General features: G+C 60.3%; 59 protein-coding genes (2 of these 59 cut by a window edge). 26 read left to right on the top strand and 33 right to left on the bottom strand.

Annotated features, from left to right (window positions below):
* Positions 1-1,366, bottom strand: the 5' portion of a protein-coding gene (gene putP, locus H7A77_RS01455) for a sodium/proline symporter PutP (protein WP_033643494.1). The gene continues 119 nt to the left of window position 1, outside the view; the window shows 1,366 of its 1,485 coding nt (coding positions 1-1,366); the start codon lies at positions 1,364-1,366; its stop codon lies off the left edge, out of view.
* Positions 1,367-1,937: 571 nt separating this feature from the next.
* On the opposite strand from putP, the gene putA reads away from it, so the two are divergent.
* The gene (putA, locus tag H7A77_RS01460; protein WP_046896608.1) at positions 1,938-5,909 is read left to right on the top strand and encodes a trifunctional transcriptional regulator/proline dehydrogenase/L-glutamate gamma-semialdehyde dehydrogenase; all 3,972 of its coding nucleotides are present in this window, start codon (positions 1,938-1,940) and stop codon (positions 5,907-5,909) included.
* Positions 5,910-6,221: 312 nt separating this feature from the next.
* On the opposite strand, the gene tcyN is transcribed toward putA, so the two are convergent.
* From tcyN to H7A77_RS01495, 7 genes are all read right to left on the bottom strand, one after another.
* Positions 6,222-6,974 (bottom strand): L-cystine ABC transporter ATP-binding protein TcyN, encoded by a 753-nt coding sequence (gene tcyN / locus H7A77_RS01465; protein WP_033643496.1) that lies wholly within the window; start codon positions 6,972-6,974, stop codon positions 6,222-6,224.
* 3 nt (positions 6,975-6,977) lie between these two features.
* Positions 6,978-7,640 (bottom strand): cystine ABC transporter permease, encoded by a 663-nt coding sequence (gene tcyL / locus H7A77_RS01470; protein WP_033643498.1) that lies wholly within the window; start codon positions 7,638-7,640, stop codon positions 6,978-6,980.
* Complete coding sequence (tcyJ, locus tag H7A77_RS01475) at positions 7,640-8,440, bottom strand: cystine ABC transporter substrate-binding protein (RefSeq protein WP_033650878.1); 801 nt, start codon at positions 8,438-8,440, stop codon at positions 7,640-7,642. Before tcyJ ends, tcyL begins: the two co-directional genes overlap by 1 nt.
* A gap of 115 nt (positions 8,441-8,555) precedes the next feature.
* Positions 8,556-9,548 (bottom strand): D-cysteine desulfhydrase, encoded by a 993-nt coding sequence (locus H7A77_RS01480; protein ID WP_004934750.1) that lies wholly within the window; start codon positions 9,546-9,548, stop codon positions 8,556-8,558.
* A 124-nt stretch (positions 9,549-9,672) separates the two neighbouring features.
* A complete protein-coding gene (gene fliZ / locus H7A77_RS01485; protein ID WP_033643501.1) occupies positions 9,673-10,182 on the bottom strand; it encodes a flagella biosynthesis regulatory protein FliZ in 510 nt (169 codons plus the stop codon).
* A 56-nt stretch (positions 10,183-10,238) separates the two neighbouring features.
* Positions 10,239-10,961 carry an RNA polymerase sigma factor FliA gene (locus H7A77_RS01490; protein ID WP_004934752.1) on the bottom strand — a complete coding sequence of 241 codons (723 nt, stop codon included), beginning with the start codon at positions 10,959-10,961 and terminating at the stop codon, positions 10,239-10,241.
* 182 nt (positions 10,962-11,143) lie between these two features.
* Complete coding sequence (locus tag H7A77_RS01495; protein ID WP_147880014.1) at positions 11,144-12,196, bottom strand: flagellin; 1,053 nt, start codon at positions 12,194-12,196, stop codon at positions 11,144-11,146.
* A 281-nt stretch (positions 12,197-12,477) separates the two neighbouring features.
* Between H7A77_RS01495 and fliD the strand changes: the two genes are divergently transcribed.
* The 5 genes from fliD to H7A77_RS01520 all read left to right on the top strand — a co-directional run bounded on the left by fliD (position 12,478) and on the right by H7A77_RS01520 (position 17,829).
* Positions 12,478-13,878, top strand: a complete 1,401-nt coding sequence (gene fliD, locus H7A77_RS01500) for a flagellar filament capping protein FliD (RefSeq protein WP_182073734.1) — start codon at positions 12,478-12,480, stop codon at positions 13,876-13,878.
* A 26-nt stretch (positions 13,879-13,904) separates the two neighbouring features.
* Positions 13,905-14,315, top strand: coding sequence for a flagellar export chaperone FliS (gene fliS / locus H7A77_RS01505; protein WP_004934758.1), 411 nt, complete (start codon positions 13,905-13,907; stop codon positions 14,313-14,315).
* Positions 14,315-14,683 (top strand): flagella biosynthesis regulatory protein FliT, encoded by a 369-nt coding sequence (gene fliT, locus H7A77_RS01510; RefSeq protein ID WP_033643504.1) that lies wholly within the window; start codon positions 14,315-14,317, stop codon positions 14,681-14,683. The genes fliS and fliT overlap by 1 nt, the downstream gene beginning before the upstream one ends.
* Positions 14,684-14,991: 308 nt before the next feature.
* Positions 14,992-15,822: a helix-turn-helix transcriptional regulator gene (locus H7A77_RS01515; protein ID WP_182073735.1), complete on the top strand. Its 831-nt coding sequence runs from the start codon at positions 14,992-14,994 to the stop codon at positions 15,820-15,822.
* A 717-nt stretch (positions 15,823-16,539) separates the two neighbouring features.
* Positions 16,540-17,829: a hypothetical protein gene (locus tag H7A77_RS01520; protein ID WP_042784808.1), complete on the top strand. Its 1,290-nt coding sequence runs from the start codon at positions 16,540-16,542 to the stop codon at positions 17,827-17,829.
* A gap of 45 nt (positions 17,830-17,874) precedes the next feature.
* Here the strand turns inward: H7A77_RS01520 and H7A77_RS01525 are convergent, their stop codons facing one another.
* Positions 17,875-18,792: a LysR family transcriptional regulator gene (locus tag H7A77_RS01525; protein WP_147880013.1), complete on the bottom strand. Its 918-nt coding sequence runs from the start codon at positions 18,790-18,792 to the stop codon at positions 17,875-17,877.
* 129 nt (positions 18,793-18,921) lie between these two features.
* Between H7A77_RS01525 and H7A77_RS01530 the strand changes: the two genes are divergently transcribed.
* Entirely contained in the window at positions 18,922-19,521 is a 600-nt protein-coding gene (locus H7A77_RS01530; RefSeq protein ID WP_033650872.1) for an FMN-dependent NADH-azoreductase, read from the top strand.
* 174 nt (positions 19,522-19,695) lie between these two features.
* On the opposite strand, the gene H7A77_RS01535 is transcribed toward H7A77_RS01530, so the two are convergent.
* Positions 19,696-19,890, bottom strand: a complete 195-nt coding sequence (locus tag H7A77_RS01535; RefSeq protein WP_033650871.1) for a hypothetical protein — start codon at positions 19,888-19,890, stop codon at positions 19,696-19,698.
* 79 nt (positions 19,891-19,969) lie between these two features.
* Positions 19,970-20,284 (bottom strand): flagellar hook-basal body complex protein FliE, encoded by a 315-nt coding sequence (fliE, locus tag H7A77_RS01540; RefSeq protein WP_182073736.1) that lies wholly within the window; start codon positions 20,282-20,284, stop codon positions 19,970-19,972.
* Between the two features lie 315 nt (positions 20,285-20,599).
* Here fliE and fliF point away from each other — a divergent pair, with 315 nt between their 5' ends.
* The 14 genes from fliF to sra all read left to right on the top strand — a co-directional run bounded on the left by fliF (position 20,600) and on the right by sra (position 31,831).
* Entirely contained in the window at positions 20,600-22,294 is a 1,695-nt protein-coding gene (fliF, locus tag H7A77_RS01545; protein WP_033650870.1) for a flagellar basal-body MS-ring/collar protein FliF, read from the top strand.
* Positions 22,291-23,283, top strand: a complete 993-nt coding sequence (fliG, locus tag H7A77_RS01550; protein ID WP_004934775.1) for a flagellar motor switch protein FliG — start codon at positions 22,291-22,293, stop codon at positions 23,281-23,283. Before fliF ends, fliG begins: the two co-directional genes overlap by 4 nt.
* Positions 23,276-23,980, top strand: a complete 705-nt coding sequence (gene fliH, locus H7A77_RS01555) for a flagellar assembly protein FliH (RefSeq protein WP_033643511.1) — start codon at positions 23,276-23,278, stop codon at positions 23,978-23,980. Before fliG ends, fliH begins: the two co-directional genes overlap by 8 nt.
* Positions 23,980-25,341, top strand: a complete 1,362-nt coding sequence (gene fliI / locus H7A77_RS01560; RefSeq protein ID WP_182073737.1) for a flagellar protein export ATPase FliI — start codon at positions 23,980-23,982, stop codon at positions 25,339-25,341. The genes fliH and fliI overlap by 1 nt, the downstream gene beginning before the upstream one ends.
* A 20-nt stretch (positions 25,342-25,361) precedes the next feature.
* Positions 25,362-25,808, top strand: coding sequence for a flagellar export protein FliJ (gene fliJ / locus H7A77_RS01565; protein ID WP_182073738.1), 447 nt, complete (start codon positions 25,362-25,364; stop codon positions 25,806-25,808).
* Positions 25,805-27,034 (top strand): flagellar hook-length control protein FliK, encoded by a 1,230-nt coding sequence (locus tag H7A77_RS01570; protein WP_182073739.1) that lies wholly within the window; start codon positions 25,805-25,807, stop codon positions 27,032-27,034. Before fliJ ends, H7A77_RS01570 begins: the two co-directional genes overlap by 4 nt.
* Before the next feature lie 165 nt (positions 27,035-27,199).
* A complete protein-coding gene (fliL, locus tag H7A77_RS01575) occupies positions 27,200-27,685 on the top strand; it encodes a flagellar basal body-associated protein FliL (RefSeq protein ID WP_033643515.1) in 486 nt (161 codons plus the stop codon).
* 5 nt (positions 27,686-27,690) lie between these two features.
* Positions 27,691-28,695 (top strand): flagellar motor switch protein FliM, encoded by a 1,005-nt coding sequence (fliM, locus tag H7A77_RS01580; protein ID WP_004934798.1) that lies wholly within the window; start codon positions 27,691-27,693, stop codon positions 28,693-28,695.
* Entirely contained in the window at positions 28,688-29,104 is a 417-nt protein-coding gene (gene fliN / locus H7A77_RS01585; RefSeq protein WP_004934799.1) for a flagellar motor switch protein FliN, read from the top strand. The genes fliM and fliN overlap by 8 nt, the downstream gene beginning before the upstream one ends.
* Complete coding sequence (gene fliO / locus H7A77_RS01590; protein ID WP_182073740.1) at positions 29,104-29,508, top strand: flagellar biosynthetic protein FliO; 405 nt, start codon at positions 29,104-29,106, stop codon at positions 29,506-29,508. The genes fliN and fliO overlap by 1 nt, the downstream gene beginning before the upstream one ends.
* Positions 29,505-30,266, top strand: coding sequence for a flagellar type III secretion system pore protein FliP (gene fliP, locus H7A77_RS01595; protein ID WP_033632755.1), 762 nt, complete (start codon positions 29,505-29,507; stop codon positions 30,264-30,266). The genes fliO and fliP overlap by 4 nt, the downstream gene beginning before the upstream one ends.
* A gap of 21 nt (positions 30,267-30,287) precedes the next feature.
* Positions 30,288-30,557, top strand: a complete 270-nt coding sequence (gene fliQ / locus H7A77_RS01600) for a flagellar biosynthesis protein FliQ (RefSeq protein ID WP_004934803.1) — start codon at positions 30,288-30,290, stop codon at positions 30,555-30,557.
* A 2-nt stretch (positions 30,558-30,559) separates the two neighbouring features.
* Positions 30,560-31,342 carry a flagellar biosynthetic protein FliR gene (gene fliR, locus H7A77_RS01605; RefSeq protein ID WP_182073741.1) on the top strand — a complete coding sequence of 261 codons (783 nt, stop codon included), beginning with the start codon at positions 30,560-30,562 and terminating at the stop codon, positions 31,340-31,342.
* Positions 31,343-31,696: 354 nt separating this feature from the next.
* On the top strand, positions 31,697-31,831 hold the full coding sequence (gene sra / locus H7A77_RS01610) for a stationary-phase-induced ribosome-associated protein (protein WP_004934807.1): 135 nt from the start codon (positions 31,697-31,699) through the stop codon (positions 31,829-31,831).
* 272 nt (positions 31,832-32,103) lie between these two features.
* On the opposite strand, the gene flgL is transcribed toward sra, so the two are convergent.
* The 11 genes from flgL to flgB all read right to left on the bottom strand — a co-directional run bounded on the left by flgL (position 32,104) and on the right by flgB (position 42,179).
* Entirely contained in the window at positions 32,104-33,063 is a 960-nt protein-coding gene (gene flgL, locus H7A77_RS01615) for a flagellar hook-associated protein FlgL (RefSeq protein WP_033643518.1), read from the bottom strand.
* Positions 33,064-33,122: 59 nt separating this feature from the next.
* On the bottom strand, positions 33,123-34,772 hold the full coding sequence (flgK, locus tag H7A77_RS01620; protein WP_033643519.1) for a flagellar hook-associated protein FlgK: 1,650 nt from the start codon (positions 34,770-34,772) through the stop codon (positions 33,123-33,125).
* A 206-nt stretch (positions 34,773-34,978) separates the two neighbouring features.
* Positions 34,979-35,923 (bottom strand): flagellar assembly peptidoglycan hydrolase FlgJ, encoded by a 945-nt coding sequence (gene flgJ / locus H7A77_RS01625; RefSeq protein ID WP_033643520.1) that lies wholly within the window; start codon positions 35,921-35,923, stop codon positions 34,979-34,981.
* Complete coding sequence (locus H7A77_RS01630) at positions 35,923-37,023, bottom strand: flagellar basal body P-ring protein FlgI (RefSeq protein ID WP_004934816.1); 1,101 nt, start codon at positions 37,021-37,023, stop codon at positions 35,923-35,925. Before H7A77_RS01630 ends, flgJ begins: the two co-directional genes overlap by 1 nt.
* A 10-nt stretch (positions 37,024-37,033) precedes the next feature.
* A complete protein-coding gene (flgH, locus tag H7A77_RS01635) occupies positions 37,034-37,735 on the bottom strand; it encodes a flagellar basal body L-ring protein FlgH (protein ID WP_004934817.1) in 702 nt (233 codons plus the stop codon).
* A gap of 83 nt (positions 37,736-37,818) precedes the next feature.
* Positions 37,819-38,601: a flagellar basal-body rod protein FlgG gene (gene flgG, locus H7A77_RS01640; RefSeq protein ID WP_004934819.1), complete on the bottom strand. Its 783-nt coding sequence runs from the start codon at positions 38,599-38,601 to the stop codon at positions 37,819-37,821.
* Between the two features lie 18 nt (positions 38,602-38,619).
* Positions 38,620-39,375 (bottom strand): flagellar basal body rod protein FlgF, encoded by a 756-nt coding sequence (locus H7A77_RS01645; RefSeq protein ID WP_033643521.1) that lies wholly within the window; start codon positions 39,373-39,375, stop codon positions 38,620-38,622.
* A gap of 12 nt (positions 39,376-39,387) precedes the next feature.
* A complete protein-coding gene (gene flgE / locus H7A77_RS01650; RefSeq protein ID WP_094142807.1) occupies positions 39,388-40,611 on the bottom strand; it encodes a flagellar hook protein FlgE in 1,224 nt (407 codons plus the stop codon).
* Positions 40,612-40,665: 54 nt separating this feature from the next.
* Positions 40,666-41,343: a flagellar hook assembly protein FlgD gene (gene flgD, locus H7A77_RS01655; protein ID WP_046896594.1), complete on the bottom strand. Its 678-nt coding sequence runs from the start codon at positions 41,341-41,343 to the stop codon at positions 40,666-40,668.
* 12 nt (positions 41,344-41,355) lie between these two features.
* Positions 41,356-41,760 (bottom strand): flagellar basal body rod protein FlgC, encoded by a 405-nt coding sequence (gene flgC, locus H7A77_RS01660; protein WP_004934826.1) that lies wholly within the window; start codon positions 41,758-41,760, stop codon positions 41,356-41,358.
* Positions 41,761-41,765: 5 nt separating this feature from the next.
* Positions 41,766-42,179, bottom strand: a complete 414-nt coding sequence (gene flgB, locus H7A77_RS01665) for a flagellar basal body rod protein FlgB (protein WP_033643526.1) — start codon at positions 42,177-42,179, stop codon at positions 41,766-41,768.
* A 160-nt stretch (positions 42,180-42,339) separates the two neighbouring features.
* Here flgB and flgA point away from each other — a divergent pair, with 160 nt between their 5' ends.
* The 5 genes from flgA (at position 42,340) to H7A77_RS01690 (ending at position 44,805) form a co-directional block, all read left to right on the top strand.
* A complete protein-coding gene (gene flgA / locus H7A77_RS01670) occupies positions 42,340-42,990 on the top strand; it encodes a flagellar basal body P-ring formation chaperone FlgA (RefSeq protein ID WP_182073742.1) in 651 nt (216 codons plus the stop codon).
* A 129-nt stretch (positions 42,991-43,119) separates the two neighbouring features.
* Positions 43,120-43,431 carry a flagellar biosynthesis anti-sigma factor FlgM gene (gene flgM / locus H7A77_RS01675; RefSeq protein WP_004934832.1) on the top strand — a complete coding sequence of 104 codons (312 nt, stop codon included), beginning with the start codon at positions 43,120-43,122 and terminating at the stop codon, positions 43,429-43,431.
* A gap of 40 nt (positions 43,432-43,471) precedes the next feature.
* Complete coding sequence (locus H7A77_RS01680) at positions 43,472-43,906, top strand: flagella synthesis protein FlgN (RefSeq protein ID WP_033650863.1); 435 nt, start codon at positions 43,472-43,474, stop codon at positions 43,904-43,906.
* Between the two features lie 187 nt (positions 43,907-44,093).
* Positions 44,094-44,510 carry a type II toxin-antitoxin system RelE/ParE family toxin gene (locus tag H7A77_RS01685; RefSeq protein ID WP_089191936.1) on the top strand — a complete coding sequence of 139 codons (417 nt, stop codon included), beginning with the start codon at positions 44,094-44,096 and terminating at the stop codon, positions 44,508-44,510.
* Complete coding sequence (locus tag H7A77_RS01690) at positions 44,503-44,805, top strand: DNA-binding transcriptional regulator (RefSeq protein ID WP_015378258.1); 303 nt, start codon at positions 44,503-44,505, stop codon at positions 44,803-44,805. The genes H7A77_RS01685 and H7A77_RS01690 overlap by 8 nt, the downstream gene beginning before the upstream one ends.
* 2 nt (positions 44,806-44,807) lie before the next feature.
* Here the strand turns inward: H7A77_RS01690 and H7A77_RS01695 are convergent, their stop codons facing one another.
* The 11 genes from H7A77_RS01695 to cheA form a co-directional block, all read right to left on the bottom strand.
* Positions 44,808-45,212 carry a flagellar protein FlhE gene (locus tag H7A77_RS01695; protein WP_033643530.1) on the bottom strand — a complete coding sequence of 135 codons (405 nt, stop codon included), beginning with the start codon at positions 45,210-45,212 and terminating at the stop codon, positions 44,808-44,810.
* On the bottom strand, positions 45,212-47,290 hold the full coding sequence (flhA, locus tag H7A77_RS01700) for a flagellar biosynthesis protein FlhA (protein WP_033643531.1): 2,079 nt from the start codon (positions 47,288-47,290) through the stop codon (positions 45,212-45,214). The genes H7A77_RS01695 and flhA overlap by 1 nt, the downstream gene beginning before the upstream one ends.
* Positions 47,283-48,434, bottom strand: coding sequence for a flagellar biosynthesis protein FlhB (flhB, locus tag H7A77_RS01705; protein ID WP_033640021.1), 1,152 nt, complete (start codon positions 48,432-48,434; stop codon positions 47,283-47,285). The genes flhA and flhB overlap by 8 nt, the downstream gene beginning before the upstream one ends.
* Before the next feature lie 165 nt (positions 48,435-48,599).
* Positions 48,600-49,244: a protein phosphatase CheZ gene (cheZ, locus tag H7A77_RS01710; RefSeq protein WP_004934858.1), complete on the bottom strand. Its 645-nt coding sequence runs from the start codon at positions 49,242-49,244 to the stop codon at positions 48,600-48,602.
* 10 nt (positions 49,245-49,254) lie between these two features.
* The gene (cheY, locus tag H7A77_RS01715) at positions 49,255-49,644 is read right to left on the bottom strand and encodes a chemotaxis response regulator CheY (protein WP_004934862.1); all 390 of its coding nucleotides are present in this window, start codon (positions 49,642-49,644) and stop codon (positions 49,255-49,257) included.
* Between the two features lie 102 nt (positions 49,645-49,746).
* Positions 49,747-50,796: a chemotaxis response regulator protein-glutamate methylesterase gene (locus H7A77_RS01720; protein ID WP_033643532.1), complete on the bottom strand. Its 1,050-nt coding sequence runs from the start codon at positions 50,794-50,796 to the stop codon at positions 49,747-49,749.
* Positions 50,796-51,668: a protein-glutamate O-methyltransferase CheR gene (gene cheR / locus H7A77_RS01725; protein ID WP_025159837.1), complete on the bottom strand. Its 873-nt coding sequence runs from the start codon at positions 51,666-51,668 to the stop codon at positions 50,796-50,798. Before cheR ends, H7A77_RS01720 begins: the two co-directional genes overlap by 1 nt.
* A 37-nt stretch (positions 51,669-51,705) precedes the next feature.
* The gene (locus tag H7A77_RS01730) at positions 51,706-53,322 is read right to left on the bottom strand and encodes a methyl-accepting chemotaxis protein (RefSeq protein ID WP_182073743.1); all 1,617 of its coding nucleotides are present in this window, start codon (positions 53,320-53,322) and stop codon (positions 51,706-51,708) included.
* A 75-nt stretch (positions 53,323-53,397) separates the two neighbouring features.
* Positions 53,398-55,068 carry a methyl-accepting chemotaxis protein gene (gene tsr / locus H7A77_RS01735; RefSeq protein ID WP_033643534.1) on the bottom strand — a complete coding sequence of 557 codons (1,671 nt, stop codon included), beginning with the start codon at positions 55,066-55,068 and terminating at the stop codon, positions 53,398-53,400.
* Positions 55,069-55,263: 195 nt separating this feature from the next.
* Entirely contained in the window at positions 55,264-55,764 is a 501-nt protein-coding gene (gene cheW, locus H7A77_RS01740) for a chemotaxis protein CheW (RefSeq protein ID WP_025303271.1), read from the bottom strand.
* A 32-nt stretch (positions 55,765-55,796) separates the two neighbouring features.
* Positions 55,797-56,529: the final stretch of a chemotaxis protein CheA gene (gene cheA / locus H7A77_RS01745; protein ID WP_147838070.1), read on the bottom strand. It continues 1,289 nt past the right edge of the window; 733 of the gene's 2,022 nt are visible here — the last part of the coding sequence; the start codon falls outside the window, past its right edge — the gene reads right to left on this strand; its stop codon occupies positions 55,797-55,799.

The following is a 56,529-nucleotide window of genomic DNA, read 5'->3' on the forward strand; positions in this document are numbered from 1 at the left end:
TGATTTCGTACAGGCCCAGCCATTCGTACTGTTTCCAGACGATCACCGTCACCGCGCCGACCAACATGCCGGCCAGCGCGCCGTTGCGGGTCATGCGCGACCACATCACCGAGATCAGCACTACCGGGCCGAAGGCGGCGCCGAAACCGGCCCAGGCGTAGCTCACCAGGCCCAGCACGCGGTTCTCCGGGTTGGCCGCCAGCGCGATGGCGACCAACGCCACCACCAGCACCATGACGCGGCCGACCCACACCAGTTCACGCTGGCTGGCGCCTTTGCGCAGGAACGCTTTGTACAGGTCTTCGGTGATTGCGCTGGAACAGACCAGCAGCTGGCAGCTCAGGGTACTCATAACCGCCGCCAAAATCGCCGACAGCAGCACGCCCGCCACCCATGGGTTGAACAGCAGCATCGCCAGTTCGATGAACACGCGCTCGCCGTTTTGCGATACGTTGCCGGCCTGATCCGGGTTGTTGGCAAAGTAAGCGATGCCGAAGAAACCGACGGCGATGGTGCCGGCCAGGCACAGGATCATCCAGGTCATGCTGATGCGGCGCGCGCTGCGGATGGTGCGGTGAGAATCCGCCGCCATGAAACGCGCCAGGATGTGCGGCTGGCCGAAGTAGCCCAGGCCCCAACCCAGCAGTGACAGGATGGCGACGAAGTTCAGCCCCTTCAGCATGTCGAGGTTGGCCGGGTTCTGCGCCTGGATCACCAGCATCGAGGTATCGATGCCGCCGACGGCGAAGATCACGATCACCGGGGTCAGGATCAGCGCGAAAATCATCAGGCTGGCCTGCACGGTGTCGGTCCAGCTCACCGCCAGGAAACCGCCGATGAAGGTATACAGGATGGTCGCCGCGGCGCCGGCCCACAGGGCGGTTTCGTAGCTCATGCCGAAGGTACTTTCGAACAGACGCGCGCCGGCCACGATGCCGGAGGCGCAGTAAATGGTGAAGAACACCAGGATGACGATGGCCGAGATCACCCGCAGCAGCTTGCTGTTGTCTTCAAAACGGCTGGTGAAATAATCCGGCAACGTCAGGGCATTGTTGTTGGCTTCGGTATGCACGCGCAGCCTTCCTGCCACCAGCTTCCAGTTCAGGTAAGCGCCGATGGTCAGGCCGATGGCGATCCAGCTTTCGGAGATGCCGGAGAGGAAGATGGCGCCCGGCAGGCCCATCAGCAGCCAGCCGCTCATGTCGGAAGCGCCGGCGGACAGCGCGGTCACCACGCTGCCCAGACTGCGGCCGCCGAGAATATAGTCATCAAAGTTATTGGTTGCCCGGTAGGCAAGCAGGCCGATCAGCACCATCCCGAAAATGTATACCAGGAAGGTCACCAGCATAGGTGTGCTCATTGTCATTTAATTCTCCACTTTCATTATTATTCGCGTTTCGCTCCGGCCAAGCCGGCGCCGGTAAACCCACGCGCAATGCATTTCACTGGCCGCCGCGCCGGAACGTGGCGCAGCCTGCGAGCAAGTGCAGGTAAAATAGTTTCTGCCCGTAATTGTTGACCGTCGGTTATCCTAGATGAGCCTTTCATCAACCAACAAGATATTTAACAACAAAGTTACACAAAGTTTACCCTGCGTCACATTTACCGGGCTCAAAGGTTGCACTCACGACAAGCAAAATGAGTTGCACCCTGCTATTACCCTTATATACCGCAAGGTAAAGCGCCTGCGGCATCATTAACCCCGCCGCGTTCGCTCAATAACGCAACATTCGTGCCAACTGCCCGTGTTAAAAAATCGATGAAACTCACACTTCGCTCATCCGCCTGATTTAACAAGGTTGCACAAAGTTGCAACATGCAGGATATTGTCTGCATTCTTGACACCACACATCTCACGAACCTATCCCAACAGGCTTTCCGGCCTGCTGTTTGTCTAGCCTGATGGGATAGGTTCTAAACACAGGAGTTGGACAGGCATGGGCACTACCACAATGGGCGTGAAACTCGATGAGGCAACACGCGACCGGATCAAGAGCGCCGCGCAGCGCATCGATCGCACGCCGCACTGGCTCATCAAGCAGGCCATCTTTAATTACCTCGAGCGTCTCGAGAGCGGTACCGATATTCCTGAAATTCCAGCGCTGGCCGCAGCGGGCCAGCCTGAAGCGGACGACATTATGCCGCAAGCGCAGGAAGAGTCACACCAGCCATTCCTCGATTTCGCCGAACAAATTCTGCCGCAGTCGGTGACCCGCGCCGCCATCACCGCCGCGTATCGCCGCCCGGAGACCGAAGCGGTGCCGATGTTGCTCGAACAGGCGCGATTACCCGCCGATCTTGCACAGGCCACTCATAAAATGGCCTACGGCATCGCCGAGAAGTTGCGTAACCAAAAAAGTGCAAACGGCCGCGCCGGCATGGTGCAAGGCCTGCTGCAAGAGTTCTCCCTCTCCTCGCAGGAAGGCGTGGCGCTGATGTGCCTGGCGGAAGCGCTGCTGCGCATTCCGGACAAACCGACCCGCGATGCCCTGATCCGCGACAAGATCAGCAACGGCAACTGGCACTCGCACCTGGGGCGCAGCCCGTCGCTGTTCGTCAACGCCGCCACCTGGGGCCTGCTGTTCACCGGCAAGCTGGTGTCGACCCATAACGAAGCCAATCTGTCCCGCTCGCTGAACCGCATTATCAGCAAGAGCGGCGAGCCGCTGATCCGCAAAGGCGTGGATATGGCGATGCGCCTGATGGGCGAACAGTTCGTGACCGGCGAAACCATCGCCGAAGCGCTGGCCAACGCGCGCAAGCTGGAAGAAAAAGGCTTCCGCTACTCCTACGACATGCTGGGGGAAGCCGCCCTGACCGAAGCCGACGCCCAGGCCTACCTGGTTTCCTATCAGCAGGCTATCCACGCCATCGGCAAAGCCTCCAACGGCCGCGGCATCTATGAAGGCCCCGGCATCTCCATCAAGCTGTCCGCCCTGCACCCGCGCTACAGCCGCGCGCAGTACGAACGCGTGATGGAAGAGCTTTACCCGCGCCTGCTGTCGCTGACCCTGCAGGCACGCCAGTACGATATCGGCATCAATATCGACGCCGAAGAGGCCGACCGTCTGGAGATCTCGCTCGATCTGCTCGAGAAGCTGTGCTTCGAACCGCAGTTGGCCGGCTGGAACGGCATCGGCTTCGTGATTCAGGCCTACCAGAAACGCTGTCCGTTCGCCATCGACGCTGTGATCGACATGGCGCAACGCAGCCGCCGTCGCCTGATGATCCGTCTGGTGAAAGGCGCCTACTGGGACAGCGAAATCAAACGCGCCCAGATGGACGGCCTGGAAGGCTACCCGGTTTACACCCGCAAGGTGTACACCGACGTTTCCTATCTGGCCTGCGCCCGCAAGCTGCTGTCGGTGCCGAACCTGATCTATCCGCAGTTCGCGACCCACAACGCCCATACGCTGAGCGCCATTTATCACCTGGCCGGCAACAACTACTACCCTGGCCAGTATGAATTCCAGTGCCTGCACGGCATGGGTGAACCGCTGTACGAACAGGTGGTGGGCAAAGTGGCCGACGGCAAACTGAACCGCCCTTGCCGCATCTACGCGCCGGTCGGCACCCATGAAACGCTGCTGGCTTACCTGGTGCGCCGCCTGTTGGAAAACGGCGCCAATACCTCGTTCGTCAACCGCATCGCCGACGCCACCCTGCCACTCGACGAGCTGGTGGCCGATCCGGTCAGCGCCGTGGAAGCGCTGGCGGCCAGCGAAGGTCAAATTGGCCTGCCGCATCCGCGCATCCCGCTGCCGCGCGAGCTGTACGGCGAGAAGCGCACCAACTCCAGCGGTCTGGATCTGTCCAACGAACAGCGTCTGGCTTCGCTGTCCAGCGCCCTGCTCACCAGCGCCAGCCATCCATGGCGCGCGGAACCGATCATCGACGCCGAGTTGGATCAGGGCGTCGAACAGCCGGTGATTAACCCGGCCGAGCCGGGCGATGTGGTCGGCTACGTGCGTGAAGCCACCGAAGGCGAAGTCAGCCGCGCGCTCGACGCCGCCGCGGCCGCCGGCCCAATCTGGTTCGCGACACCGCCGACGGAGCGCGCCGCGATCCTCGAACGCGCCGCCGAGCTGATGGAAAGCCAGCTGCAAAGCCTGCTGGGCATTCTGGTGCGCGAAGCGGGTAAAACCTTCAACAACGCCATCGCCGAAGTGCGTGAAGCGGTCGATTTCCTGCACTACTACGCCGGCCAGGTACGCGACGATTTCGCCAACGACAGCCACCGCCCGCTGGGCCCGGTGGTCTGCATCAGCCCGTGGAACTTCCCGCTGGCGATCTTCACCGGCCAAATCGCCGCCGCGCTGGCGGCGGGCAACAGCGTGCTGGCCAAACCGGCCGAGCAAACGCCGCTGGTGGCCGCGCAGGCGGTGCGTATCCTGCTGGAAGCCGGCATTCCGCAAGGCGTGCTGCAGCTGCTGCCGGGCCAGGGTGAAACCGTCGGCTCAACGCTGGTTAACGACGCCCGCGTCCGCGGCGTGATGTTTACCGGCTCCACCGACGTCGCCGGCATTCTGCAGCGCAGCATCGCCGGCCGTCTGGATCCACAAGGCCGTCCGACGCCGCTGATCGCCGAAACCGGCGGCCTGAACGCCATGATCGTCGACTCCTCCGCCCTGACCGAACAGGTGGTGACCGATGTGGTGGCTTCCGCCTTCGACAGCGCCGGGCAGCGTTGCTCCGCGCTGCGTATCCTGTGCATTCAGGAAGACGTGGCCGAGCACACGCTGCAAATGCTGCGCGGCGCGATGGCCGAATGCCGCATGGGCAACCCGGAACGCCTGTCCACCGACGTGGGCCCGGTGATCGACGCCGAAGCCAAAACCGGCATCGAACGCCACATCCAGGCGATGCGCGCCAAAGGCCGCAAGGTATACCAGGCCGCCAAAGGCAGCGCGCAGGATGAGAAAGAGTGGGCGCGCGGCACCTTCATCAAGCCGACGCTGATCGAGCTCGACAGCTTCGACGAGCTGCAGAAAGAGATCTTCGGCCCGGTGCTGCACGTGGTGCGCTTCCAGCGCAACAATCTGGACGCGCTGGTCGATCAGATCAACGCCGCCGGTTATGGCCTGACGCTGGGCATTCACACCCGTATCGATGAAACCATCGCCCGGGTGACCGAACGCGCCAAGGTCGGCAACCTGTACGTCAACCGCAACATGGTCGGCGCAGTGGTCGGCGTGCAGCCGTTCGGCGGCGAAGGCCTGTCGGGCACCGGCCCGAAAGCCGGCGGCCCGCTGTACCTGTACCGTCTGCTGGCCAACCGTCCGGACGACGCGCTGCAACGTACGCTGCACCGCCAGGACGAAGAGCGCCCGATGGAAGCCACCGCGCGGCCACAGCTGCTGGGCGCGCTGCAATCGCTGGAGAAGTGGGCGGTCACCAGCCAACAAGGCGAACTGGCGGCATTGGCGCAACGTTATGCGGAACTGGGCCAAGGCGGCACCGTACGTCCGCTGCCGGGCCCGACCGGCGAGCGCAACACCTATGCCCTGCTGCCGCGTGAACGCGTGCTGTGCCTGGCGGATAACGAAACCGACGCGCTGATCCAGCTGGCCGCCGTGCTGGCGGTTGGCAGCTGCGCGCTGTGGCCGGAAGCGGAACTGCAACGCAATCTGTTCCGCCGCTTGCCGAACGATGTGCAGGCGCGCATCGCCTTCAGCAAAGACTGGCAGCAGGACAAGGTTGAGTTCGACGCCGCCATCTACCACGGCGATGCCGACCAGCTGCGCACCCTGTGCGAGCAGATCGCCCAGCGCGGCGGCGCCATCGTCTCGGTGCAGGGCTTCGCCCACGGTGAAACCAACATCCTGTTGGAACGCCTGCTGATCGAACGTTCCCTGAGCGTCAACACCGCCGCCGCCGGCGGTAACGCCAGCCTGATGACCATCGGTTAACGCATCCTCAAGGCTGCACGCGTTGCAGCCTGATGGGCTTACCGCTAGGCAAACCCTGCACTCGTGCAGGGTTTTTTATTGTCCGCAGGCCGATCGGCCGTTAGCGTCTTGTTATCCTTACAGGGTGGGGCGTCGCTCATGGACGATGGATTACTCTGCTTGAAAGCCGCGTCAGAGCGCTACGAAACGCATTGGCTTTCGGGTTCGGTAATATCCGGGATACAGCAGCCGCAGCGGATTTCTCGCCGCCGCCGCGCGAAACGAATGGTTGAAAGCGGAGTGAATGCGGTCGGGGGAAACGCCCCCGCCGCCTTATTGATTCCGGAACTTGTCGAGGAATTGCTGGGTGCGCTGATGCTGCGGATTGGCGAACAGCGCTTTGGCCGGGCCCTGTTCGACGATGCGGCCGTGATCCATAAAGATAACCCGATCGGCCACGTCGCGAGCGAAGCTCATCTCATGGGTGACGATCACCATGGTGCGTTTCTCTTCCGCCAGTGAGCGCATGGTATTGAGCACTTCCCCCACCAGCTCGGGATCGAGCGCCGACGTCGGCTCGTCGAACAAAATCACCTCCGGCTGCATCGCCAGCGCGCGCGCGATAGCCACCCGCTGCTGCTGCCCGCCGGACAGCCGACGCGGATAAGCCGCCTCTTTGCCGCTCAGGCCCACTTTGGCCAGCAACGCGCGAGCACGCTGTTCGGCGCTGGCTTTCGCCTCGCCTTTAACGATAACCGGCCCTTCAATGATGTTTTCCAGCACCGAACGGTGCGGAAACAGGTTGAAGTTCTGGAACACGAAGCCGACCTGCTGGCGCAGCGCGCGCACCTGATTTTTCTGTTTGCTCAGCGGCTTGCTGCCGTCGATCCGGATATCGCCGACGCGGATGGTGCCGGAATCCGGCTCCTCCAGCAGGTTGATGCAGCGCAACAAGGTGGTTTTCCCGGAACCGCTCGGCCCGATGATCGCCACCACTTCGCCGGCGTCCACCGCCAGATCGATCCCATGCAGCACCGTCTGACCTTTGAACTGCTTGGTCAATTGCTTAACTTCAATGGCACTCATGCGCTACTCCTGATCCTGGCGATTAACGTGGGCTTCCAGACGGTTTTGCAGTGCGGAAAGCAGGGTCGCCATCACCCAGTAAATCAGCGATGCCGCCAGGTACATGGTGAACACTTCCAGCGTGCGCGAGGTGATCAGCTGCGCCTGGCGGAACAGTTCCGGCACCTGAATGGTGGCGGCCAGCGAAGTGTCTTTCACCAGGCCGATAAAACTGTTGCCCAGCGGCGGCAAGGCGGTGCGCGCCGCCTGCGGCAAGATCACCCGGCGCAGGGTTTGCCAACGGGTCATGCCGATGCTGGCGGCGGCTTCCCACTGCCCTTTATCGATCGACGAAATCGCCGCGCGCAGCGTTTCTGAGGTGTAAGCGGCGGTATTGAGCGACAGGCCAATCAGCGCCGCCGGGAAGGGATCGAATTCAACGCCGAACTGCGGCAGACCGTAATAGATCATAAACAGCTGGGCGATCAGCGGCGTGCCGCGGAACAGCGATACGTAAATGCGCGACAGCCACGACAGCGGCCAAAGCGGCGAAAGGCGCATCAGCGCCAGCAGAAAACCAAGCAACAGACCGAACGCCATACCGCCCAGGCTAAGCTGCAGCGTCAGTATTGCGCCCTTCAATAAAAATGGCGCTGAATCCAGCGCCAGTTGAATACTTTCGTGCATTATTTAGTTACGTCCGCGCCAAACCATTTTTCGGAGATCTTCGCCAGCGTGCCGTCTTTTTGCATCTCGGCGATCGCCTGGTCAATCGCGGCCAGCAGCTCTGGGTTATTCTTGCGCAGCGCCACGCCGGACTCCTGGCGGGAGAATGCCGGGCCGGCCACCGCCAGCGTATCGCCGGTTTTCTTCACCAGATCCAGCGCCGCCAGACGGTCCACCAGAATGGCGTTGATACGGCCGACGCGCAGATCCTGATACTTGGTCGGATCATCGTCGTAAGTGCGCACGTCTACACCTTGCACGTTCGCACGCAGCCATTGCTCATAGTTGGTGCCCAGGCCAACGCCGACCTTCTTGCCCTTCAGGTCTTCCGGCTTGGTGATCGTGCCTTCGTTGCCCTTTTTCACCAGCGCCTGAATGCCGGAAACGGTGTATGGGGTGGAGAAGTCATATTTCTTCTTGCGCTCATCGGAGATTGTCACCTGGTTGATCACCACGTCGATGCGTTTTGACTCCAGCGACGCCAGCATGCCGTCCCACTTGGTCGGGTTCAGCTTGGCTTTCACGCCCAGATGTTGCGCCAGCGCGTTGGCAAAATCCACTTCGAAACCGGTCAATTTGCCGTCTTCACCCTGGAAGCTGAACGGCGGATAGGTGCCTTCCAGCCCAACGATCAGCGTGCCGCGCTGTTTCACCTGCTGCAGCAGGTTATCGGCGGCGTAGGTTTGCGTCGTCACACCGGCGGCCAACGCAATACCCACCACGCCCAACAACCATTGACGACGAACTTTCGCAAACATCATAAACACCCCTGTGTGTTATTTATCTTTTTTGATATCAGCACTTTAACAGTGCGACCGCCCGCATAAAGGAATATAACTTTATAAATATAGTTCAAAATGGAATAAAAAGCGGCATTTACACCTGCGGATGGTAGGCGAACAGCGCCGGCGCACCGCCGGTGTGAACGAACAGGATGGGCCCTTCGTCGCGGAAACGCCGCTGGGCGATGCCGTCGATCAAACCGGCCATCGCTTTGCCGGTATACACCGGATCCAGCAATACCCCCTCTTGCTGCGCCAGCAGCTGCACCGCCGCCATACCTTCTTCATTCGGCATGCCGTACTGCGGCGCGAAGTAATCGTCCCACAGCGCGATCGGCGCCAGTTCGTCGATATTCAGCGAACAGGCCAGGGCTTTCTGGATTTGTTCCACCTTCGGCAACTGATCGATCACGGTGCGCGAGACCGTCACGCCGATCAACTCGGTTTCGGGCAGCAGCTGTTGCAGCCCCACCGCCAGCCCGGCGTGGGTGCCTGCGCTGCCGGACGCCACCACCACCGAACTGAACGCCACGTTGCTGCGTTGGCTCTGTTCGGCGATTTCCAATGCGCACTGCACGTATCCCAGCGCGCCCAGCGCATTGGAGCCGCCCACCGGCACCACGTAAGGCCGGAAGCCCTGCGCCTCGAGGCGCGTCGCCAGCTCCGCCAGCTGCTGCTGCGGATCGTGCAGCGCTTCGCACATCACCACTTCGGCGTTGAACAAGCCGAGCAACAGGCGGTTGCCGTTGGTCAGGTAGTTTTCCGCGCGGGTATCGATAGGGTTTTCCAGCAGCGCGACACAGTGCAGGCCCAGTTTCGCCGCCACCGCCGCCGTCTGGCGCACGTGATTGGATTGAATGGCGCCGGCGGTAACCAGCGTATCGGCGCCTTGCCTCAGCGCATCGGCAGCCAGAAACTCAAGCTTTCTCAGCTTGTTGCCGCCCATGGCCATAGGGGTGACATCGTCACGTTTAAGGTAGATTTCACGGCCGAGATAATCGGAGAGACGGGACAGTTTTTCCAGCGGCGTGGCGACGCCAACCAGATCCAGACGCGGAAATTGCGCCAGTTGTTGTTGCAGGTTCACTACTTCCCCCCAGGGAATCGAGTATCAACATCTGATAACCGATAGATTTAGCAGATGTGAACTGAATAATCATCCTTTATCACGGGGGGATCCGCAGACCCCGGCCCAGCGGCCGGGGAAAATCTCAGTAGCTGCGCTGCCAGGCGAGATACTGATCGTATTTGCGCAGCGCAATGCGGTAGTTGTTGTGCGCTGCGGTAGGCAGATCGTCGATAATGCGCTGATGGCTGGCGCAGTTGGCGAACTTGTCCGCCGGGTAATTACGCGCCACCAGCATTTCGTCCAGCCGGCGCAGCCGCACCACGTACTCGCGAATGGTGCTGTGGCTCATCTCGGTCTGTTCGAACAGATACTGCTTGAACGCCATGATGTCGAAATAGCTCGGGTGGCTGTTGCAGGAAATCTCGCTGCAAAAGCGGCACAGTGCGGTCAGCTCATGCTGCACGTTTTGCCAGACCGCATCGTCGATCGGCTGATCCATGCGCGCGATGGCTTCTTTATTGATTATCTTGCCGCGAAACACCAGCGCCATGCGGTCCAACAATTTACCGCACTGGGAGCAATGGGTCTGGCTGTGCTTGTAATCTTTCAGGTAACGGCTAAGCGGCCGTTTCTTCAACAGTATTCCTGGCATAAGGGGCAGTCCGATTGTCGCATGAGTCATCGAGTTGAGGGGGCGGCAGCCCGCCGTCAGGTATCGTTCGCCAGCCGCGCACGCAGCCGTTTGATCGCCTGACTGTGCAGTTGACTGACGCGGGATTCCCCGACGTCCAGCACGGCGCCGATCTCTTTGAGATTCAACTCTTCCTGGTAATACAGCGTCAGCACCATTTTTTCGCGCTCCGGCAACGCCTCGATGGCGTCGATCACTCGCTGGCGCAGGCTGCCTTCCAACAGGTGATGCAGCGGGTTGGCCTCTTCATGCCCTTCCAGCATCGGTTCCGCGTTTTCGCCATGCTCCTCGCGCCATTCGTCGTAAGAGAAAAGCTGGCTGTTATTGGTGTCCAACAGAATTTGACGGTACTCATCCAGCGAGATATTCAGCGTCTGCGCCACTTCCGTCTCGCTCGCCGGCCGGCCATAACGCTGTTCCAGTTGCCGCATCACCTGCGCGACCTCGCGCGCGTGGCGCCGCACGCTGCGCGGCACCCAGTCGCGGCTGCGCAGCTCGTCGAGCATCGCGCCGCGAATGCGCTGCACCGCATAGGTGGTAAAGGCGGTTCCCTGTAGGGCGTCATAACGCTCAACGGCGTTCAATAACCCGATTCCCCCGGCCTGCAGCAAGTCGTCAAGCTCCACGCTGGCGGGCAACCTGACCTGCAGGCGCAGCGCCTCGTGGCGCACTAACGGGACGTAGCGCAGCCAGAGAGAATTTTTGTCCATCACGCCTTCGGCGGTATACAGATCGCTCACTATGTCTTAAACCTGCGGATAAGAGAGTCAGCGCTATTATGCGTAGGGGGCGAAATGCCAATCGGCTGAACAGTCGCACAAAACGGGCTTTATTTGCGCCATGTAATAACCGCGCGGTGCGCGAGCATAAAAAAACCCCGCCGAAGCGGGGTTTCTTTGCGACAGTTAATCGGGAGAGACGATTAACGCAGCAGGGACAGAACGTTCTGAGTAGACTGGTTAGCCTGTGCCAGAACAGAGGTGCCAGCCTGTTGCAGGATGTTGGCACGGCTCATGTTGGACACTTCAGTCGCGTAGTCAGCATCCTGAATACGGGACTGAGAAGCGGACAGGTTGTTCACGGTGCTGTTCAGGTTGTTGATAACAGAATCGAAACGGTTCTGTACCGCACCCAGAGAAGAACGCAGGCCGTCAACCTGTGCCAGCGCTTTGTCCAGGGTATCCAGTGGGTTTTTGATGGTAACATCGGCGCCTGCAGTTACTTTGCCGTCATCAGCAATAGTAGCGGCTTTGTAAGTTTTGGTGCCGTCAGCAGCGGTAGTCTGCACATAGTTAACTGCGTTGCCGTCTTTGTCTTTACCAGAAACCAGCGCTTCGCCTTTGGTTGCATCCAAGCCAGATGCTGCTGCGTTATAAGCCACATCTTTAGTAGCGCCCTTCACCATAGTGCCGTCGGTAACAGCAGCACCCACTGAAGGACCTTTGTCAGTCACGTTGAAAGTGTCCAGACCCAGTTGCTTGGAGTCGATTTTTTTCAGGTCGATATCGATGGTTTCGCCGTCGTTAGCACCAACCTGGATAGTCAGTTTCTGATCGCTGCTCAGCACTTTCACGCCGTTGAAATCAGTCTGCTCGGAGATACGGTTGATTTCAGACAGACGCTGAGTGATTTCGTCCTGGATGGATTTCAGGTCGCTGGTGGAGTTAGAACCGTTCTGCGCCTGTACGGTCAGACGACGGATGTTCTGCAGGTTGTCGTTAACTTCGTTCAGTGCGCCTTCAGTGGTCTGCGCCAGAGAGATACCGTCGTTGGCGTTACGGGAAGCCTGAGTCAGGCCTTTGATGTTCGCGGTGAAACGGTTGGAGATAGCCTGACCCGCAGCATCGTCTTTCGCGCTGTTGATACGCAGACCGGAAGACAGACGCTCAATCGCAGTGCCCAGAGAAGACTGAGATTTGTTCAGGTTGTTCTGCGCCATCAGAGACAGGCTGTTAGTGTTGATTACTTGTGCCATTGTTTGCTTTCCTTACGAGTCAGTTGCGTTCTTCGCAACACAGTTAAAAGGTTCGGGCTTGTTTGCCCACGGCGTCAACCACCGTCCCCTCAGGTATCGGCCCTCCCCTAACAACCTTTAGAATTTTTTTAATTTTTTTTGCGTCCGCCGCAATGGCGGAAATAACGCGGTTTTTCCCTCTTCTATTGCGCCATCGGTTTTTTGTTTTTTTCGGTAAACTTTTTCATCACTGGGCCGATAACGCGTAAAGCGAATAAAGTCATAATCAAGGAGAATTACCCATGGCAACGATCAGTTCATTAGGTCTCGGCTCAGGACTCGACCTCAATGGCCTGCTGGACAAGCTGACCAAAGCGGAACAACAGCGCCTGACCCCTTACACCACCAAACAATCCAGCTATAAAGCCCAGTTGACCGGTTACGGCACGCTGAAGGGCGCGTTGGAAAAATTCGACAACCTCAGCAAAGAGATGGCGAAAGAGGACTTCTTCAAGGCCACCACCGCCACCGAACACGACGCCTTCAAGATCACCACCAACGCCAAGGCGGTGCCGGGCAACTATGTGGTGGAAGTGAAGAACCTGGCGCAGGCGCAAACCCTGACCACTCAGGCGAAAGTCAGCGACCAGGGCGCCAAGTTAGGCACCGAAGGTGCCACCGACCGTTCCCTGACCATCACCGCCGGCAACCCGCCGAAAGAAACCAAAATCCCGCTGAGCGACGATCAAACCTCGCTGGTTGAGATGCGCGACGCCATCAACGGCGCCAAGGCCGGCGTCACCGCCAGCATCATGCGCGTCGGCGACAACGACTACCAGCTGGCGATCAGCTCTTCCACCACCGGCGAAAACAACAAGATCTCCCTCCAGGTCGACAATGACGACAAACTGGGCGATATCCTGAACTACAACGCCACCCGCGGCACCACCACCGCCATGAAGCAGACGGTCGCGCCGCAGGACGCGGAGCTGATGGTGAACGGCACGGCCATCAAACGCAGCACCAACTCGATCAGCGATGCCCTGCAGGGCGTCACCATCGATCTGAAAACCAAAACCAAAACCGATGAACCGCAACACCTGGTGATCAGCACCAACACCGCCGGCACCACCGACAAGATCAAAGAGTGGGTCGACAGCTATAACTCGCTGCTGGACACCTTCAACTCGCTGTCCAAGTTCACCCCGGTGAAAACCGGCGAAGCGCCAAACCCAACCAACGGCCCGCTGCTGGGCGACAATACCCTGCGCGGCATTCAGTCGTCGATCAAAAGCGCGCTGAGCGCCGCCCAGGACAACCCGGAGTTGAAAGGCCTGGGCAACCTCGGCATTTCCACCAACACCAAAACCGGCAAGCTGGAAATCGACAGCGCCAAGCTGAAGAAAGCGATGGATGAAAAGCCGGATCAGGTCAGCAACTTCTTCGTCGGTAACGGCAAAGACACCGGCATGGCCACCGAGATCCACAACGAGATCCAGAACTACATCAAATCCGGCGGCATCATCGAGAACTCGACCAAAAGCATCAACACTAACCTCGATCGCCTGAACAGCCAGATCACCACGGTCACGGCCAGCATTCAAAACACCATCGATCGTTATAAACAACAGTTCGTTCAGCTGGATACCATGATGTCGAAAATGAACGGCACCAGTAACTATTTGGCTCAACAGTTCAAGTAACCCTTTAACAAGGCAAAGAAAACAGCATGTATAACCGTAGCGGCACTCAGGCCTATGCACAGGTCAGTCTGGAAAGCGGCGCCATGAGCGCCAGCCCGCACCAGTTAATCGTGATGTTGTTCGACGGGGCGCTCAGCGCCCTGCTTCGCGCACGCATCCTGATGAACCAGGGCGATATCGCTGGCAAAGGCATGGCGCTCTCCAAAGCCATCAACATCATCGACAACGGCCTGAAAAGTGGCCTCGATCCTCAGCAGGGCGGCGAGATCGCCGAAAACCTGGCGGCGTTATACGACTATATGAAGCGTCGCCTGATGCAGGCCAATCTGCACAACGACGAAGCGGCGATTGCCGAGGTGGTCAAACTGCTGGAAAACATCGCCGACGCCTGGCGCCAGATCGGCCCCAACTACCAACCTTCGCAGGACGCCGTGTAATGGAACGTCAACAGCAGCTGTTAGCCGCTTATCAACAAATTTACACCCTGAGCAGCCAGATGATCGCGCTGGCGCAAACCGGGCGCTGGGAAGAGCTCGTCGAGCTTGAATTCGCCTACGTGACGGCGGTGGAAAAAACCGCCGCCTTTACCGGGCAAGCCGGCCCGTCCATGGCGTTGCAGGAGATGTTGCGCAATAAACTGCAACAGATCCTCGACAACGAAACCGAGCTCAAACGTCTGTTGCAGCAACGGATGGATGAGCTGAAAACGCTTATTGAACAGTCAACGCGCCAAAACGTGGTCAACAACACCTACGGCCAGTTTCATGACCGCGCGCTGCTGCTGGGAGAGCCACAGGTCCGATAAGATCGACAATACTGACGAAAATGGATTAAATAGCACTATGCGCTATTACCCTCGGGTTACGTTAGGATATTAATCTATGGCATTTGAATTATTCAGTTTATGGGTAATTGGTAAAATGCGCGCTTCGAGCCTGGCTCTCACTTTAATGGATAAACATCATCCCGACACGGACGTTTTCTGTTCATCAGGAAATTGATTTTTGATAGATAAAACTCGCCGCTGTGTTTCACGGCCCATGGAAAAATGTTGCTCCAGCGCGGATCAAAGCGTAAAGATATTCCCAGATAATGGCTGCGAAATGAATATCGATGGAACGTACAATTAATCTCTGTCCTGGAATTGGCGCCTCAGCGCACATCATTCAGCATACTGAATTATTATTCCCTTCAGTCTATTTTGAGCAACCACATCTGTATCTGATACAACAAGGCCATAAGCGCGTACGCTGGCAACAACACGAAGTGGTCGCTCATCCCGGCGAGCTGTTGATTATCGACGGCGGGCAAACGGTGGACATTATTAACGGCCCGTCCGAAGACGGCGTATTCAGTTGCCAACTGCTGACCTGCGATCCCCTGTTGCTCACCGTCCAACCTCCGGCCGAGGAAACGCCGGCGGCGATGCCGTTCGATGCCGTCCTGGCGCTGCGCAACCTGCCCTGCGCCCTAAAGCACAGTTTTGAAACCACCGGCCTGGCGCTGACGCTGCGGCAACGCTTTCCCACGATCATCGTGCGGCACAAAATGCTGGAAATTCTGCTGTGGCTGGCCCAATTCGGCATTCGCTTTATTCACAACGAAGCCAAGGATCTGACGCAGCGCGTGCGTCGCTGCCTGGCGACCGATCCGCACAGCATTTGGACAGCGGCCAAAGTCGCGGAGAGCCTGTCGATGAGTGAGGTGATGTTGCGCCGCAAACTGTCGATGGAAAACACCGCGTTGCGCAACCTGATGATCGACGTCCGGATGAGCAGCGCGCTGGCCCTGCTGCAATCGACCGACTGGCCGATCTCCGCCATCGCGCAGCATGTGGGTTATGAAAGCGCGTCGCGTTTCGCCGAACGTTTTCGCAAACGCTTCGGTTTCGCGCCTACTGCCATTCGCGGCCACCAAAGGATTATGGAACCGGCCATCGAATAGACTTATGGGGCCGGTTAATCAATTATTGTCTCACCCAGATCAACCAGGAGAGGCAGGGGGGAACGGGAGAGTCTGTATAATTCCTTCTCACCGATAAATTCCCCCTCAGCGTCCCGACAGCGACGCGGGCACCTTTCCAGGATGTTCGGTTCCGCCGGAGCCTACTTATTGACGCCCCCAAACCACTGCTCAATTTACCATCACATTATTAAGGAATTTCTTATTTTAACGAGCCCCTAAAATGCGCCTGCTATACTGCCACTTCATACAAATGGGCAACATAAAAGCGAACCTAAAATGCGACGAAAAAGCACCTTCATCGAAAAATTAAAGTCTGTGGCAGAAACATTGATTCTCACAACATGCCTTATGTGGCTTCTTTATGAATCATTACAATGGTCACTTGCTCTTGGCGAACTTTAATTAGAAAATCTAATCAATCACTCATCAGTACTCTTTCTGCGCTCACATCATCAGAACACGCCTCCCTATTTCATGGTCTTTCTGGCGAGCCCCATCGGCCAAAATCATTAGCGAACCTATCCAATCATTCGCAGACTACTTAACATACTCTATAACCCTATGAATATGTTGTTATTAATGATGGATTTTTCCAGCCTGGTGAAGTAAGATATCGCGCGCCTCCCTGCTTTTTATAACTAATTAAATCTTAAGCCAGGTGATGGTACACAGGATAAGTAATTTAGGGAATATAATGTGAACATATTAAGTTTTGTTTGGCTGGCTCTTGCTTTCGCCACTTTTTTCCTACACCACAGAACTATTTTTGCCCTGCTGATACTGGCTTCAATATTTCAATCAAGCGCTATTATCAATACAGGGAATAATAGCCTGCCTGTATTTTATTTCATTGAACTAGTGTTGATTATAAGGTTTATTTTCACCTCCAAGGACAGTGAGTCCGTGTTGAACATCAAGCACAGGGTCTTTATTCAATCCTTGGCGTTGATTATACTATTTTGGTTCACTACTTATGCCTTCACCCATCTATTTGAGGGAATGAGAGTCTACTCCTCTGCTTATAGCTTTGAAGCTAACTATGCAAATAAAGGCTTCTCGCTTATATGGGGGAACAACAATGTTAAACAACTGGCGCTGATTACTCTAAACCTATTGACGTTGTATGTTATTTATGTAAAACGCCATGAAATAACGGCAGAGTATGCACTAAGAGTCATCATTTTCACTACGCTGGTCTTCTCCGCTTACTGCTTAGTCTGGCTTCTGGCCAGACCGGTCGCGCATGCTATACAGGTTATAATGTATAATAGTATGCATAATGCCAATGCTATTTTCGACTCCAGACTGAGCGGCACCTTTGGTGAGCCTTCATTCGCCGGTATTTTCATCGGCGCAACGATAGTCCCTCTCTTGATGGCCAAGGGATTCCGATTGAAACTGCTCTCTATCTTAATGATGCTTTTCCTGATTAAAAATGGCTCTACATCAGGTTATTTCACCCTACTTACATCACTGTGTGGCACATTCATTTTCAGCCCGCGTTTCAATCTGGTAAAGAAAGTTCTATTTTCAATTTCACTCATCATTGTTTCAAAGCTCACTTTTATTTTATTCCTGGATAAAATAACAGCGTATGCAGATAAAAAAGCGCAAACGGTCTCTAACCTCGTCCGTTCTGCCTCCAACTACAATGCTCTTGAAATTATGTACAATACATTTGGGCTGGGAGCTGGCATCGGCAGCGTGCGAATCTCATCTCTCGCGCTTTCTCTCATTGCTAACTTTGGGGTAATAGGGTCGTTCCTATTAGTCGGTTTTATCATATCCAAGATTATTCGCTCCCAAAGAAACATTATCGGCAGCGAGGCCCATTCAGTGCTTAAATTCATGCTTTTCTCGGCATTTTTAGGCTCTTGTGCTGCCAACCCCGACTACTCTTGCGGGTTCATCTGGGTGCTCATATTCTGTTGTTTATTAACGGGGAAAACACAGCCTGCGGCGCTGAGTTCGCCGCACAGCAAATAAATCCAACGTCCGCCTGTCGTTAACGTTTGCCGATACATGCAAATTTCAGGTTATCGAGGTTCGCGTCAGCCTGATCGGCAGCTCAGCCACCAGTTTGTCCACCGCCAGCCGCACCTTGAGCGGCTGGTAAGGCATATAGGGCCACACCACGTTGACCGGGAAACTGAGGTTGGACTCACCGCGCATGATCTCCACCAACGTCCCCGCCATCAGCCGCTCGCGCACCAGCCACTCCGGCAGCCAGGCAATGCCGGCGCCGGCGGATATCGCATCGACGATCCCCTGCATATCATCCATCATCATCTTGGCCGGGGGGCTGAATGATTGCAGCTCACCGTTTTCGCCACGCAGCTGCCACGGCAGCACGGCGCCGGCGTGCAGATACCCCACCGCCTGATGCCGGCTTAACGCTTCCACCGTGCTCGGCTCGCCGCAGCGCCGCACGTAGTCGGGCGACGCGCACAGGAGCATGCCATGTTCGCCTAGACGTCGGGCAACCAAACTGCCGCTGTCCGCCAGTTCGCCGATGCGCACCGCCAGATCGAATCCCTCGTCGACGAGATCGATCCTGCGGTCGCTGAATGAGATTTCCAGCGTCAGTAACGGATGCTCATTCGCCAGCGCCGTCAACAAGGGCGCAATGCACAGGTGGCCGAACAGCACCGGCACCGAGACTCTGAGCCGGCCGCTGACCTGCATCTTGCCGCTGTCGAGCTGGTTTTCCGCCGCCTGAACGTTCGCCAATGCCTGGCGACAGTGTTCATAATACAGCGCGCCTTCGTCCGTCAGGCTCAGGCTGCGCGTCGTGCGCATAAACAGCATCACGCCCAGCCTTGCCTCCAGACGCGACACGATTTTGCTGACCGCAGAACGCGTCAGATGCAGTTTCTCTGCGGCGGCGGCGAAACTGCCGCCTTCCGCTACGGCAACAAAGGCCGGCAGCGCACTCAGATCGCTTTTCATCTTAATGTTGCCAATATGGAATCAATTAGGTGAAAACCTATCACCACTGGTGAACCTTAAGCAATGATAACCTGCAGTCATTCCGGAGTCCCCGGTGAAAACCACAGATTACCGTCAGAGGACAGCAGCATGAAAAAAATACTGGCTCTCAAATCCAGCATTATGGGAAATAACTCGCAGACCAATAACCTGATTGACCGCTATCTGGCGGCGCGCAAAGCGAAAGGATACGACGATCGGATCGTCGAACACGATCTGACGGCGCTGGATCTGCCGGTGTTGGACGGCGAGCTGTTCAGCGCGCTGCGCGGTGCGGAAAATGTCAGCCCGCGCGCCAAAGCCACGGTGGCGCTCTCCGATCAACTGATTGCCGAACTGAAAGAGAGCGACCTGTTGCTGATCGGGGCGCCGATGTACAACCTCAACGTGCCGACTCAGCTGAAAAACTGGTTCGATCTGGTGGCCCGCGCCCGGATGACCTTCAACTATACCGCCACCTACCCGGTGGGGCTGGTGGAAGGCGTCAATGCGGTGGTCTTCAGTTCACGCGGCGGCATACACGCCGGGCATCCGACCGACGCCGTAACGCCCTACCTGCGCTCGGTGCTGGGGCTGATGGGGATCGGCGACGTGCAATTCATCTATGCCGAAGGGCTGGACATGAAGCCGCACGGCCGCGACCAGGGGCTGGCAAGCGCCCACCAGCGCATCGTGGCGTTAGCAGGCTGAGGCAAACGCACGGCAGCATTGATTTGTTATAATATAACAAATATGATATTCGCGTTGATGCACCTCGAACGTGCGTCGGCGCTCCTACATCACATAAATGTTTTATCGCACCTTCAGCCAGCTATTTCGATAGCTGGCTTTTTTTGTCCATCGACTGGCGTCACGGCTTCAGTCTTACCGGGCGGCGCGTTTCATTTCACGCTCGCCGGGCGACTGTGTCTTCACCGACAGCGGCGCGACAAACGCCTTCCAGTCTTTGCCGGCATCCTGATGAGGCGCCGTTTTTTGCGCCGATGGATAGTCATCATTCTGGCCGGCGCATCCAGACAACGCCATCATGGCCAGAGCAAGGCACAGCGATTTACACATTATCCTATCCCTCCTATAACCATCGCCATAGGCTAACGGCGCCAAGCCAAATTTCACTGAAAAATGGACGGTACGTTCATCACACCGGCATATTCATGATGTCCTGGTAGGCCGCCACCAGCTTGTTGCGCACCTGGACGCCCAGTTGCAAAGACACCGACGATTTCTGCAGATCGACCATCACATCATTCAGGCTGATGCCCGGCACGCCAAGCTCAAAGTCCTGCGCCTGTTTGCGCGCCGTCTGCTGGGTGTCGCTGATCTTGCCGAGCGCCGCGGTCAGTTCGCTGGCGAAGCTGATGCCCTGCGGCGCCGCATTTTGCCCCATCTTGCCGGCCTGAACCGCCATGGTCTGCATCTGCTGCAGTACCCCTTCAATGCCCTGAATCGCCATCTGGTCCTCAATCCTCTCGTCTCGCCGGGTGACGTTTTCACCCTGTACTTCTCCAATGATGCACACCCTAGCACAGCGTTTTCGGACCTAAAGCGGTTAATTAACTGCAAAAAACCCGGCTTATCGGGCAATCGGAATTGTCTGATAAGGCGAATAATGGCCTGCCCAGAAATGGGAGCGCCGCTATTTAGAAGATATGTGTATCAGGGAGTCTGTTTTGTCACACAACGCTAACCATACCGTTCATCAGCCTGGCAGGGAGCTGCTCAGCGGCCCGTACGGGATCGTGAGCGCCATTGAAGGACGAGACCTAAAATGAGTGCTTCGATAACCGCCGGCGAAAGCCGCGACAACGGCCTGCAGGCCATCTGGAACCGTCTGCGCGCCAACCCGAAAATTCCGTTGCTGGTCGCCGCTTCCGCCGCGATCGCGATCGTCGTCGCACTGCTGTTGTGGGTGAAAAGCCCCGACTACCGCGTGCTGTACAGCAATCTGAACGACCGCGACGGTGGCGCCATCGTCACCCAGCTGACGCAGATGAATATCCCTTATCGCTTCGCCGAGAATGGCGCAGCGCTGCTGATCCCGGCGGAAAAGGTGCATGAAACCCGTTTGCGCCTCGCGCAGCAGGGGCTGCCGAAAGGCGGCGCCGTCGGCTTCGAACTGTTGGATCAGGAAAAATTCGGCATCAGCCAGTTCAGCGAGCAGATTAACTATCAGCGCGCCCTCGAGGGCGAGCTGTCGCGCACTATCGAGTCGCTGGGGCCGGTGCAAAACGCCCGCGTTCACCTGGCGCTGCCTAAACCTTCGCTGTTCGTGCGCGAACAAAAATCCCCTTCCGCCTCGGTAACGCTGACCCTGCAACCCGGCCGTGCGCTGGACGACGGCCAGATCAACGCCATCGTTTATATGGTGTCGAGCAGCGTCGCCGGTCTGCCGCCGGGCAACGTGACCGTGGTCGATCAGGCCGGCCGCCTGCTGACCCAGTCCGACGGGACCGGGCGCGATCTCAATGCTTCGCAGCTGAAATACGCCAACGAAGTCGAAAACGGCTTCCAGCGCCGCATCGAAGCGATCCTCGCCCCGGTGGTCGGCAGCGCCAACGTGCGTGCGCAGGTCACGGCGCAGATCGACTTCGCCACGCGCGAACAAACCGATGAACAGTACCAACCTAACCAGCAGCCGGATAAAGCCGCCATCCGCTCACAGCAAACCAGCCTGAGCGAGCAGATCGGCGGGCCGCAGGTCGGCGGTGTGCCGGGCGCGCTGTCCAACCAACCGAGCGCTCCGCCTACGGCGCCGATTGAAACCGCCAAGCCGGCGGCGGGCAATAACGCCAACGCCACCGCGCAAAACGCCGCGACCACCCGCAGCGCGGCGGCCAGCGGCGTGCCGCAAAATACCCGTCGCGACGCGACCACCAACTACGAGCTCGATCGCACCATCCGCCATACCCAGCAAAAAGCCGGCACCGTGCAGCGTCTGTCGGTCGCCGTGGTGGTCAACTACCTCGGCGCGGATAAAGACGGCAAACCGCAGCCGATGAGCAAAGAACAGCTGGCGCAGATCGAAGCGCTGGTGCGTGAAGCGATGGGCTACTCCAGCAGCCGTGGCGATACCCTGAACGTGGTCAACACGCCGTTTACCGACGCTCAGGTGACCGGTGGCGAACTGCCGTTCTGGCAAAGCCAGTCGTTTATCGATCGCCTGATCGACGCGGGCCGCTATCTGCTGGTGCTGCTGGTTGCCTGGCTGCTGTGGCGCAAACTGGTGCGGCCGCAGCTGCAACAGCGCCAGGCGGCGCAACAGGCCGCCATCGCCGCCGCCAACGCGCCTGCCGCCAAAGCGGTCGACAGCAGCAAACCGAGCAACGAGGAGCTGGCGCAGCGTCGTAAATCGCAGCAGCGCGTCAGCGCAGAAGTCCAGAGCCAGCGGATCCGCGATCTGGCTGACAAAGACCCGCGCGTGGTCGCTCTGGTAATCCGCCAATGGATGAGTAACGAGATATGAGCCTGACCGGAACCGACAAAAGCGCCATCTTGCTGATGACGCTGGGTGAAGATCGCGCGGCGGAGGTGTTCAAGCACCTCTCCTCGCGCGAAGTACAGCTGCTGAGCGGCACCATGGCCGGCATGAGCCAGGTGTCGCACAAACAGCTCGGCGAAATACTGACCGAGTTTGAAGACGACGCCGAGCAATACGCGGCGCTGAGCGTCAACGCCAGCGACTATCTGCGTTCGGTGCTGGTCAAGGCGCTGGGCGAAGAGCGCGCCGCCAGCCTGTTGGAAGACATTCTCGAATCGCGCGAGACCACCACCGGCATGGAAACGCTCAACTTTATGGAGCCGCAGAGCGCCGCCGATCTGATCCGCGACGAACACCCGCAGATCATCGCCACCATTCTGGTGCACCTCAAACGCGGCCAGGCGGCGGATATTCTGGCCCTGTTCGACGAACGCCTGCGCAACGACGTGATGCTGCGTATCGCCACCTTCGGCGGCGTGCAGCCGGCGGCGTTGGCGGAGCTGACCGAGGTGCTGAACAACCTGCTCGACGGTCAGAACCTCAAACGCAGCAAAATGGGCGGGGTGCGCACCGCCGCCGAGATCATCAACCTGATGAAAACCCAGCAGGAAGAAGCGGTCATCGACGCGATGCGCGAATACGACGGCGAGCTGGCGCAGAAGATCATCGACGAGATGTTCCTGTTCGAAAACCTGGTGGAAGTCGACGATCGCAGCATCCAGCGCCTGCTGCAAGAAGTGGAAGGCGAGTCGCTGCTGATCGCGCTGAAAGGCGCCGAACAGCCGCTGCGCGAGAAGTTCCTCAAGAACATGTCGCAACGCGCCGCCGACATCCTGCGCGACGATCTGGCCAACCGTGGCCCGGTGCGCATGTCGCAGGTGGAGAACGAGCAGAAAGCCATCCTGTTGGTGGTGAGACGCCTGGCGGAAACCGGCGAAATGATCATCGGCGGCGGCGAGGACACCTATGTCTGATCGCATTAACACCCTGCCCTGGCAGCCCTGGTCGCTCAACGATTTGGGCGAACAGAAACCGGCGTTCGAACTGCCGCCGCTGCCGGATCTCGAACACAGCGATCCGTCGCCGGACGCGCAGGCCGAATTGCAACAGCAGTTGGCGACGCTGCGGCTGCAGGCCGAGCAACAGGGCCAGCAGTTGGGCTATGCCGACGGCCAGCAAAAAGGCTATGAGGCCGGTTTTCAGTCCGGTCTGGAAGAAGGCCGTCAGCAAGGGCTGCTGGAAGCGCAGCAGCAGCAACAGCCGCTGACCGCCCACTGGCAGCAGTTGGTCACCGAATTCCAGCACACGTTGGACGCGCTCGACAGCGTGATCGCTTCCCGGCTGATGCAGCTGGCGTTGACCGCCGCCAAACAGGTGCTGGGCCAACCGCCTGTGTGCGACGGCACCGCCCTGCTCGCGCAAATCCAACAGCTGATCCAGCAGGAGCCGATGTTCAACGGCAAACCGCAGCTGCGGGTCCACCCGGACGACTACCCCCGCGTCGAGCAGCAACTGGGGGTTACCCTCAGCCTGCACGGCTGGCGCCTGCTGGCGGACGGCGAACTGCACCCGGGCGGCTGCAAGGTCAGCGCCGAAGAAGGCGACCTCGACGCCAGTCTGGCGACGCGCTGGCATGAACTGTGTCGCCTGGCGGCACCAGGAGAAGTCTGATGACCGCGCGTCTCGGCCGCTGGCTGAGCTCTCTGGATACGTTGGAAAAACGCATCGCCCGCGCGCCGACGGTGCGCCGCTACGGCCGCCTGACCCGCGCCACCGGGCTGGTGCTGGAGGCCACCGGGCTGCAGCTGCCGCTCGGGGCGACCTGCCTCATCGAACGGCGCGACGCGGGTGAAGTGCAGGAAGTGGAAAGCGAAGTGGTCGGCTTCAACGGCCAGCGGCTGTTCCTGATGCCGCTGGAAGAAGTGGAAGGCATCGTGCCGGGCGCGCGGGTTTACGCCCGCATCGCGCCGGAAGGCCAAAGCGCCGGCAAGCAGCTGCCGCTCGGCCCGGCGCTGCTGGGGCGCGTGCTGGACGGCAGCGCCAAACCGCTAGACGGCCTGCCGTCGCCGGAAACCGGTTACCGCGCGCCGCTGATCACCGCGCCGTTCAACCCATTGCAGCGCACGCCGATCGAGCAGGTGCTGGACGTGGGAGTGCGCACCATCAACGGTCTGCTGACCGTCGGTCGCGGCCAGCGCATGGGCCTGTTCGCCGGTTCCGGCGTCGGCAAGAGCGTGCTGCTCGGCATGATGGCCCGTTACACCCAGGCGGATGTGATCGTCGTTGGCCTGATCGGCGAGCGTGGCCGCGAGGTCAAAGACTTTATCGAGAACATTCTCGGCGCCGAAGGCCGGGCGCGCTCGGTGGTGATCGCCGCGCCGGCGGACGTGTCGCCGCTGCTGCGCATGCAGGGGGCGGCCTATGCCACCCGCATCGCCGAAGATTTCCGCGATCGCGGGCAGCACGTGTTGCTGATCATGGATTCCCTCACCCGCTACGCCATGGCGCAGCGTGAGATAGCCCTGGCCATCGGCGAACCGCCGGCGACCAAAGGTTATCCGCCTTCGGTCTTCGCCAAGCTGCCTGCGCTGGTGGAACGCGCGGGCAACGGCATCAGCGGCGGCGGTTCCATCACCGCCTTCTACACCGTGTTGACCGAGGGGGACGATCAGCAAGACCCGATCGCCGACTCAGCGCGCGCCATCCTCGATGGCCACGTGGTGCTGTCCCGACGCCTGGCGGAGGCCGGCCACTACCCGGCTATCGACATCGAAGCGTCAATCAGCCGCGCCATGACGTCGCTGATCGACGAGGAGCATTATCGCCGGGTTCGCACCTTCAAACAGATGCTGGCCAGCTATCAGCGCAACCGCGATCTGATCAGCGTCGGCGCCTACGCGGCCGGCAGCGATCCGTTGCTGGACAAAGCGATGACGCTGTACCCGCAGATGGAGGCGTACCTGCAACAGGGCATCTTTGAACGCAGCGGCTATGATGAAGCCTGTCAACAGCTGCAGCAGTTGATTGTTTAACGTCACAGAGGCGCAGAGCGATGAAATCACAGTCACCCCTGATTACCCTGCGCGATCTGGCGCAGGACGCGGTGGAACAAGCCGCGCAACAGCTGGGCAAGGTTCGGCAGGCGCAGCAGGCGGCGGAGCAACAGCTGTCGATGCTGCTCAACTATCAGGACGAATACCGCCAGAAGCTGAATCATACGCTCTGCGACGGCATGGACAGCTCACGCTGGCAAAACTACCAGCAGTTTATCGGCACGCTGGAACAGGCCATCGACCAGCACCGCCAGCAGCTGCTGCAGTGGGGGCAGAAAGTGGATCATGCGGTGAAGCAATGGCAAGACAAACAACAGCGGTTGAACGCTTTCGAGACCCTGCATAACCGCGCCTTAAATGCGGAGCAGCAGCAGGAGAATAAACGGGATCAAAAACTGATGGATGAGTTCGCTCAACGCAGTGCACAAAGGAATATCAACCCATGAATCTGAACGCCCTGCCCGGCCTGGCCTTACCCGGCGATGCCGGCGGCCTGGCCGAACTGACGTCGGCGCTGGATGAGAGTCAACTGTCAACGGCATTCGCCCAGTTGCTCGGCGCGCGTTTCGCGCCCGCCGCCGATGGCAAACAGCCGCCGGTCGCGCTGAGCGCGGACGATGAACGCGCCCCGGCCCTGAGCCGCAACCAGCTCAATCAACTGCTGGCCGCCTTCGGCGAGCGCGGCGGCCTGCTGGAGAACCCGGCAATCTCAGCCGATGCGCTTTCATCTGAACGCCCCGAGACCGATGCGCCCCTCGCCGGCGATAAACCGGCGCAGCCGCCGATCGCCGCGGCCAAAGAGCTGGATGCCGCGACGCTGCAGGCGCTGTACGCCATGCTGCCGGCCGCGATCGTCGCCCAGACTCAACCGGCCGACGGCCAGCAGCCGCTGCCGGTGGAAAACGCTGACGATGCGACCGCGCTGCAGCCCGGCAACGGCCTGCTGAACATCGCGGCGGCCGGTGATAACACCGCCGCGCGCTCGTCGGCGTCAGCCGCCACGACGGTGACAAACGCTAAAAACCCTGCCCCGGACGGCGATAGCGCCACGGCGGCGCTCCCGCAGCCGACCAGCGGCGAGCGCGCCAGTGCCGCTCAACCGCTGCCGGCGAGCGATACGCAGCAGCCGACGACGCTCAATCACGCCGTCGCCCTGGCCGCCGCCAGCCCCACGCAAACGGCCGCCCCGGCCGGCGCGCTGGTGACCGCACCGCCTACGCCGCAGTTAAACGCGCAGCTGGGCAGCCCGGAATGGCAGCAGGCGTTGAACCAACAGGTGCTGATGTTCCACCGCAACGGCCAGCAAAGCGCCGAGCTGCGCCTGCACCCGCAGGAGCTGGGCGCCTTGCAGATCACGTTGAAACTGGACGATCAGCAGGCGCAATTGCACATTGCCTCCGCCCACGGTCAGGTGCGTGCGGCGGTGGAAGCGGCGATGCCGCAGCTGCGTCACGCGCTGGCCGAGAGCGGCATCAACCTGGGGCAGAGCAGCGTGGGCGGCGAGTCCACCCCGCAATGGCAACAGGCGCAGCAGCAGGCTTCCAATGGCCAGGGGCGTTCCAGCTATGCTGAACACGCTGGCGGCGAGGCTGCGGCCGCGGACGGCGTCAGCGCGCCGGTGGCGTTGCAGCGCATGGCCAGCGCGGTCAACGGCGTCGATATTTTCGCCTGAGCCGCTGCAAACGCCCAAGCTGGCACCCATTTGCGCGTCTATTCAGGCTATTGCACGCCGCGATAGACGCGATAATACCTTTACATGTCATGCGTGCGGCTTTGCCGCGCGCTATGCCCGCCGCCACGCAGGCCGCGGGTGTAACAACAGGAATTAGATTTGGCTATGTCTCAGAACTCCCTTCCGGCAGCACCGAAACGTCCCCTTCTGGTCATCCTGCTGGTATTGATCAGCGTCGTCGCCTGTGGCGCCGCGGGCTACAGCTGGTGGCTGCTGCAACAGCATAAAAACGGCGCCGAACCGGCCGCCGTCAAACAGCAACCGCCGGCCGCGCCGGTGTTCATGCCGCTCGACACCTTTACCGTCAACCTGGTGACGCCGGACAACAACCCGGATCGCGTGCTGTATATCGGCCTCACGCTGCGCCTGCCGGACGAAAGTACCCGCCGTCAGCTGAACGATTTTCTGCCGGAGGTGCGCAGCCGCTTGCTGATGCTGCTTTCCCGTCAGGAAGCGAGTCAGTTGGCCAATGAACAAGGGAAGCAACAGCTGGTGGCGCAGATTAAGGACGTGCTCAGCCCGCCGCTGGTTAAGGGACAACCGAAGCAGGTGGTCAGCGACGTGCTGTTCACCGCCTTCATACTGCGGTAATCACTATGGGCGATAGCATTCTTTCACAGGCAGAGATCGACGCCTTGCTCAACGGCGACAGCGCGGGTGATGAACCCGAAGCGGTGGTCGGCAAAGAGAGCGAGGTCAAGCCTTACGATCCGAACACCCAGCGCCGCGTGGTGCGCGAGCGACTGCACGCGCTGGAAATCATCAACGAACGTTTTGCCCGGCAGTTCCGCATGGGGTTGTTCAACCTGCTGCGCCGCAGCCCGGACATTACCGTCGGCCCGATCAAAATTCAGCCGTATCACGAGTTCGCCCGCAACCTGCCGGTGCCGACCAACCTGAACCTGGTGCACCTGAATCCGCTGCGCGGCACTGCCCTGTTCGTGTTCGCGCCGAGCCTGGTGTTCATCGCCGTCGATAACCTGTTCGGCGGCGACGGCCGCTTCCCGACCAAGGTCGAAGGCCGCGAGTTCACCCCGACCGAACAGCGGGTGATCAAGCGCATGCTGCGCCTGGCGCTGGACGCCTACGGCGACGCCTGGAGCGCCATCTACAAGATCGACGTGGAGTACGTGCGCGCCGAAATGCAGGTGAAGTTCACCAACATCACCACCTCGCCGAACGACATCGTGGTCACCACGCCGTTCCAGGTGGAGATCGGCGCGCTGACCGGCGAGTTCAACATCTGCATTCCATTCGCGATGATCGAACCGCTGCGCGAACTGTTGACCAACCCGCCGCTGGAAAATTCGCGGCAGGAAGACAGCCACTGGCGCGAAACGCTGGTGAAGCAGGTGCAGCACTCCGAACTGGAGCTGATCGCCAACTTCGTCGATATCCCGATGCGGCTGTCGAAAGTCCTGAAGCTGCAACCGGGCGATGTATTACCGATAGACAAGCCGGAACGCCTGATCGCCCATGTGGACGGCGTACCGGTTCTGACCAGCCAATACGGCACGTTAAACGGGCAATACGCCCTGCGTGTTGAACATTTGATTAACCCTATTTTGAATGCTCTGAGTGAGGAACAGCCCAATGAGTGATCCTAAGCAACCGTCTGGCGAAGGAAAGGAATCCGTAGACGATCTGTGGGCTGATGCGTTTAACGAGCAGCAGTCTTCAGAGAAATCCGGCGCGAGCACCGAAGGGGTGTTCAAGTCGCTGGAAGCTCAGGATGCGCTCGGCAGCCTGCAGGATATCGACCTGATCCTGGATATTCCGGTCAAGCTGACCGTGGAACTGGGGCGCACCAAGATGACCATTAAAGAGTTGCTGCGCCTGTCGCAAGGCTCGGTGGTGGCGCTGGACGGCCTGGCCGGCGAACCGCTGGATATCCTGATCAACGGTTACCTGATCGCGCAAGGTGAAGTGGTGGTGGTGGCCGACAAGTTCGGCGTGCGCATCACCGACATCATCACCCCATCCGAACGCATGCGTCGACTGAGCCGCTGATGACCGCCGCGGCGCCCGTTACCGTCCAAAGCACCCAACCGCCCGCCGCGCCGGCCCTGCCGGCCGGTTCGGTGTTGATGCAGGTCAGCAGCGCGCTCGGCGGCATTCTGCTGCTGATCCTGCTGGCCGGTTGGCTGTTCCGTCGGCTGGGTTTCGCCCCGCAGGCGCGCAACAACAAACTGCTTAACCTGCGCGCCAGTTGCCAGGTCGGGCAGCGCGAGCGCGTGGTGGTGGTGGAAGTCGACGACACCTTGTTGGTATTGGGCGTCACCGCCCAGCAGATCACCCCGCTGCACACCCTGCCCGCTCCGCCGAAAGACGCAGGCGAGGCCGACGCGGCGACACCGTCGGACTTCCGCCAACTGATGCAAAAAGTTCTGAAACGCCCGGAAAAATCGGCATGACCTCGACTCTTCATACCCTCGTCCGCCGCCCGGCGGTTTGGCTCCCTGCCGCCCTGCTGTTCATCAGCCCGGCGGCTTTCGCGCAACTGCCGGGGCTGATCAGCCAGCCGCTGGCCAACGGCGGCCAGAGCTGGTCGCTGCCGGTGCAGACGCTGGTGCTGTTGACCTCGCTGACCTTCCTGCCGGCCATGCTGCTGATGATGACCAGCTTCACCCGCATCATCATCGTGCTCGGCCTGCTGCGCAACGCGCTGGGCACGCCGTCGGCGCCGCCGAACCAGGTGATGCTGGGGCTGGCGCTGTTCCTGACCTTCTTCATCATGTCGCCGGTGTTCGACAAGGTTTATCAGGATGCCTATCTGCCGTTCAGCCAGGACAAAATCGGGCTGGAAGTCGCGCTGGATAAAGGCGCGCAGCCGCTGCGCGAATTCATGCTGCGTCAAACGCGCGAAACCGATCTCGCGCTGTACGCCAGGCTGGCCAATCAGCCGCCGCTGGCCGGCCCGGAAGCGGTGCCGATGCGCATCCTGCTGCCCGCCTACGTCACCAGCGAACTGAAAACCGCCTTCCAGATCGGCTTTACGGTGTTCATTCCGTTCCTGATCATCGACCTGGTGGTCGCCAGCGTGCTGATGGCGCTGGGGATGATGATGGTGCCGCCCGCCACCATCTCGCTGCCGTTCAAGCTGATGCTGTTCGTGCTGGTCGATGGCTGGCAGCTGCTGCTCGGCTCGCTGGCGCAGAGCTTCTATTCGTAACCCCTGACCGGAGAAAGCGAGATGACACCTGAATCGGTTATGGCGCTCGGCACCGAGGCGATGAAAGTCGCGCTGGCGCTGGCCGCCCCGCTGCTGCTGGCGGCGCTGATCAGCGGCCTGGTCGTCAGCCTGCTGCAGGCCGCCACCCAGATCAACGAAATGACGCTGTCGTTCATCCCTAAAATTCTGGCGGTGGTGGCCACCATCATCATTGCCGGTCCCTGGATGTTGAATCTGTTGCTGGACTACATGCGCACCCTGTTCAGCAACCTGCCTACCCTGATCGGCTGACCGTGCTCACCTTCGACAGCGCCCAGCTCACCGTCTGGCTCAGCCACTACTTTTGGCCGCTGCTGCGCATTCTGGCGCTGATAAGCACCGCGCCGATATTCAGCGAAAAGCAAATCAGCAAAAAGGTCAAAATCGGCCTTGGCGGGCTGATCGTCATCCTGATTGCGCCGACGCTGCCCGCCACCAATATCCCCATCTTCTCCGCCGCCGGCCTGTGGCTGGCGATTCAGCAGATTCTGATCGGCGTGGCGCTCGGATTGACCATGCAGTTCGCCTTCGCGGCGGTGCGCCTGGCGGGGGAAGTGATCGGCATGCAGATGGGACTGTCGTTCGCCACTTTCTTCGATCCCAGCGGCGGCCCGAACATGCCGGTGCTGGCGCGCCTGCTCAACCTGCTGGCGATGTTGCTGTTCCTCAGCTTTGACGGCCATCTGTGGCTGATTTCGCTGCTGGCGGACAGCTTCCATACCCTGCCGATCCAAACGCAGCCGCTGAACGGCAACGGCTTCCTGGTGTTGACTCAGGTCGGCTCGCTGATCTTCATCAACGGCATGATGCTGGCATTGCCGCTGATCTGCCTGCTGTTGACGCTCAACATGGCGCTCGGCCTACTCAACCGCATGACGCCACAGCTGTCGGTCTTCGTGATCGGTTTCCCGGTCACCATGACCTTCGGCATCATGACGCTGGGCATGATGATGCCGATGTTGGCGCCGTTCTGTGAGCACCTGTTCGGTGAAATCTTCGATCGACTGGCGGCGGTGATCGGCGGCATGACCTTCTGAGCCCCTGCGGCCCCTTCCTTTCTCCCTCTTCCGCCTGAGACAAAATGGCAATAAAAACGCTTTCTTGGGACAAAAGCCTGAGAAACGTCTTTTATCCGGATTAAGGTTCAAATGTCTCCGGCGGCTTGAATAAATAAAACCCCAACCTAAAATAGACCCGGTAGAAAAATATCGCCCGCACCCCATCAGTCACCCGCAGCGATAATATAAATTTATTGGTTAGAGAAAAATAAAATAACGCAGCCACGCAGAGTTAAATGCGCGGCAGATAACTTACACCCTGAATAAATGCGTCCGGCAGCCTGCCGGTTGCAGGGCGCAGCATCGACCTTTGCTAACTACAGGAGCGAGATCATGATTAAAGCGAAAAGCAACCGCAAAGCACGCCGATTATTCGGCATGGCCCACTGGAAAAGCAACAAATTTAAAGTTGCCATCAGCGAAACGGCCGCCGGTGAAAAATGGAAAGTGGTGAAGAAAAAGAAATAGCATCGATATTTATCGTCAGGGAAATAATATCCATCGTGATTTTTACACCGCTGATTTCAATAATGTCATCGCGCATTAAACAGGGGTGACAATCGTATTATTTCTTCCCTGATGAAAAAAAGGCGCGTCACTCAGTCAGTAGTGGGAGAACGAGCGACGCGCCAAACGAGTGCACCCGGTTTCAAGAAGCCTCCCTCCCCGCGGGGCGGAGAAGGCGTTTTCTAAGCGCACTAAAGGGAAACCCGTCGCGGTCAGGCAACGGGGTATTGCTCTTAACGATTCATCTGGAACAACGACATGCCCTGCATATCGCTGAAGGTTTTGTACGACGCCTGCAGCGCCGCCTGCTGCATGAAGTAGGACGAGATAGACTCGGCCAGGTCGGCATCCGTCAGCGCGCTCATCTGGATCTGATTGGTCATGTCGCGCTCTTTACCGATGCTGTCCAACTGATCCATCTCCTGCAGCTGGCTGCCCAGCTCGGCGCGCACGCTCAGCACGTTGTTGTAGGAGTTGTCCAGACCGCGGTTGGCTTTCGCCAGCGCATCGTTCACCTGCTGCTTGGTGGCCTCGTCGGCGCCCTGCAGCGGGGTTTTCAGCGCGTTCAGCGCAATATCGATGCTCTCGAATACGTTGCTGACCGGCGCGCTGCCGTCCGGCTCGGGCTTCGGATTGCTGGTCAACGACATGAACACCGCGTTGCCGGTATGGCCGATGGTCATGGTGCGGTTGGCGTCCACTTTCTGCTCAACCGTCTTGTCGCCGCCCTGGTAACTGACGGTGCCACCGTTGTCGACGAACGGCGCCTTGTCGTTCACATACCCGCCGAACATATAGCGGCCGTTGCCGTCGGTGCTGTTGGCCTGGTTCAGCAGCTGATCTTTCAACCCCTGCAGCTGGGTGGCCAGCGACTGGCGATCGTTATCGCTTTCGGTGCCGCCGGCGTTGACGATCAACGCCTTCATGTCCGCGATGGTGGAGGTCGCGCCGGCCAATACCGTTTCTTCCATCGACACGTTCTGACGGGCGAAGGTGCGCGCCAGCGTGTATTGACTGTTTTCCGCCTGCGACTGCGACAGCATCACCGCGCGCGACGCCGCCAACGGATCGTCGGACGGGTTGATCACTCGCTTGCCGGAGGAAAGCTGCTCGGCGGCCTTCATGAACAGCGACTGGTTGCCCGTGATGCCGTTCATGTTTTGTTGGTACATCATGCCGGTACTCATGCGCATGCTGTGGGTTCCTTACTCTGAGCGACCGGCGCCGTTATCGGCGCCGATTAACAATGAAATCAACGAATGTTCAGCAGCGCGTCGAACAGCGAGCTGGCGGTCTGAATCACCTGCGCGTTGGCCATGTAGTACTGCTGGAAACGCAGCAGTTCACCGTACTCTTCGTCAAGGTTGACGCCGGACATCGACTGCTGTTGCGCGCCCAGCTGGGTGACGATTTTGGCCTGCGACGTGGCGATGGCCTTGGCGGCGGCGGTCTGGTTGCCGACGCCGCTGACGATGCCGGCGTAAGCGCCGCTCAGGGTCGCTTTGCCGTCCACCAGGTTTTTGGTTTGCAGATCCAGCAGTTTCTTGGCGTTCTCGTTATCGCCGCGGCCGCTGTCGTCTTTACCGGCGGCGGCGATCTTGGACGAATCGGTGATGGCCACTTTCAGGTTACCCGCCACGTCGCTGACCGGTTTCACGGTGAAGCTGTCTTTGGCCTGAGCATTGCCGTCGATGCTCACTTCCAACCCGTCGAAGTTCAGCGTCGGTTTACCGTCGGCGCTGGTGCCCGGCGTCGCGTTAACTTTCACGTTGTCCGGCAGGCGGCTGACCTGCCAGTTGCTGCCGTCGAACTCGACGCGATAATCGTTGGCCTTCACCTTGCCGGTATCGGTGTAAGAGACCGACAGCGACGCGTCGCCGGTGTTGCGGGTGTTATCCACCACCCGGCCGCCGCTGAAGCTGAAGAAGTCGCCGCCCGCGTCACCGTTCAGATCGAAGCCGGCGCGATGCTGTTGGTTAAAGCTGTCCGCCATCGCCAGCGCCAACTGGCCCAGCTGATTGCGCACGCCGTCCAGCGTTTCGCTGCGGAATTTCAGCACGCCGCTCAGCGTGCCGCTGGTGATCTGGCCTTCCGGCACTTCGCTGGCGCCGTTGCCGCGGTTATAGCCGATGGTCAGACGGGAAGGATCGCTGCTGGAAGGCACGGCTTCCACCTGATACGTATTGCTGCCCTGCACCAGGGTCAAACCGTTGGCGAAGGAAACGGTATAGGCGTCGCCGTCCTGTTGCGTGACCTGTACGCCCACCAGCTGGTTCAATTCGGTGACCAGCTGATCGCGCTGATCCAGCAACGCATTCGGTTCGCCGCCGGCGCTGCCGCGCAAACGGGTGATCTCGTCGTTCAGCTTGGCGATCTGTTGGCCGTAGCTGTTGATCTGCTGCGCCGTATCGCTGATCTGCTGATTGACGCCGTTGTCCATGTCGCGCAGGAATTTGTCGGTGTTGTTGAACTGGTTCACCAGGCCGTTGGCCTTGCCCAGCACTGTCTGGCGCGCGGCGTCGTCACCGGCGTTGCTCACCAGGTTCTGCAGGTTGGTAAAGAAATCCTGCATGTTGGTCGACAGCGGGTTGGTCTTGCTCGCCAACAGGTTGTCGATCTGCGAAATCTTCTCGTAATAGGCGTTTTGCGCCCCGAACGCGCTTTGCGCGCCGCGCAGCTGGTTGGTGATGAACTGGTTGTACTCGCGGTTAACGCTGGTGACGGTCACGCCGTTGCCGATAAAGCCGCTCATGGTGGCCATGCCGCCGTTCTGCGCCAGGATCGCGGTCTGACGGTTGTAGCCCGCCACGTTGTAGTTGGAGATGTTGTTGCTGACGGTACTGAGCGCCACCTGAGCCGCATTCAGCCCGCTCATCGCGGTATTGATTAAGCTATTGGACATCGGAATTCCTTATGCTGCGGCGCCGGTGGCCCACAGGGTTCTTAATTGAGCTGCTGAGCCTGTTCGCTCAGCCTGTTTCGGTTATCGGCAAAAATGAGAAGAACTTGAGGAAAAAAAGCGGCAATGCGGTCAGCATCCAGCGAGCCTCCATTGCCGCCTACCCCCTAAATAATTGGCGCCGCAGCGGCGTCAAGAATGACGGGGATTTAGAACAAATCTTTCAGATCGTGGGTGTAAGCTTTCACCGCCTGTTCCCCCGCGCTCTTCATCTGCTGAATCACGCTGACCAACTTGCTGGCGTACTGGGGATCGGTGGCGTACCCGGCGCGCTGCAGCGCATGCGCCGCCTGCTCCGGGCTGCGCGCGGCGGCCACGTCGGCGTAGCGCGGGTTGTTGGTCAGCAGTTTGACGTAATCGGCGATCGCTTCGACGTACGACCCGTAAACGCGGAACTTCGCCTTCACCTTCTTCGCCGCGCCCTGTTCGAACTCGGTGGTGGTGATCTCCGTCACCGGCCCGCTCCAGCTGCCGCCGGCCTTGATGCCGAACAGGTTGTAGCTCGGCGTGCCGTCTGAGGTCGGGATCTCGCGCTGCCCCCAGCCGGATTCCAGCGCCGCCTGCGCGACGATCAGCTGATGCGGAATGCCGCTCTGCTGGCTGGCGACCTTCGCCGGTATCGACAGACGAGCGACGAAGTTGCCGTTGTTGAGCGACAGCGGCGCGGCGGCCGGCGGGGCTTTCGGCATCGCCCGGCGCACCATCTGCTCCAGCGCCTGGTTCGGCAGCGTTTGCAGCACCTCGTTGTCCAGCGCCATCGGCGACATGCCCGCGGTTTCGCTCGGCACCGCGTTGGCGTTGCTCATCTGCTTGACCATCATGTCGGCCAGCCCCAGCCCTTTTTGCGACATCTGCTGGGCGATTTGCTGATCGTACATCGAGGTATAGAGCCGCGTTTGATCGCTGCTCAACACCCCGTCCTGCGGCAAGGCGGAACGCATGCTTTTCAGCATCATCTGCACGAACATGCCTTCCACCTGCTGGGCCACCTGCTTGAGGTTGCCCTGCGGGTCGGCCGCCGCGTCGCGCTTCAGGCCATTCAGCGCCTGGGCGTCATAGGCCGCGCCCGACATCGCCATCAGATCGCCCGCCATCAGATGATTTCCAGCTTGGCGCGCAGGCAGCCGGCGCTCTGCATCGCCTGCAGGATCGACATCAGATCGATCGGCGTGGCGCCCAGCGCGTTCAGCGCGCGAATGACGTTGTTCAGGTTGGCGCTGGCGTTCACCTTCTGCAGCGACCCGCCCTGCTGTTGCACCGAGATCTGGGTGTTTGGCGTCACCACCGTCTGGCCGCCGCCGAACGGCGTCGTCGGTTGGCTGACGGTATTTTGCCGATCGACCACCACCGACAGGTTGCCCTGGGCGACGGCGCAGGAATCGAGGATCACATCGCGGTTCATCACCACCGACCCGGTGCGCGAGTTGATGATCACTTTGGCGTCCATTGCGCCGACGTTGACGGTGATGTTTTGAATCTCCGCCAGGAAGCGCACCTGAGAGCTGTTGCCCTGCGGCACCAGCACCTGGATCGTACGGGCGTCGAGCGGCGTCGCGGTGCCGCCGCCGCGTTGGCGGTTGATGGCGTCGCTGATCTGCTGCGCCAGCGTGAAGTCTTCGTCGTTCAGCTGCAGGTTGAGTACGCCGCCGCTGCCGAAGGTGGTCGGCAGCTCGCGCTCGATGGTGGCGCCGTTGCTGATGCGCCCGCCCGCCAGTTGATTGACCTGCACGCTGCTGCCGCCGGCCGCCGCGCCCGCGCCGCCGACCAGCACGTTGCCCTGCGCCAGCGCATAGACCTGGTTATCCACGCCTTTCAGCGGCGTCATCAGCAAGGTGCCGCCGCGCAGGCTCTTGGCGTTGCCCATTGATGAGACCACCACGTCGATGTTCTGCCCGGCGCGCGAGAACGGCGGCAGTTTGGCGGTCACCATCACCGCCGCCACGTTTTTCAGCTGCATGTTGGTGCCCGGCGGCACGGTGATGCCCAGCTGCGACAGCATGTTGCTCAGGCTTTGGGTGGTGAACGGCGTCTGCATGGTCTGGTCGCCGGAGCCGTCCAGCCCCACCACCAGGCCATAGCCGATCAGGGCGTTGTCTCGCACGCCCTGCACCGTCACCAGATCGCGGATGCGCTCCGCCGCCGCCGGCAAGCACACCAGCCCGACGCACAGCGCGATAAACCATTTTTTCAGCATCAGTCAATCCTTAGAACGGTGAAACATTTAAGAAGAAGCGCTGCAGCCAGCCCATGGTCTGCGCTTCGTTGATATAGCCATTGCCGACGTATTCGATCCGCGCGTCCGCCACCTGCGTCGAGGTGACCGAGTTGTTGCCGCTGATGGTGCGCGGGTTGACGACGCCGGAGAAACGAATGAATTCGGTGCCCTGGTTGATGGCGATCTGCTTTTCCCCCACCACGTGCAGGTTGCCGTTGGCCAGCACCTGGTTGACCGTCACCGTTATGGTGCCGTTGAAGGTGTTGTTGGCGTTGGCCCCGCCCTTGCCGCCGAAGGTGCTGTCGCCGGAAATGTCCATATCGGCGCGCGCATTGCCCAACAGGCCGTCAAGGTAACGCGGCGAGGTGGCGACGCCGAACTTGCTGGCGCCGTTGCGGCTGGCATTGGCGGAGGAGCTCTTGCTGGCGCTGACGTTTTCCTGCAGCACGATGGTCAGGGTGTCGCCGACGTTGCGCGGACGGCGGTCTTCGAACAGCGGCTGATAGCCGTAGTTCATCGGCTGCACCGTCTGGAAGATCGAGCCGTTCGGCATCGGCGCGCTGGCCGGCGCGGGCTGCGCCGTGGTCGCACCGTCCACCAGCGGTTTATGCGGAATATAAGCGCAGCCGCTCAGCGTCAGCATCACCATTCCCGCCAGCCAGCGTTGTCCCTGCCGCGGCAGGATTGCCATCGAATATGTGGTTACCACGGGTATCGCCTTTGTTTCACGAAAGAGAATGACGGGCGCGGCAAGCCGGGCCCGTCAATGACAGATTACAGTTGCGTCAGCTTTTGCAGCATCTGATCGGAAGTCGATACCGCTTTGCTGTTGATCTCGTAAGCGCGCTGAGTCTGGATCATGTTGACCAGCTCTTCCGCCACGTTAACGTTGGAGGTCTCCACGTAGCCCTGATACAGCAGACCGGCGCCGTTCAGCCCCGGCGTGCTCTCGTTCGGCGCGCCCGAGCTTTCGGTTTCCTGATACAGGTTCTCGCCCACGCTCTCCAGACCGCTGTCGTTGACAAAGGTCGTCAGCGTCAGTTGACCCACCTGCTGGGCGGCGGTTTGCCCCTGCTGGGTGACGCTGACGATGCCGTCGCGGCCGACGGTGATGGACAGCGCGTTAGCCGGAATGGTGATCGCCGGCTGCACCTGGAAACCGCTGGAGGTGACCAACTGGCCGTTCTGATCGATCTGGAACGAGCCGTCGCGCGTGTAGGCCTGGGTGCCGTCCGGCAACATCACCTGGAAGAACCCCTGCCCCTTGATGGCGACGTCTTTGCTGTTGTTGGTCTGCGACAGGTTGCCCTGGCTGTGCAGCCGCTCGGTCGCCACCGGACGCACGCCGGTGCCAATCTGCAGACCGGAAGGCAGCGTGGTCTGCTCGGAGGACTGCGCCCCCGGCTGACGCATGGTCTGGTACAGCAGATCTTCAAATACCGCACGCTGGCGTTTGAAGCCGTTGGTGCTGACGTTCGCCAGGTTGTTGGCGATCACGTCCATGTTGGTCTGCTGCGCGTCCAGACCGGTTTTGGCAATCCATAAGGATGGAATCATCGGTTATTTCCTTGCTGCTTAGCTCACTGAGAGCAGTGAGTTGGCACGCTGTTCGTTTTCATCCACGCTGTGGATGACCTTCATTTGCATTTCAAAACGGCGAGCGTTGGCGATCATGTCTACCATGGTCTCCATCGGCTTGACGTTGCTGCCTTCCAGCACCCCGGGCATCACCCGCACCTGCGGATCGTTTTGCAACTGATTGCCGCGCAGCTGTTGGGTTTCCGGCGTCAGGCGGAACAGCCCGTCGTCACCGCGCATCACTTCACGCGCGTCGGCTTTCACCAGCTTCAGGCGGCCGATCTGCGCGATGGTGTTCGGCGGATCGCCGGCGTTCAGCGCTGAAATGGTGCCGTCAGCGGCGATGGTGATCTCTGCCGACGGCGGCACCTCGATCGGCCCCCCATCGCCCATCACCGGCAGCCCCTGCACCGTCAACTGCCCGGTGGAGGAGATCTGGATGTTGCCGTTGCGGGTGTAGGCTTCACCGCCGCCCGGCAGGCTCACCGCCAGGAAACCGTCCTGCTGCAGCGCCACGTCCAGCGGGCGCGCCGTATAGTTCAGCGCCCCCTGGCTCATGTCAGCGCCCGGCGTCGACGCGGCCACCAATGTGCGCGTCGCCAGGCTCGGCCCGTCAACCGGCACCGCGCGCAGCGCGGCGAGCTGGGCGCGAAAGCCCGGCGTCGACGCGTTGGCCAGGTTGTTGGCGGTAATGGACTGCTGCTCCAGCGTTTGGCGCGCCGCGCCCATCGCGGTATAAATCGCGTGATCCATAACTCGACCCTATTAGCGCAGGCTAACCAACGTCTGCAGAATGGAGTCCTGCGTCTTGATGGTCTGGGCGTTGGACTGATAGTTACGCTGTGCGACGATCATGTTCACCAGCTCCTGGCTCAGATCGACGTTGGAAGACTCCAGCGCGCCGCTGGTCAGCTTACCGAAGCCGCCACCGCCCGACAGACCGACGCGCGGCTGACCGGACGCGCCGGTTTCCTGCCAAACGTTATCGCCCTGCGACGCCAGCCCTTCCGGGTTGGAGAAGTTAGCCATGACGATCTGGCCCAGCACCTGGGTTTGCTGGTTGGAGTAGATGCCCACCACTGTGCCGTCGTTGTTGATCTGGAAGTTGGTGTATTCGCCGGCGGCATAACCGTCCTGCGAGACCTTGCTCACCGAGTCGCTGCCCACGTTCTGCTGCATGCTGCCGGCGAAGCTCAGGGTGAAGTTTTGCGCCGGCGCGCCGTCTTTGGCGGTCATCGGGATCACCATGCTGAACTCGCCCGGCGCGCCGTTGGTGCTGGTGGTTTTCACCAGGTTGCCGCTGGTGCTGAACTCCATGGTGCCGGCGTCAACCGGCGCGGCGCTGCCGTCCTGGGTGTAGACCTGCCACTTGTTGTCTTCGGTCTTCACGAAGTAGGCGTTGATGTTGTGCGCGTTACCCAGCGAGTCGTAGGCGGTGATGGTGTTGACGTAGTTGTAGCTGTCCTGCTTGGTCGGATCGAAGGTCTTGTTCTCCGGCACTTTATGGGTCGACTTCAGGTTGGCGACCATCTGGCCGGAGGTGGACGCTTTCGCGTTCATCATGCCTTCAGGAATGCTCAGCGGCACCGGGTTGGCGCCCTGCTGAATGGTCGGCGGGGAGCCGGCCGCCGGGTAGCCGGTCAGCTGCAGACCCTGCATGTTGGTCAGATTGCGGTTCTCGTCCAGCTTGAATTGGCCGTTGCGGGTATAGAAGATGCCGCCGTCTTTATCCTGCATGCGGAAAAAGCCGTTGCCGTTGATGGCCACATCCAGCGCACGGCTGGTACCGGTGGTGGTGCCGCCCTTGAAGTTCTGGGTGATGCCGGACACTTTAACGCCCAGACCGACCTGTGAACCGGCGAACATGTCGGCAAAGGAGACGCTGCCGGATTTGAAGCCCGCAGTCGCGGAGTTGGCGATGTTGTTACCGATCACGTCCAGGTTGGTTGCTGCCGCGTTCAAGCCGCTGACTGCCTGAGAAAAAGCCATGTTATTCTCCGAATAGTGGTCAGGCTATCGTCCGATTGAGCCTGATGCTTAGGGTTATAAGATCTGTCGCACGTCTTCCAGGGTGGCGTTGCCCGCCAGACCGAGATCCAGCTTGGCGCCGTTGCCGTCGCGGATCACGCCGTTCACCAAGCCGAAGTGCAGGCTGCGCGCCACCAACTGCTCGCCGTTGCCTTTGGCGTTAATCGCCACTTTGTAGGCGCCGTCGGGCGCGGTGGAGCCGTCATCCAGCGAACCGTCCCAGGTGAAGGCATGCACGCCGGCGGTCAGACCGCCGATTTCGATGGTGCGCACCACCTGCCCGCTGGCGTTGGTGATGGTGGCGGTTACCTGGTCGGCGGCGCGCTCCAGTTCCACGCCGAACGGCGTGGTGCTGACTTTGCCGTCCTTGCTGCCGACTAGAATGTTGCTGCCCGGCACCATCACGCCGTGGCCGATCAGCGCGGTGGCCTGCAGCGACTGATTGCTGTTGATCTGGCCGGAGATCGACCCCAGCGTGGTGTTGAGTTTTTCGATGCCCTGAACGGTGTTGATCTGCGCCAGCTGCGAGGTCAGTTCGTTGTTCTGCATCGGATTGGTCGGATCCTGGTTTTTCAACTGCGCCACCAGCAGCGTCAGGAAGCTGTTGTGCAGATCCTGGCTGTTGGTATTTTTGCTGTTGTTACCGATGACGGTGTTGTCCAACGACTCGTTCGTGGTTGCGGCGATAGCCATGGGAACCTCCGGTTACTGACCCAGCGTCAGGGTTTTCATCATCATCGACTTGGTGGTGTTAAGCACCTCAACGTTGGCCTGATAGCTGCGGGAAGCGGAGATGGTGTTGACCATTTCCCCCACTACGTCGACGTTCGGCATGCGCACATACCCCTTGGCGTCCGCCAGCGGGTTGCCCGGCTGATACACCAGACGCTCGGGCGCCGGATCGTCCACCACCTGGGCAACGCGCACGCCGCCGGTCGGCTGTCCCGGCGCCGCCGCGACCTGGAACACCACCTGCTTGGCGCGGTAAGGTTCGCCGTCCGGGCCGGTCACGCTGTCGGCGTTGGCCATGTTGCTGGCGCTGACGTTCATGCGCTGGGATTGCGCCGATAACGCCGAGCCGGAGATATCAAAAATATTCAGTAAAGACATGCGCCTTATCCTTGTTGCAGTACGGACATCATCCCTTTGATCTGACCGTTGAGCAGCGTCAGGTCGGTCTGATATTTCAGGCTGTTATCGGCAAAGTTGGTGCGTTCGCGATCCATGTCCACCGTGTTGCCGTCCATCGACGGCTGATCCGGCACCCGGAACAGCAGATCGAGCTGCGGCGGCTGCAGGGTCTGCGCCGGGATATGGCGCGCCGCCGTCAGGTTGAGCGCCATGCCGTTGCCGCTGACGCGCCCCTGCTCCATCACTTTGTTCAATTGGCTGGCGAAATCGATATCCCGCGCCTGATAACCCGGTGTGTCTGCGTTGGCGATGTTGGCGGCCAGAATTTCCTGCCGCTGGGCGCGCAAGTTCAGCGCCTCTTGGCCAAAGCGCAGAGCCGCGTCCAGTTTGTCGAGCATGCTCCCTCCGCGAGGTTAGAATTTGGAGTCGACAGCATAAACGCCCCCCGCGCTACCCTATCGCGGGAATAAACGCAAAATGGGGCGCTATTTATCTGCTTAGCCTGCGCGCGCTGCGGGTACACTTACGCGTATCCCGATGAAGCTTGAGAAGATGACGATGAAAGGTAAAATGCTGCTTATCGGCCTGCTGTGCAGTCTGAACGCGCGCGCCGACGATCTGGCGACGCAAATCGAAAGCTTCATCCAAGGCAAGTTCAGCGGCGAACCGGTACAGGTAAAAGTGCGGGTGCGCACGCCGCCGAACCAATGGCCCGCTTGCGAACTGCCGCAGCTGTCGCTGCCGCCCAACGCGCGGATTGGCGGCAACGTCAGCATTTCGGCGCGCTGTGGCCAGGAGCGGCGTTTTATCCAGACGCAGGTGCAGGTGTTCGGCCGCTATCTCGTTTCGGCGCGCGGCATCAACGCCGGCAGCCGGTTGACGGCGGCGGACCTGACGTTGAAAGAAGGTCGGCTCGATACCCTGCCGCCGCGCGCGCTGACCGAAGCGGGCAAAGCGTTAGGCGCCGTCAGCCTGCGCAACATCAGCCCCGGCCAGCCGCTGACCCTCGCCATGCTGCGCCGGGCCTGGATTATCAAGGCCGGGCAACCGGTGCGGGTCAATGCACAGGGCGAAGGATTCAGCATTAGCGGCGCGGGCAAGGCGATGAACAACGCCGCCGCCGAAGGCAGCGTGCGCGTGCGCATGGCGTCCGGGCAAATCGTCAGCGGCGTGGTCGGGGACGACGGCGCGATTCGCATTACGTTATAAAAAAGTAAAGGTTCCGCAAACCTTGCCGATAAGACAAATCAAGCAGCATTTTATTGGCCATCAGGGCCGCAACACTTTCATTGCAGCGTCGTCGCCCGAGTGCGGTCACGGCGTAAACGGAGATGGACCATGAGTATCGATCGCACCCAGCGGTTACAGCCGGTTTCCACTGTGCAACCGCGTGAAACCCCGGCCGACAACCCGCTCCAGCCGCGTAAGGCCGCCGTGGCCGAAACCGCCGTCAGCGGTACGCAGGTCAAACTGAGCGAGGCGCAGGCGCGCCTGATGCAGCCGGGCACCCAGGATATCGATATGGGCCGGGTCGAGGCCATCAAGCAGGCGATCCGCAACGGTGAACTGAAGATGGACGCCGGCAAAATCGCCGACGCACTGCTGCAAGACGCGCAGAGCGATGTTCAATGGATCGCCGGACGCGACTGACAACGCGGCGGCGGTTAGCGGTAAAGGATAAGTCATCACTATGGAAAAGCTGGCACAACTGCTGGACAAACTGTTGGAAACGCTGCAGGCGCTCAATGGCGTGCTGGAAGAAGAGCACGATCTGTTATGCTCCGGCCAGCTGCCGGGCGTGGCCTTGCAGCGCGTAACCGATGCCAAAAGCCAACTGCTGGCGACGGTCGCCTACCTCGAGCAACAGCGCCTGGGGCAGGAAAAAACCTGCGGGCAACGCGCGCCCTATGCCAGCCACGCCCCCCTGGCCGACCGTTGGCAGCGCGTTCAATTGCTGAGCCAAACGCTGCGCGAAAAGAACCAGCACAACGGCCTGCTGCTCAATCAGCAGATCGACCATAACGCTCAGGCGCTGGCCATCCTCAGCAAAAACAACAAATCGCTGTATGGCCCGGACGGCCAGTCGCACGCCGGCAGCCTGCTCGGCAGAAAAATCGGCGTCTGACCTGACTCATTTCGCCCGGTGAGCCTATCACCGGGCATGCGTTAACCGGCTTCTGTGCATCCCGTCGCATTTTCTCCCTATCACTCTTTGAATTCACTTAAGACTTTGCGCCAGGCTGCGCATGGCGTGAATTTGGCTGTTTCTTTCCCTTTGGCCGCTTGTCACCCTGTGGTTATTTTTAAACCACTTGAAATATACCCTTAACGGGTATAGATTCGCAGGGAGAGCGAATGGTCGACATTATCTCACCAAAACCTTTCAGGGTTTTGCCGCACGCGAGCGCATTAGCGACGCCACGATAGTGAAAGCGGCGCGAGAGATGCAACATCAGCTGTACGACGCCAATCTTGGCGGTTGCGTATACAAAAAGCGCATCGCTCGGGCTGGTGCGGGCAAACGTGGCGGCTATCGGGTACTGATCGTTTTTCGCGATGAAGACCGCCTGTTTTTTATGCGCGGCTTTGCCAAAAGCGAGAGAGAAAACATCAGTGCGGATGAGTTACAGGGATTGAAACATCTGGCTGCGCTGTATCTGGATTATTCGCCATTCAGACTCTACCAACTGGTCAACAACAGGGAGTTACGGAGGCTAAGCGATGAGTAAAATTCTTGCCGAGATCCACCAGGAAGTTCAGGGCCTGCACCGCGCCGGTTTCGTCGACGACGTGACCATGCGCACTTTCGACATGCTGTGCCTGCGGCCGGTGAAGCAGTTCGGGCCGGCCGAGATCCGCGCGCTGCGCGAACGGGAAAACGTCAGTCAGCCGGTGTTTGCGCTGTATCTCAACGTCAGCAAAAAGGCGGTACAGAAATGGGAGCGCGGCGAAGCACAACCGAACTCCGCCGCGATGAAACTGCTGACGCTGGTGGAACGCAACGGCCTGCAAATACTGGCCTGATGTTACTGATAATTGACGATCACCTGATTGCCAATCACCCGCAGCGGCGGATTCAGCCCGCCTTGCGACTGCACGTAATAGACAAAGCGCAATTCCGCATTGGCCGGCTCGCCCTGCAGACCGATGCTGCTGCCGCTGCCGCCGCCGAGCGGAATGCAGCGGTTTACCGTGCAAAGCTGGGCCTGCAGCCCCACGGGCTCTGGCCCCAGCAAACGGTAGCGCCAGCTGACGCTGGTGATGCGCGCATTGGCATCCGGCAGCGCGTTCGGCGGCCGCAAACCGGCGGATTCATCGCGCATCCCGCCCTGTTCCAGCGTGACCCCCGCCCCTTCAGCCACCCAGGAGCCGGACACCGCGCCGGCGGCTAGCGGCGCCAGCAAACACAACAAGGACAGACAGCGTTTCATCAGGCGGCTCCAATGGTCGAGGTCATGCGAATCTGGCGATCGTCGTTGATCTCCAGGTTGGACAGCACCACGAGCTGCGGCAGGCTGCGACGCAGGAAGCGCGCCAGTAAAGGACGCAGCGCATGGTTAACCAACAGCACCGGTGGCGCGCTGAGCATCTCTTGCCGTTGCAGCGCCTGACGCGCCTGCTCCAGCAGACGGTCAGCCAGCCCCGGCTCCAGACCGCCGCCGCCCTGCAACGCCTGCAGCAACAGGCGCTCCAGCTGGGTATCCAAGCCGATAACCTGAATCTCGCCGTTGCCCGGGAACCACTGCTGCGTGATCGCCCGGCCCAGCGCCACCCGCACCACGGTGGTCAATTCGTAAGGATCGCTCTGCGCCGGGGCATGTTCCGCCAGCGTTTCGACGATGGTGCGCATATCGCGGATGGACACGCGCTCGGCCAGCAGATTTTGCAGCACCTTGTGCAGCGTCGTCAGTGACACCACGCCCGGCACGAAGTCTTCGGTCAGCTTCGGCATCTCCTGCGACACGCGATCCAACAGCTGTTGGGTCTCCTGGCGGCCGAACAGCTCGCTGGCGAACTGGCCAATCAGATGATTGAGGTGCGTCGCCACCACGGTGCTGGCTTCCACCACGGTAAAGCCCTGGATTTGCGCCTGTTCGCGCAAGGCGCTGTCTATCCACACCGCTTCCAGCCCGAAGGCGGGATCGACGGTTTTGTCTCCCGCCAGCTCGCCCACGGCATTGCCGGGGTTGATCGCCAGCCAGCGGCCCGGCTGCGCTTCACCGCTGCCGATCTCGACGCCTTTCATCAGGATGCGATAGCTGGCTGGCGGCAGTTCCAGGTTGTCGCGAATGTGCACCACCGGCGGCAGATAACCCATGTCCTGGGCGAATTTCTTGCGGATCCCGCGGATACGCCCAAGCAGCTCGCCGTTCTGTTGAAAATCGACCATCGGAATCAACCGGTAGCCCACTTCCATCCCCAGCGGATCTTCCAACTGCACGTCGGCCCAGCTGGCCTCGGCGGCCTGCGGATTCTCCGGCATCACCGGATCTTCCACCGTTTTCGGCGCCTGTTGTTCACGGCCGCGCAGCCACCAGGCGAGGCCCAGCAGAGCCGCGGTAAACAGCAGGAACACCAGGTTCGGCATGCCCGGCACCAGGCCCAGTAGGCCCAGCACCCCGGCACTCAGCAGCATCACGCGCGGATTGTTGAACAGCTGGCCCACCATCTGCTCGCCGACATCCTGATCGGTCGCGACGCGGGTGACGATGACACCGGCGGCGGTGGAGATCACCAATGCCGGGATCTGCGCCACCAGGCCGTCACCGATGGTCAGCAGCGTATAGCTTTCCGCCGCCGCCCCCAGTTCCATGCCGTGTTGCACCACGCCGACCAACAGGCCGCCGACCACGTTCAGCACCATGATCATCAGGCCGGCGATGGCGTCGCCGCGCACGAATTTACTGGCGCCGTCCATCGAGCCGTAAAAATCGGCCTCCTGGGTCACTTCGGCGCGGCGTTTCTTCGCTTCGTCTTCGCCAATCAATCCGGCGTTCAAATCGGCGTCGATCGCCATCTGTTTGCCCGGCATGCCGTCCAGCACGAAGCGCGCGCCCACTTCGGCGATACGCCCTGCACCTTTGGTAATTACCATAAAGTTGATCAGCACCAGGATGATGAACACCACGATGCCGATGGCGAAGTTGCCGCCCACCAGGAAGTGGCCGAAGGCTTCCACCACGCGCCCGGCGGCGGCGGAACCGGTGTGGCCTTCCAGCAAGATGATGCGCGTCGAGGCGACGTTGAGCGACAAACGCAGCAATGTGGAGAACAGCAGGATGGTCGGGAAAGCGGCGAACTCGAGCGTACGCTGGGTGAACATCGCCACCAGCAGCACCATGATCGACAGCGCGATGTTGAAGGTAAACAGCAGGTCGAGGATAAACGCCGGCAGCGGCAACACCATCATCGACAAAATCAGCAGGATCAGCACCGGGCCGGCCAGCACCTGCCACTGCGTATCTTTAAAATTGCCCGGCAAACGAAGCAGGGAGGCCAAATTAGCCATCAGAGTCACTCTCTCTCGCAAAATCCAGTGCTTCCGGCACCGGTAAACGTTCAGGTTTTTTCGGGATCAGGCCGCCCTCGCGCCGCCAGCGGCGCAGTTGGTACACCCAGGCCAGCACTTCGGCGACCGCGGCATACAGGGTGGCCGGAATGTGTTGTCCAATCTCGCTGTGCCGATACAGCGCGCGCGCCAGCGGCGGCGCCTCCAGCATCGGAATGCGGTGCTCCGCGCCGAGCTCGCGAATGCGCAAGGCGATTTCGCCGGCCCCCTTGGCCAGCACCTTCGGCGCACTCATTTTCTTGTCGTTGTACTGCAACGCGACGGCGTAGTGCGTCGGGTTGGTGACGATCACGTCCGCCTTAGGCACATCGGCCATCATGCGGCGCCGGGCGATCGCCCGCTGCTGCTGGCGAATGCGCCCCTTGACGTGCGGGTCCCCTTCCTGATCCTTGAATTCGTCGCGAATATCCTGCTTGGTCATCTTCAGCTTTTTGAAGTGGCTCCACAGCTGGTAGAACACGTCGAACGCCACCATCGGCGTCAGCCCCAGCACCACCAGAAAACCGCAGAACAGGATCATCTGCAGCGCATTGCCCAGCGCATCGAGCGGCTGCTGGGTCATCAGATGCAGCATCGCCGCCCAGTTGTGCCACAGATAAAGACCGGTCACCCAGCCGACCAGCGTCGCTTTCAGGATCCCTTTCAGCAGCTCGGCCAACACCTGGCTGGAAAAGATGCGTTTCAACCCGGACAGGGGGTTTAGCCGCTTCATATCGAACTTGATCGACTTGCCGCTGAACAAGATGCCCCCCAACAGCATTGGCGCGGCGAGCGCCACCAGCACCAGCCCCGCCATGATCGGCAGCAGCGCCAGCACCGCCTGACGCAGCAACATGCCCAGTTGGCGAAGCATCTGCTTGTCGTTACTGACCATGCCGTGGTCAAAGTTCAGCCCTTGCGTGAGCATCGCCGCCAGCTGTTGCGCCATGTTGCTGCCGGACATCAGGATAATCGCCAGGCCCGAGAGCAACATCAGCACCGAGGTCAGCTCGCGGGAGCGCGGGATCTGGCCGTCTTCACGCGCCTTTTCCAGCCTGTGGGGCGTGGGGGCCTCGCTTTTTTCCAGATCGCTGTCTTCAGCCACGAAACGCCGTTCCTGTGTCGGGAGGGTAAAGAATGGCGGTCAGCATGCCAAAAAATTGGCGATGTCATTGGCGGAACAACGGGGAAAAAGGCGGGTTATTTAGGGGATGAGACGAAAACTGCGTGGCTTGTTGTCGGGGCGCGCCGTCGCGCGCCCCGAAAGGCTTCAGAAACCGAGGCTGTCGAGCAGATCGTCGACCTGCGCCTGATTGGCGATCACGCCGACGCCGTTCTGGTCGAGCTGCGGGCCGTTCAGCAGGCTGTCGTTCGGCCGTTTTTCCTTCACCGGCTGCTCCGGCATGTTTTCCATCAGCACCATCAGCAGCTGCTTTTCGATCTCCTGCACCACGTCCATCATGCGCTTGATAACCTGACCGGTCAGATCCTGGAAGTCCTGCGCCATCATGATTTCCAGCAGCTGAGCGTTGGTGAAGGCCGTATGGCCCGGCACCTGATCCAGATACTGACGCGTGTCGTTGACCAGAGAACGCGCGTCGTCCAGTTCGATGGGATTGGCGAACCACTCGTCCCAGCGCCCTTTCAACGCGTTGGCGCCGGACTCCAGCTCCGCCTGGCGCGGTTGCGCCGCCTCCACGCAGTTCAACGCCCGTTCCGCCGCCTGCGCCGTCATGGTTACGACATAGTCAAGACGGTCGCGCGCATCCGGGATCGCCTCTGCCGCCTGGGCTATCGCCTGATCGAGCCCCAGTTCGCGCATGCTGTCGCGCAGCATTCGGGTCAGTTGGCCGATGCGGGAGATGATCTCTCCCGCGGTCGCTGCATCGCTGGCAGGCATTGGAATGTCTCTCATCGCCCTCTCCTTACATGCCCAATTTTTCAAAAATCTTGTTGAGCTTTTCTTCCAGCGTCGCCGCCGTAAAAGGTTTCACCACATAACCGCTGGCGCCGGCCTGCGCCGCCGCGATGATATTTTCTTTCTTGGCTTCCGCCGTCACCATCAGCACCGGCATCGCGGCCAGCGCGCTATCGGCGCGGATGGTCTGCAACAGTTCGAGCCCGTCCATGTTCGGCATGTTCCAGTCGGACACCACGAAGTCGAAACCGCCGGCGCGCAGCTTGTTCAGCGCATCTGCGCCATCTTCAGCTTCTTCGACGTTGTTGAAGCCCAGCTCTTTCAGCAAATTTCTGACGATGCGGCGCATGGTGGAGAAGTCGTCCACAACCAGAAATCTGAGGTTCTTGTCTGCCATTGTTACTCCTGAAATAGTTAACCGTTTAATGATGCAAAACCGCAGGCCGCCGCGCGGCGACCGTAGGTCATATCGCCGCCGGGCAAACCCTGCGGACTGAAATCAAATGCGCAATGCCTGGCCGCCGGAAATCTGCGCCAGCATTCGCTGGCTCATCCTGTCCAACTCGACCACTTCGCTGACGCCGCCGCCGGCGATCGCCTCGCGCGGCATGCCGAACACCACACAGCTCGCCTCGTTCTGCGCCAGGGTATAAGCCCCGGCGCGGTGCATCTCCAGCATTCCCGCCGCCCCGTCGTTCCCCATGCCGGTGAGGATCACCCCCACCGCATTGCGGCCGGCATATTGCGCTACCGAGCGGAACAGCACGTCGACCGACGGACGATGGCGGTTGACCGCCGGACCGTCATGCAGCTTCACCTGATAGTTGGCGCCGCTGCGCGCCAGCTCCAGGTGGCGATCCCCCGGGGCGATGTAAGCATGGCCCGGCAGTACGCGCTCGCCGTCCTCCGCTTCTTTCACCGTGATCTGGCACAGCTTGTTCAGCCGTTCGGCGAACGAACGGGTGAAACCCGGCGGCATGTGCTGGGTGATCAGCAGCGCCGGACTGGTGGCCGGCAGCGGCTGCAGCACCTGGCGGATCGCTTCGGTGCCGCCGGTGGAAGCGCCGATGGCGATCAGTTTTTCACTGCTCAGCAGCGGCGCATGGCTGAGGATCGCCGGCGCCGGGCTGCTGGATCGCTGCGGCAGGCGCGCTCTGGCGGCGGTGCGGATCTTCTCGGCGATCAGTTCGCTGTAGGCCAACATGCCCTCGCGAATGCCGAGCTGCGGTTTGGTGACGAAATCCACCGCGCCCAGCTCCAGCGCACGCAGCGTGATCTCCGAGCCTTTACCGGTCAGCGAAGAAACCATCACTACCGGCATCGGCCGCAGGCGCATCAGCTTCTCGAGGAAATCCAGCCCGTCCATGCGTGGCATCTCGACGTCCAGCGTCAGCACCTGAGGATTAAATTTTTTGATCAGATCGCGCGCCACCAGCGGATCCGGCGCGGTCGCCACCATTTCCATGTCGGGGTGGCCGTTCACGATTTCCGTCATCAGCTGACGCATCAGTGCCGAATCGTCTACGCATAACACTCTGATTTTACTCATTACCTCTCCTTGGTCAGCCCATACACGGTCTGCCCACGCAAGTAGAAATCCCGGCTGATCTGGCTGAAGTTCTCGGAGTGGCCGGCGAACATCAGCCCCCCCGGCTTAAGCAAGGGAACGAAGCGGCGCAGGATGCGCTCCTGCGTCGCCTTATCGAAATAGATCATGACGTTGCGGCAAAAAATGGCGTCAAATTGCCCCGGCAGCGCCCATTCCGGCGCCAGCAGGTTCAACGGCTGGAAGTTCACCCGCGCCGCCAGTTCCGGCCGCACGCGCACCAGCCCCTGATGCGGCCCGGTGCCGCGCAAAAAATAGCGCTGCATTTGGGTCGGCGTCAGGGTGCGCAGATCTTCCTGGCGGTAAACGCCCGCTTCCGCTTTTTCCAACACCTGCGTGTCGATGTCGCTGGCCCAGACCTGGCAACTGCCGGCCCGCTGCCCCAGGGCATCGCTCAGCGTGATGGCGATCGAATACGGCTCTTCGCCGGTCGAGGCCGCAGTGCTCCAGACGCTGTAGCCGTTCGGCCGCGAGCGCGCATGCTCCGCCAGGATCGGGAAGTGATGCGCCTCGCGGAAAAATGCCGTCAGGTTGGTGGTCAATGCGTTGATGAACGCCTGCCACTCCGCGCTGTTCGGATCGCTTTCCAGCAGCGCCAGATAGTCGCCGAAATCGTGCAATCCCAGCAGCCGCAACCGGCGCACCAGGCGGTTGTAAACCATCTCGCGCTTATGCTCCGCCAGCACGATGCCGGCGCGTTGATAAATCAACTGGCTGATACGGCGAAAATGCACGTCCGACAGCGGCAGGCGCTGCACCATTTGCGTCAACATCGACGCAGTATCCCGGTTAGAAGTAGACGGCGCCTGTTTCATGCCGCCTCACCGGAGAAAAACGTGCTGTTTATGCGGTTTAACAATCTTGGGCTTCCTTTACCACGGGTGAAACTGCGTTGTTGCTGTTACCTGGCGCGACGACGTTATCGTCCGCCAGACGGAATACCGCGACCGCGTCGGCCAGGGTAATGGCCTGCTCTTCCAGCGCGGTGGCGGCAGAAGCGGACTCTTCCACCAGCGCGGCGTTCTGCTGGGTAACCTGGTCCATCTGGGTCACCGCCTGCGTCACCTGTTCGATGCCGCGGCTTTGTTCATCCGAAGCCGACGCGATCTCGCCCATGATGTCGGTCACGCGAGTTACCGAACGCACAATGTCCTGCATGGTGGCGCCGGAGTTTTCCACCAGCACCGAGCCGTGTTTGACGCGGCTGACCGATTCGTCGATCAGCACCTTGATCTCTTTCGCCGCCTGCGCACTGCGGCTCGCCAGATTGCGCACTTCACCGGCCACCACGGCGAAACCCCGCCCCTGTTCGCCGGCGCGCGCCGCTTCCACCGCCGCATTGAGCGCCAGAATGTTGGTCTGGAAGGCGATGCCGTCGATCACGCTGGTGATGGCGCCGATTTTCTGCGAACTGTTGGCGATATCGTGCATGGTGGTGACGACGTCACCGGCCAGTTCGCCGCCCTTGGCCGCGGTGGCCGAGGCATCACGCGCCAGCTGAGACGCCTGCCGCGCATTGTCGGCGTTCTGTTTCACCGTCGCGGTCAGCTGTTCCATGCTGGCGGCGGTTTCTTCCAGCGACGCGGCCTGCTGCTCGGTGCGGGAAGAGAGATCGTTGTTGCCTTCGGCGATCTCCTGCAGGCCGATCAGAATCGACTCCGCCCCGTCGCGCACCGCGCCGACGGTGCCGATCAGCGACTGCTGCGTGCGTTGCAGGCTGGCGAACAGCATGCTGATTTCATTACGGCCGTACACCTGAATCGGCGTCGCCAGATCGCCGGCGGCGATGCGTTCAAAGTGGCTGCGGATTTGGTTCAGCGGCTGTATCAGCATGTTGCGCAACCACCACATGGCGCTGCCGGTCACCACGATCAGCATCAATACCGCCCCCGCCAGCATCAGGCCCGCCAGCGTGAAGGAGAACTGATTAGCGTCTCTGGCCTCGCTGATGTCACCGTTCACCAACTGCAGGTACTGCACGAAGTCGGCCTCGAACAGGTCCTGGGTTTTCTGCGTCGGCTGATCCATAAACGCCTGCAGCTCGCCCTTTTCCAGGAAGCCGATCAGCTCGCGCAGCGCGCCGCGCAGCCGCTCGTAGCTGGCCTTGGTGGTGGCCGTCTGCTGGTTCTGCTGTTCACTGCTGCGTTCAACCGCCATAAACTGATTGAAATAGAGATCGGCCTTCTGCAGCGAACTGCGGGCGTTGCTCATCAGCTCGTTCACCTGCTCCTGCGGCAGTTTCAGCGCCGCGCGGGTGCCGGCGCGGTTCAGCGTATTGCGCGCCTGCAACAGCGACACCCAGCTCAGGCTGAGCGAATCGCGCTGCTGGCTGCCGAGGGTGATGATGTCGAGGTTGTGGTTATCGGAGCGAAACGCGGAATACGACAGGCCGCTGCTGGCCAACTGCAGAACGCAGAAGGTCATCAACAACAGGAATAAGCTGGTAGAGATACGGATTCGGTTAAACACTTGAACCTCCTTGCAGCCGGCCGGCGACCGGCCTACGTAGGGAAAAGGGCCTCTGCGAGAGAGGCCCGATATCGGTCAGAACGTTTCCCAGTTATCCTGCAGATCGCTGGCGTTCATTTTCTTATGATTGATTACCGGTGTTACCGTCGCCTTGCTGGTGACAGGCGCTTTAAATTCTTCCTGGCCTTCCTGCCTCAGACGGAATACCGCTACCGACTGGGTCAGCATGCTGGCCTGTTCTTCCAGCGCCGCCGCCGCCGAGGCGGACTCTTCCACCAACGAGGCGTTCTGCTGGGTGACGCGGTCCATTTCCGCCACCGCCTGGCCAACCTGATCGATGCCGCGGCTCTGCTCGTCCGACGCCGAGGCGATTTCGCCCATGATGTCGGTCACGCGGGTGACGGCGTTGACGATGTCGCCCATGGTTTCCCCGGCGCTCTCGACCAGCACGGAACCCATATCGACGCGGCTGACCGAATCTTCGATCAGGCCTTTGATCTCTTTCGCCGCCTGTGCGCTGCGCTGCGCCAGGTTACGCACTTCACCGGCCACCACCGCGAAGCCACGGCCCTGTTCGCCGGCGCGCGCCGCTTCCACCGCGGCGTTCAGCGCCAGGATGTTGGTCTGGAAGGCAATGCCGTCGATCACGCCGGTGATATCGGCGATCTTCTGCGAGCTGCCGGCGATGTCATGCATGGTCTGCACCACGTTAGCCACGACCTTGCCGCCTTTCTGCGCGGTTTCAGAGGCGCTCAGCGCCAGCTGTGAAGCCTGACGCGCGTTTTCGGCGTTCTGTTTCACCGTCGCGGTCAGCTGTTCCATGCTGGCGGCGGTCTCTTCCAGCGATGCGGCCTGCTGCTCGGTGCGGGAAGAGAGATCGTTGTTGCCCGCGGCGATTTCGGACGCGCCGCTGTAGATGGCGTCTGCGCCCTGGCGCACGCCGCTGACGGTTTCAATCAGTTCGCCTTGCATGTGTTTCAGGCTGGCCGCCAGCACACCCATTTCGTTGCGGCTGTTGACGACGATCTGCTGAGTCAGGTCGCCGGCGGCGATCTGTTTGATGTGCTCGATCATGCGGTTCAGCGGACGCACCAGGATGTGATGGATACCGGTCCAGACCAGTACGATCACCGCCAGCACCACCACCAGGATCACGATCAGCGTCCAGATGGCCGAGTTGTAGGAGCTGTTGCTGCCGTCGACCGCGATTTGGTACAGCTTGCCGTTTTGCTCCAGGTAAACGTTGTAGCTCTGCTCAAAGTTGTCCTGGTAACTCTGCGTAGGTTGATCGAAGAACGCGTTGATTTTGCCTTCGCCCAGCAGTTGGATCAGCTCGGAGAGCGCGCCGTACAGCACATCGTACTGATGCTTGAGGCGTTCCGCCGCCTGAGGATCCTGACGCGGGTCCTGAGGGATTTTCTCGTACGCGGCGTAGTGTCTTTCCGCTTCACCCAGCTCTTCCTTCGCCTTGGCCAGCAGTTCATCAATGGTGGCGCCGCTGCCGATCTTGTTGGTATCCATCATGTAGCGAATACCGGCACGGTTCAGGGAGTTGCGCGCCTGCAGCAGGTCAACGCGGCTTTCGCTCAGCTGCAGCTGCTGCTGACGAATAGTTTGCAGGACGGTAAAGTTTTCCTTATCGCTTTTCAGCGAGGAGAAAAAGAGTCCGCCCGAAATCAACTGCAAGGCGCCAAACAGCACCAACACCAGCAACAGGCTGGTGACCACCTTCATACGATTTAACATGATTTCCCTTGTTGAAGCCCGCGCAGACAGGCTCTGATGACGTTGAATGTGAGAGTTATCGGCGCAGCGCGGCAAAACTTTATGCGGGAAAGTAACTATTTTTAGTGGGGGTTCCGGGCGCGGCGGGCGGCATCGCGACAGGTCAGGGAACGTGAAGGTTGAAGGGGGCAGCGCCCTGCCCCCTTGAGTCTTGGATCAGACGCTTTTCGCCACGCTGTCGACCAGCGACATCTCTTCGCTGCTCAGCAGCTTTTCGATATCCACCAGGATCAACATGCGCTCGCCCAGCGAACCGAGGCCGGTGAGGTATTCGGTCGCCAGGGTCACCGCGAACTCCGGCGCCGGACGGATCTGCTCGGCGGTCAATGACAGCACGTCGGAGACGCCGTCAACCACGATGCCCACCACGCGCTGGCCAAAGTTCAACACGATCACCACGGTGTTCTCATCGTAGGAAACGCTCTGCTGGGAGAATTTCACCCGCAGATCGATGATGGGAACAATCACGCCGCGCAGGTTAGTGACGCCCTTGATGAACGCCGGGGTGTTGGCGATGCGGGTCACCTGATCGTAGCCGCGAATTTCCTGCACCTTGAGGATGTCGATGCCGTACTCCTCGTTGCCCAGGGTAAAAATCAGAAACTCTTGCCCTACCGTTTCGCCAGCCAATTTGCTGACGGCTGCCAATCCTGCCATATCATTCACCTTTTAAATCAATAAACTCATTATTATGCGGCGGCGTCCGTCAGACGCTTTTCACGGTTCAAGGTTTGCAACGCCGAGACATCGACGATCAAGGCCACGCTGCCGTCGCCCAAAATGGTCGCGGCGGAAATGCCCGGCACTTTGCGGTAGTTGCTTTCCAGATTCTTCACCACCACCTGATGCTGGCCAATCAGCTGATCCACCAGCAACGCATAGCGGCGGCCGGCGCTTTGCAGGATCACCACAATGCCCTGGGTGGCGTCGGTTTTGGCGCCTTCCACTTCGAATACCCGATACAGTTCCACCAGCGGCAGGTATTCGCCGCGCACCTGCAGCACGCGTTCGCCGCCGGCCAGCGGGTGCAAGTCTTCCGCCTGCGGCTGCAGCGATTCCATCACCGCGTTCAGCGGCAGAATAAAGACTTCGTCGTTCACTTTGACAGACATGCCGTCGAGGATCGCCAGCGTCAACGGCAGCAGAATGCGGATGGTGGTGCCTTTACCGGCCTGCGAACGGATCTCGACGTGGCCGCCCATCTCCTGAATATTTCTTTTCACCACGTCCATGCCGACGCCGCGGCCGGAAACGTCGGTCACCTGCTCGGCGGTGGAGAAGCCCGGCGCGAAGATCAGCATGCCGACCTCTTCGTCGCTCATGCTGTCGCTCACCGCCAGCCCTTGCGAAGCGGCCTTGGCGAGAATTTTTTCGCGGTTCAGACCGGCGCCGTCGTCGATGACCTCAATACAGATGTTGCCA

Source organism: Serratia sp. ME47 (genome assembly GCF_903970925.1).
GTDB lineage: Bacteria > Pseudomonadota > Gammaproteobacteria > Enterobacterales > Enterobacteriaceae > Serratia > Serratia ureilytica.

Bases quoted from the DNA above. Each gene is read 5' to 3' on its own strand.
- putA (WP_046896608.1), top strand. From the start codon at position 1,938: ATGGGCACTACCACAATGGGCGTGAAACTCGATGAGGCAACACGCGAC.
- cheW (WP_025303271.1), bottom strand. From the start codon at position 55,764: ATGGCAGGATTGGCAGCCGTCAGCAAATTGGCTGGCGAAACGGTAGGG.
- flhA (WP_033643531.1), bottom strand. From the start codon at position 47,290: ATGGCTAATTTGGCCTCCCTGCTTCGTTTGCCGGGCAATTTTAAAGAT.
- flgB (WP_033643526.1), bottom strand. From the start codon at position 42,179: ATGCTCGACAAACTGGACGCGGCTCTGCGCTTTGGCCAAGAGGCGCTG.
- flgG (WP_004934819.1), bottom strand. From the start codon at position 38,601: ATGATTCCATCCTTATGGATTGCCAAAACCGGTCTGGACGCGCAGCAG.
- H7A77_RS01680 (WP_033650863.1), top strand. From the start codon at position 43,472: ATGGAAAAGCTGGCACAACTGCTGGACAAACTGTTGGAAACGCTGCAG.
- cheZ (WP_004934858.1), bottom strand. From the start codon at position 49,244: ATGAGAGACATTCCAATGCCTGCCAGCGATGCAGCGACCGCGGGAGAG.
- tsr (WP_033643534.1), bottom strand. From the start codon at position 55,068: ATGTTAAATCGTATGAAGGTGGTCACCAGCCTGTTGCTGGTGTTGGTG.
- fliO (WP_182073740.1), top strand. From the start codon at position 29,104: ATGACCGCCGCGGCGCCCGTTACCGTCCAAAGCACCCAACCGCCCGCC.
- H7A77_RS01525 (WP_147880013.1), bottom strand. From the start codon at position 18,792: ATGAAAAGCGATCTGAGTGCGCTGCCGGCCTTTGTTGCCGTAGCGGAA.
- H7A77_RS01535 (WP_033650871.1), bottom strand. From the start codon at position 19,890: ATGTGTAAATCGCTGTGCCTTGCTCTGGCCATGATGGCGTTGTCTGGA.
- flgD (WP_046896594.1), bottom strand. From the start codon at position 41,343: ATGGCTATCGCCGCAACCACGAACGAGTCGTTGGACAACACCGTCATC.
- cheR (WP_025159837.1), bottom strand. From the start codon at position 51,668: ATGAAACAGGCGCCGTCTACTTCTAACCGGGATACTGCGTCGATGTTG.
- flgL (WP_033643518.1), bottom strand. From the start codon at position 33,063: ATGCGCATGAGTACCGGCATGATGTACCAACAAAACATGAACGGCATC.
- fliL (WP_033643515.1), top strand. From the start codon at position 27,200: ATGTCTCAGAACTCCCTTCCGGCAGCACCGAAACGTCCCCTTCTGGTC.
- sra (WP_004934807.1), top strand. From the start codon at position 31,697: ATGATTAAAGCGAAAAGCAACCGCAAAGCACGCCGATTATTCGGCATG.
- flgC (WP_004934826.1), bottom strand. From the start codon at position 41,760: ATGTCTTTACTGAATATTTTTGATATCTCCGGCTCGGCGTTATCGGCG.
- fliE (WP_182073736.1), bottom strand. From the start codon at position 20,284: ATGGCGATTCAGGGCATTGAAGGGGTACTGCAGCAGATGCAGACCATG.
- H7A77_RS01630 (WP_004934816.1), bottom strand. From the start codon at position 37,023: ATGCTGAAAAAATGGTTTATCGCGCTGTGCGTCGGGCTGGTGTGCTTG.
- fliS (WP_004934758.1), top strand. From the start codon at position 13,905: ATGTATAACCGTAGCGGCACTCAGGCCTATGCACAGGTCAGTCTGGAA.
- fliQ (WP_004934803.1), top strand. From the start codon at position 30,288: ATGACACCTGAATCGGTTATGGCGCTCGGCACCGAGGCGATGAAAGTC.
- flgJ (WP_033643520.1), bottom strand. From the start codon at position 35,923: ATGGCGGGCGATCTGATGGCGATGTCGGGCGCGGCCTATGACGCCCAG.
- H7A77_RS01530 (WP_033650872.1), top strand. From the start codon at position 18,922: ATGAAAAAAATACTGGCTCTCAAATCCAGCATTATGGGAAATAACTCG.
- flgH (WP_004934817.1), bottom strand. From the start codon at position 37,735: ATGGCAATCCTGCCGCGGCAGGGACAACGCTGGCTGGCGGGAATGGTG.
- flgK (WP_033643519.1), bottom strand. From the start codon at position 34,772: ATGTCCAATAGCTTAATCAATACCGCGATGAGCGGGCTGAATGCGGCT.
- flgA (WP_182073742.1), top strand. From the start codon at position 42,340: ATGAAAGGTAAAATGCTGCTTATCGGCCTGCTGTGCAGTCTGAACGCG.
- H7A77_RS01645 (WP_033643521.1), bottom strand. From the start codon at position 39,375: ATGGATCACGCGATTTATACCGCGATGGGCGCGGCGCGCCAAACGCTG.
- fliT (WP_033643504.1), top strand. From the start codon at position 14,315: ATGGAACGTCAACAGCAGCTGTTAGCCGCTTATCAACAAATTTACACC.
- H7A77_RS01570 (WP_182073739.1), top strand. From the start codon at position 25,805: ATGAATCTGAACGCCCTGCCCGGCCTGGCCTTACCCGGCGATGCCGGC.
- cheY (WP_004934862.1), bottom strand. From the start codon at position 49,644: ATGGCAGACAAGAACCTCAGATTTCTGGTTGTGGACGACTTCTCCACC.
- tcyN (WP_033643496.1), bottom strand. From the start codon at position 6,974: ATGAGTGCCATTGAAGTTAAGCAATTGACCAAGCAGTTCAAAGGTCAG.
- H7A77_RS01720 (WP_033643532.1), bottom strand. From the start codon at position 50,796: ATGAGTAAAATCAGAGTGTTATGCGTAGACGATTCGGCACTGATGCGT.
- fliM (WP_004934798.1), top strand. From the start codon at position 27,691: ATGGGCGATAGCATTCTTTCACAGGCAGAGATCGACGCCTTGCTCAAC.
- H7A77_RS01690 (WP_015378258.1), top strand. From the start codon at position 44,503: ATGAGTAAAATTCTTGCCGAGATCCACCAGGAAGTTCAGGGCCTGCAC.
- fliF (WP_033650870.1), top strand. From the start codon at position 20,600: ATGAGTGCTTCGATAACCGCCGGCGAAAGCCGCGACAACGGCCTGCAG.
- fliD (WP_182073734.1), top strand. From the start codon at position 12,478: ATGGCAACGATCAGTTCATTAGGTCTCGGCTCAGGACTCGACCTCAAT.
- flgE (WP_094142807.1), bottom strand. From the start codon at position 40,611: ATGGCTTTTTCTCAGGCAGTCAGCGGCTTGAACGCGGCAGCAACCAAC.
- tcyL (WP_033643498.1), bottom strand. From the start codon at position 7,640: ATGCACGAAAGTATTCAACTGGCGCTGGATTCAGCGCCATTTTTATTG.
- fliI (WP_182073737.1), top strand. From the start codon at position 23,980: ATGACCGCGCGTCTCGGCCGCTGGCTGAGCTCTCTGGATACGTTGGAA.
- H7A77_RS01515 (WP_182073735.1), top strand. From the start codon at position 14,992: ATGGAACGTACAATTAATCTCTGTCCTGGAATTGGCGCCTCAGCGCAC.
- fliZ (WP_033643501.1), bottom strand. From the start codon at position 10,182: ATGCCAGGAATACTGTTGAAGAAACGGCCGCTTAGCCGTTACCTGAAA.
- fliG (WP_004934775.1), top strand. From the start codon at position 22,291: ATGAGCCTGACCGGAACCGACAAAAGCGCCATCTTGCTGATGACGCTG.
- H7A77_RS01495 (WP_147880014.1), bottom strand. From the start codon at position 12,196: ATGGCACAAGTAATCAACACTAACAGCCTGTCTCTGATGGCGCAGAAC.
- tcyJ (WP_033650878.1), bottom strand. From the start codon at position 8,440: ATGATGTTTGCGAAAGTTCGTCGTCAATGGTTGTTGGGCGTGGTGGGT.
- flgM (WP_004934832.1), top strand. From the start codon at position 43,120: ATGAGTATCGATCGCACCCAGCGGTTACAGCCGGTTTCCACTGTGCAA.
- fliH (WP_033643511.1), top strand. From the start codon at position 23,276: ATGTCTGATCGCATTAACACCCTGCCCTGGCAGCCCTGGTCGCTCAAC.
- fliP (WP_033632755.1), top strand. From the start codon at position 29,505: ATGACCTCGACTCTTCATACCCTCGTCCGCCGCCCGGCGGTTTGGCTC.
- H7A77_RS01695 (WP_033643530.1), bottom strand. From the start codon at position 45,212: ATGAAACGCTGTCTGTCCTTGTTGTGTTTGCTGGCGCCGCTAGCCGCC.
- fliJ (WP_182073738.1), top strand. From the start codon at position 25,362: ATGAAATCACAGTCACCCCTGATTACCCTGCGCGATCTGGCGCAGGAC.
- fliN (WP_004934799.1), top strand. From the start codon at position 28,688: ATGAGTGATCCTAAGCAACCGTCTGGCGAAGGAAAGGAATCCGTAGAC.